This window comes from bacterium (assembly GCA_035529855.1).
In the GTDB taxonomy this organism is placed as follows: Bacteria; RBG-13-66-14; B26-G2; order WVWN01; family WVWN01; genus WVWN01.
Genome location: DATKVX010000025.1, coordinates 1 through 51,664, shown reverse-complemented (window position 1 = coordinate 51,664; position 51,664 = coordinate 1). Strand labels below are relative to the sequence as shown.

The following is a 51,664-nucleotide window of genomic DNA, read 5'->3' as shown; positions in this document are numbered from 1 at the left end:
TGGAAGGTCCACGTGCCGGACGGCAAGCCGCTCGCCACGCCCGCCGTGGCCGACGGCCTGGTATTCGTCGGCGGCGGCTTCGGCACCTACGACTTCTACGCCTTCGACGCCGACGACGGCGACCTGGCCTGGCAGTACCACGTCGGCGACGACGGCCCCACCGCGGCCGTCGTACACCGCGGCCGCGTGGCCTTCAACACCGAGTCCTGCATCCTCTATGTCCTCGACGCCAAGAAGGGCAACAAGATTTGGGGCCAGTGGCTGGGCGACCCGCTGATGGCGCAGCCCGCCGCGGCGGGCGATAAGATCTATATCACCTACCCCGGCGGCGACGGCCAGCACCATCTCACCTGCCGGGCGCTGGAGAACGGCGGCGAGGTCTGGAACCAACCGCTCATCGGCGAGGTCATCACCGCGCCGGTGGTCAACGGCGGCTCGGTCTTCTGCTCGACGCTGGAGGGGACGGTCTACCACTTCGACGCCGACACCGGCGAGTTGAAGTGGAAGGACCAGAAGCTCGCGACGTCGGCGCCCTGGGTCGTAGGCGAAGAGGTCTACGTCTCCAAGCGCGTGGAGGTCGCCGGCGAGGGCGGCGCCATGGACCAGTACGAGGGGATAGCCGGCCTGGGCCGCGGCTCCGGCACGCAGACTAACGAAGAGCTGTACGCCTACGGCAAGGCGGACTATTTGAAGCACGACACCTCGAGCCGGTACGCGGAGGAGCAGGCCGACCTCGACTCCTCGGTGGGCTTCGGCACGGCGCCGGCAGCGGCCAAGCTGGGCCAGGCCCAGGATAACCTGGGCGTGGGGACCGTATCCGGCGTGTGGGCTTACCAGGGCTCGCGGCCCGTCGTCCTGAACAACACGTCCTACAACGCCATGGGCGACGCGGTCCGCGCGGTCGACGTCGAATCCGGCAAGGTCCTGTGGGAAAAGCGATTCAAGCCGGAAGAGGACGTCGGCGGTCGCGCGCTCACGCCCCCCTCGCTGGCGGGCGATAATTTATATTTCGGCTCCACCGACGGCCACGTCATCTGCGTCCGCTCCGGCGACGGCAAAGAGCTGTGGCGCTTCAACGTCGGCGAGCCCATCCGCTTCCAGCCGGCCGTGATGGGCGGCAAGGTCTTCGTGGGGACGGACTACGGCAACATCTTCTGCGTGGACGTGAAAGACCGCTCCGCGGACGGCTGGGCGATGTGGGGCGGCAACGCCGCGCATAACGGCTGGGAGGAGTAGGACCCCCCTATCCTCTCCTCTTAAGGAAACCCGGCCGCAAGGCCGGGTTTTCGCAGGGGGCCACCTTCAGGTCGGCCCACCTTAATCCTTTAATAATATGAAAGCCGTTGGTAGGGGCGACTGGCCAGTCGCCCCTACTTCCCAGTCGGCCTTGAATAATCCCTTATTATTAAGGGAAAAAGGCGGCCACACCTAAAGGTGCGGCCCTACGTATTCCCCCTACCCGGCCGCGAGGCCGGGTTTACCATTAAATGTAGGGGCCGACCTTCAGGTCGGCCCGCCCCCCGACAAGGGGCTTAAGCCCCTTGTCCCTCCCCGGCCGCAAGGCCGGGTTTACCATTAAATGTAGGGGCCGACCTTCAGGTCGGCCCGCCGTTATGGTGGTCGCACCTGAAGGTACGACCCTACTTGAACGCAAGAGGTACCCGACCGCGAGGCCCGGGTTTTTATTATACGCCCGTACCGTCGGCCCGTCTATCCCGGCGCCTCGGCGGCGTGCTCTTTACCCGCAAATACGCTGGCGACGGCCTCCAAAATGAAGTCGCGACCGTCCAGGACCTCCAACAATACAAGGTCCCCGTCGACGGCGTAGTGGAGGATATACGGGCCTCGCTCCTCCGCCACGTCGACCGCTTTCTCGGAGAACTGTATTAACAACGCGTCCACGTCGTCGCTGTATTTCGTTTTAATCATAACGCCCCCTTCGGGCGGGATATACGGTTATAACGGTAACCGCGTCGGCATCTTCGACGAACAGGACCCGTAAAACACGCTTTTCATCGAGCGGCGCCTCGGCGACGCTCCTCCCGCCGTAACCCGCTTTAACGTTTTCGGGAGCCGTCGCCGTTTTCAAAACCGTTTCCTCATCCACGGGCACGCCCAACGCCGCCAGGAGCGCTATCTTGTACCGGGCGTGCTCCGATAATCCTACTTTTTTTATGGTTCCCGTACCTCTCGTCGGCTTCGCGCCGCAACGCCGTAAACATTTTATTATCACCCCCGGCCGCCGTCAAGGTTAAATGTCGACCCGCCCCCACGCCGCCGCGCACGACGGCTGGTAGGAGTAGGACACCCCCTATCCTCTCCTCTCTATTTAAACGGGAGCGGCGGGGTTTAACCCCGCCGCTTCCGGCAAAGTGCGTAGGGGCCGACCTTCAGGTCGGCCCGCCCCCCGACAAGGGGCTTAAGCCCCTTGTCCCTCCCCGGCCGCGAGGCCGGGTTTTCCCATTAAACGTGGGGCCGACTTTCCAGTCGGCCCGCTATAATCCTCCAACAATATGAAATTCAGTTGGTGGGGCCGACTTTCCAGTCGGCCAACTATAATCTTTTAACAATATGAAAGCCCGGCCGCCGTCCGAAATCACGACGATGGATAGTAGGGGCGACTGGCCAGTCGCCCCTACCCGCCGGTGTCTAAGGAAATAAGGCGGTCGCACCGGAAGGTACGACCCTACGTATTCTCGGAACCCGGCCGCAAAGCCGGATTTTTCGACCCCTCGACAAACGCGGGCCGTTTTCGTATAATCGCGACACTATGGTAGCGGAGAAAAAACGCCTTACGGAAGAGGAAGCCCGCCGCATCCGCGCCGACGGCCAGGTAACGGTCGCGATGAATTACATCCGGGAACGGCGGGACGAAGAGGCGCTCCGGATGTTCGACGAGGTCCTGGCGGACGACCCCGGCAACGGCCGGGCGATGAAGGGCCGGGCCCTGGCGCTGGGCCGGCTGGGCCGGTCCGACGAAGCGCTCGAAACCGTAGCGGCGATGCTTCGGAACGACCCCCACGACGCCCGCGCGTACGACGCCCGCGCCTCGGTCTACGAATACATGGGCCGGCTGGAGGAGGCGCGCGCCGAATTCGAACGCGCCCTGGCGCTCGAGCCCGAGGGGGCGGACCAGCACTACAACTTCGCGTGTTACTGGGCGGCGCGGGGCGACGCCGAGCAGTGCCGGCACCACCTGGCGGAAGCCCTCCGGCTGGACCCGCCGAGCCACGTCTACGCCGCCACCGACGTCGACCTCGAGCGCTACCGCGAGGAGGAGTGGTTCCAGGAATTGGTGGCGTTTAAGAAATAACCGCGGGGAGGAGAAAAAGGCGGCCGGAAGGCGGTTTTCCGGTTTCCCTCCCGCCGCTAAAAGAACGATCGACTCCTTACGCGGTCCTTAATCCCAGGGGGAAGAAAATGAGAAAAATATTTTACGCGATCCTGGCAGTGGCGTTAGCCGCGATGCCGGCGTCGGCCGATCTCGGCCAGGTCGTCGGGTCGTTCTCGTTTCCACCCGGACCGGGCCTAGGGTTGGCGCGCTCGAACGCCGACCTCTACGTATTGGCCGCGGGCGCGCTGAACCGCGTGTACCGCGTTAACCCGGCGAGCGGTTCCATCCGCTCCTCGTGGACCATAACCTGGTCTCCGGGCAGCCACGGCCTCGCCTATTCGGAGCCGGGTTACGTATGGGTCGGCGATCTTAGCAACTCCTACGTTTACCGCGCCTCGCCCACGGGCAGCCTGTACGGCTCCTTCGCCGTACCCGCCCGGGCGCACGGCCTGGCGCCCGAGGCTACGGGCGACGGCGGCGCCGGGACGACCGCGCTGTTCACGACGAGGGAAACGCCGCCGCAAGGTTTCCGCCACGACCTGACCACCGGCAGCATCCTGTCGTCGTTCTCGATCCCGAAGCCCAGCCCCCTCGACGTCGCGTGGGACCACCGCAACCTCCTCCTGTGGTTGGCCGCTGGCGGGACCGCTCCCTTCATCTACGGCTTCTCTACGACGGGGTCGGTCGCGGCCTCGTTCGCCTCCCCCAGCCGCCAACCCGTCGGCCTGACGTACTACGGCCAATACCTGTGGGTTACCGACAACGATAACAATCGAATCTACCAGGTGCACTGCCCTACGGGGATCGGCGTAGAGGCCGCCTCGTTCGGCAAGGTCAGAGCGCTCTTCAAATAGAATGCTCGACGCTTAAATTATGACTCGGCCGGAACCGGTCGCGTTCAAGAAACAGAAAGGGGAACGCGGATGCCCGAAGAGCCGATGACCGACGGCCGCTTCCGGATGTTCGCTTTCTACTCGGCGTGTCGGGACCTCTTCCACCCGCCTCTCAATACGCTGGCGGTGGTGGGGATTAAACCGGGGGATACGGTCCTCGACTTCGGCTGCGGCCGGGGCGGCTTTACCGTCGCGGCGGCGGAACTGGTCGGCCCGGAGGGAAAGGTGTACGCCCTCGACGTTCACCCCCTCGCTGTCAAGCTCGTGCGGACCGAAATACGCCGTCGCGGCCTCGCGCACGTCGAGACGGTCCAGGCCGACGGCCCGACGGGCCTGGCCGACGAGAGCGTCGACGTCGTCCTCCTCTACGACGTCTTCCACGACCTCGCCTCGCCGGAGGCGGTCCTCGCCGAGCTGGCGCGAGTTATGAAGCCGGAAGCCGTCCTCTCCGTCACCGACGACCATTTGAAGGCGGAGGAACTCGTCTCCGGCCTGAGGCAAGGCGGCCACTTCCAATTCTCGAAGAAGAACAAACCGACGTACGAGTTCGTAAAGAAGGTTTAACCGGCAGCGAGGTCCCAGCGATGGTGAAGATATTTACCGCTTTAACGTTAGTCGCGTCAACCGCCCTCGCGTTCGCGCCGACGCACCTGGTGGTCGTAGAAGGCGCGGTGCTGTACGACGAGGACCACAACTACGGAGACGACTACATCGTCGAGCGGCTGCCGTATTGGACGCCGGTGGTCGCGGAACCCGTGGGCACGCCCGAGAGCCCGCGAACGTACTGCCTGGTGACGCTGGAAGACGGCCGCCGCGGCCTGACGGAATGGGATTACCTCGGCCGCGCGCTCACGGTCGTCGCGGAAGAGACGACGCTGGCCGGCGTTCCCGCGGACGTCCCCGCCGACGTCACGCGGCTGAAGAAGGGCGCGGTGTTGGCGTTCGCGCCCACGGCCGAGGCGGGCTCGAGGCCCGGCTTCATAGAGGTCCTGAACGAGGACGGCCTCCGCGGCTGGGTGCCGGAGGACGCCGTCGCGCCGGCGCCGGGCGTCGGCGAATAAACGGCTATCGTTTTTCCTCGTAAAGAAACCCGGCCGCAAGGCCGGGTTTTCGTAGGGGCCGACTTTCCAGTCGGCCGATTGAAATCTTTTAGTAATACGAAATTCAGAAGGCGGTCGCACCTAAAGGTACGACCCTACGTAATCCTTTAACCCGGCCGCAAGGCCGGGTATCGTTTATGTAGGGGCCGACCTTCAGGTCGGCCCGGCGTCGTTGATCGGTCTGAACACCGCCCCCCGACAAGGGGCTTAAGCCCCTTGTCCCGGCTCGGCCGCAAGGCCGAGGTTTTCCTCTACTCGCACCCTTCCCTATTGGCCCCGTAAGACGTACAACAGCACCATCCGCGTCCAGGAGGCGAGCAAGGCCGCGGCCACGACGGCCAACGCCGCCCACTGCCGCCGCGACAACCGCCGCTCGCGCAGCGCCGGAAGGCCCGCCGCCAGCGCGTAGCCGACCGCCGCCAGCGCCGCCACCACCAGCGGCACGTGGTACCGCGGGTACGCCAGCGTCCCGCCGTGGACGACGAAGACGACCGCGAACGAGACGGCCAGGATTCCGCGCAGCCGCCCCGCCGGCATCAGGACCAGGCCGAGGGCGCACAGCGCCAGCGCCGCGGCGTCCGCCGCCGCCTCGAGCGCGGCCATGGGCCAGCCGACGCCGGCGGGCAAGGCCGGGATGCGGCCGGCGGCGTACGTCGCCGCGAACAAGCGCTCCGGCTCGAGCATGTCGAGGAGGCGGCCTACGCTCCGGAGCGCCGTCTGCGCCGGGTGCGTCGCGATATATCGCAGCGCCTCCCGCCGGTACGCGGCCGCGACGCGGAAGCCGTCCTCGCCCGCGCCGGCCACCTCGAGCAGCGGCGCGCAGCTCGCCGGGTCCTCCAACGCCTTCCAGGTGTGGCCGTACGGCGCCCGGGGGTTGTTTCCGATATACAATACGGCCGACGCGTTCGTATCCGTCGCGACGACGCGGCCCGTCCGCGAGAAGACGTACCCCGACCACAGCGCCAGTACGACGAGGATGCCGCAGGCGAAGGTCGCCGCGGCCGCCAGCCGCGCGCGCCTCGAGCCGTCGCGCCCCAGCGCCAGGAACAACGCCAGCGCGAGCGCAACCGGGAACGCCACGGACCGCACCAGCGCCGCGGCGCCGAAAGTTACCCCCGCGAACGCGAGCCACCGGTACCGCGGCCCGCCCCGCGTCCCCCGCGCCAACAGGTATATACCCAGGACGAGCGCGAACGTGAACGGCGCTTCCGTTAAGACCTTGGTGGAATAGTAAGCGGCGGGCAGGTACAGCGCGCCCGCGAGCAAAGCGACCTTCGCCGTCCGCGAGCCGAACTCGGCGCGGGCCGTAGCGTACACGAACCCCAGCGTCAGGACCGCGACGACCCCCTGCACCAGCCGAACCGCCAACACGCCGCCCCCCGCGTAAAATATCGCCGCCAAGAAGGCGACGTATCCCGGCGGGTGGCGGTGGACGTAGAGTTGGCCGTCCGGCGCCGTAAGGCCCAGGCCGCCGGCGAGGCGCCTGGCCGCCGTTACGTACTCCGCCTCGTCGGCGTTCAGCGGCGCGTCGCCCAAAGCCAGCACGAACGCCAGCTGGACGGCGAGCGCCAACAGGAGCAATAAAAAGACTGTTCGCTTCTCGGCCAAACGCGAACCCCGGCTCAGCTACCCCGGGCGAAGTACAACCAAACCATCCTCGCCCAAATTAACAGAAGGACCCCGACGGCGGCCCCGGCGAGCGCGAGGCCGCGGCGGGAATAGATGCCGGCCTTGAAACGAGGGAGCACCTCGGCGAAGAAGTACCCGATTGCCGGCATACCCAAAACCATCAGCGGATAATTGTACCGCGGGTGCGCGACGGTGACGGCGTACGCCAGCGACGTGCACAACACGACTATGAGCGCCAGGTTACGCCAGGGGCTCCTCGGCATCATCGGCACCGCGACCCAGAACAAGAGCAGCGCCGCCGCGGAAGCGACGACCTCGGCCCCGATAAATCCGAATACCAACGGCCGGCGCGCGTTGGGCAAATACCCGCGGCGGTACCCGCCGAAGAACAGCCGCTCCGGCTCCCACATATCCGCCAACTTCGACCAGAAGCGCGCGAAGGTCTTGACGGGGTGTGCCCTTATGTAGTCGAGCGCGGCGGCGCGATATATGCGGGAGTGCTCGAAGCGGTCGTCGGCCTCGGCAATAGCCGGCGGCGGGACGAACGCGCTGCCGGCGTGGGTTATGTCCCAGGCGTGGTGGTCCGGCGTGCTCACGCCGTTGCCGTAATAAAACACGGCCGAGCTCTTCGTGTCCAAGAGTACGACGTGACCCGTTTTGTAATAAACGTATACGCTCCACGGCGCGACGGCCGCGACGACCCCCGCGCCCAAAATCGCGACCGCCGCAACACGGCGACCGAAGGGCGAACCGCGCCGCAGTAAAATATACAAAGCCAGCCCCAACGCGACCGTCAACGCGACGCCGCGCGTAAGGCCCGCCAGACCCAAAAGTACGCCCGTAGCCGCGTAGCGCCAAAGGCCGGCGCCGGCGTTTTTCATCGTCGCGTACAAAACGTACGCCGCCGACACGAGGAAGAACGTGAACAGTATCTCGGAGAGGAGCTGCGTGGCGTAGAAGGCCGTAGGCAGGTACGCCGCGCCCGCGACGAGCGTCGCCTTGGCCGCGCCGGCGCCGAACGCGGCCCGCGCCGTCAAGAAGACCAGCACCAGCGTCGCGAGGGCCAACGCGAGCTGGACGAACTTCGCCGTAACGTTGCCGCCGCCGGCGCGGTAGACCGCGCCCAGGAACAGCGCGTACAGCGGCGGGTGGGTGTGCACGTACAGTTCGCCGCCGGGGTGAGTGAGGCCGAGCCCCTTCGCAAACCTCATCGCGGCCGAGTAGTACTCGCGCTGGTCGCTCGCGGGTTTGATTTCCCCGACAACGACGATGAACGACCCCCATACGAAAGCCGTCACGCACAGGACGAGCAACGCGAACCGCCACGTGCGGCCTAAGGGGTGCGGCTCTTTTTTCGCCCGAGGGGTTGTCATCTCCATCGGCACCGTACTATCGCCGCCGGCCCAAGGGCCGTCAGCTACCCCGCGTTACGAACAACCAGACCATCCTCGCCCAGATGAGGCCTAAAGCCGCCACCGGGACGCCGGCCAGAAGGAGGCGACGGCGGGGAATCGCCCGCGCCCTCCACCGGGGTAAGACGTAGACGAAGAAGTAGCCGATCGCGGGCATGCCGAGCACCATCAGGGGGTAATTATACCGGGAATGCGCGATCGTGACCGCGTACGCGACCGCGGTACCCAGGACCACCGCGAGCGTAAGGCCGCGCCAAAGGCTCTTCCCCGTCAAAAGCATGGTAAACCAAAACAACGCGAGCGCCGCGGCCGAGGCCGCCACCTCGGCGACGATAAAGATATATACCCAGGGCGCCGGCGCGTTCGGTAGGAAACCCTGGCGCCAGGAGCCGACGAAAAGCCGCTCCACCTCCCACATATCGGCGAATTTCGACACAAAACGTAGGGACGTCTGGAGGGGGTGAGCGGCCATATACTTCAACGCCGCGCCGCCGAATACCCGAGTAGGGTCGTAAACGCTACCCGGGCCGGGGCGTTCCGGCGGGACGATGTATCCCGCCGTCCCGTCGATGATGTCCCAGGCGTGGTGCATCGGCGTGCCGGGGCTGTTGCCGAGGTACAAAATCCCCGCCCCCTTGGTGTCCACCAGCACCGGCCTGCCCGTCCCGCCGTAGACGTAAACGCTCCACGGCAACACCGCGACGGCGACGCCGACCGCGAAGGCCGCGGCCGACACCCACCGCCGACGCCCGGATATCCCCCGTCTCGCCAAGAACAAAACGGCAATCGCGAAAGCGGCCGCCAACGCGACGCCGCGCGTCAACCCCGCGACGCCGAACGCGACCCCCGCCGCCCCGTCGAGCCACCACCCCCGACGCGCGCGCGCCGACGCCGCGATTAAAAGGTAAACCCCCAGAACGAGGAAGAACGTGAAAAGGACCTCGGACAACAATTGCGCAACGTAAAAGGCCGTGGGGAGATACGCGCCGCCCGCGAGCAAAGCGGCCCGCGCGACCGCCGCGCCGTAAACGCGGCGCGCCGTCACGAAAACTATGACCAGCGTGACCAGCGCCAAGGCCAGTTGCACCCACCGCACCGCCGCTTCGCCCCCTCCCAGCGCGTAAATCGCCCCTAAAAAAACGGGGTAAAGCGGCGGGTGGCTGTGGACGTACAACGTGCCGCCGCGGTCGGTCAGGCCGAGGCCGGCGGCCAGCCGTCGGCCCGTAAGGCCGTACTCGGCCTCGTCGCTCCGGAGCGGGTACCCGTCGATAACGATTATAAATGACGCCCATACGATGGACGTCGCGAGTAGGATTAAAAATACCTCGCGTACCTGGCGCATGGCTCCGGGCGCCTAAGCGGGCGTCGAACGGACGTTAGGAGGCCGCGAAATATCCGACGCCGGCACTCCTTCCGTCGAGCGTTAACGCCTGAGAATGGTGCCCACGGCGCCCACGACCCAGCCGCGTTCCTCCGAAGAAAAAGTGATGTCGAACAGCTGTCGATTGTGGCTGTGCCACAAGCGCCAATTCCGAGCCGCGGGGGAATAGATGTATATGCCGCCGCCCTTGGTTACGGCGAACCCGCGGCCGTCGGACCTAAAGTAAAGGCCGGTAATCGTCTCCGTACTCGGGAGGCGGGTCTTGTTGAGGCCGCCGCCCTTAAGGTGCACCGCGAAGCCGTCCGAAGCCCCGAACCACGCTTCGTTGTCGCTGACGAAAAAAGCGCACCGGTAATCGGATTCCACCGGGCTCGTGACCTCTACCCACGCTCCTTTCGACCTCTTCAATATACGGCCGTTGTCGCCCACGACCCAGCCCTCGTCGTCGCCGGCGACGCGGATGCCGTAAAGGTCGTCGGTGATGCTCGGCGACTCGTCGGTCCATACGCCGTCCTTGTAACGAAGGACGACCCCGCGCGCGCCGCAGAACCACGCCTCGTCGACGCCGTGAGCGTCGAGCGCGTACAGCGTATCGGGGCGCGTATTCCCGGGCACCCTCTCCCATCTACCGCCGCCCCGGCGCGCCACCCAGCCGTCTTTACCGCAAACCCATCCTTCCGTCGACGACACGAACTGGATGTCGAAGAAATCGGGGGCCAGCGTCGTGATGTCCAGGCGCCACTCCGAGCCGTCGTAGTACAGGATATTGCCGTTGTCGCCGCACGCCCAGATATCATCCTCGCCGACGGCCCAGATGGCGCGAACGTCTTCGGCCGTCGGACTGTGGACGGGCCGCCAGGGTACGGGGTTCTCTTCGGGACCGGAACCGCCGCCCGAGGAGCAAGCCACCACGACGACGGCCACGGCCGCTACTTTCGCCAGATGTTTACGCATACGAACCTCCTGCGTTTTCCGCCACGCACCGGCGGATAGAATTTACCACGGCCGGGCGGCGGCGTCAAGGCTTCCGGCCGGGCCCGCGGCCCCGAGACTCTTCACGGCGTTTTTAATGTTGCGATACCCCAAGCGCAATAATAGAATATCAACCGGGAGGCAAGCCTTTGGCCATATCAGTCGGGATCGGCGAAGTCCTAATCCTATCCGCGCTCGCCGCTGCGGTCGCGGCGGCGTATACCGCGCTCGCCGCGCTGCGGCGTAAAATCCGCGTAAAGGCCCCTACGCCGGAAGCCGTCGTGTGGGGTTTGGCGCTGGCTTACTTCCTATTTTTTTCCGCCCTCACGTTGGCCCGCCATTACGGCATGGCGACGTACGGCCTCGACCTCGGCTATTACGGCAACGCCGTCTACCAATTCGGCCGGGGGCACTTCTTCCACCAGTCCTTACTGCCGAACGAAATATACTTAAACCACTGCGCGCCGCTGCTGGCCGTCTTCGCGCCGTTCACGTACGTCTTCCCGGACCCGGCGTACCTCCTACCGCTGCAGGCGCTCTTTCTCGCCGCCGGGATACCGCTAATATACTTCATCGCGAAACCGGAGACCGGCTCGCGTTGGCCCGCCGCGGCCCTCGCCGCCGCCTTCGCGCTATCCCCCGCGCTCCACGGCGCCAACTTCTACGATTTTCACCCCCGCTCGCTCGCGGTACCTCTCGCACTGGGCGCCTTCCTCTTCTTTAGACGAAAGAACCTCGCGGCGGGTTTAGCCTGCACGGGCCTTTTGGCGCTCGCCCAGGACGAGCTGGCGGTGCACGCCGTCGCTCTCGCGGTGTACGGGGGCCTCACGACGGGCCGGCGCCGCGCCGGGTTAATCGCCGCGGCCCTGGTCGCCGCGTACTTCGTCGCGATTTGCTGCTTCCTCTACCCCAAGCTGACGTACGGCGTTACCGGAAAACCGCTGCACTTTTTGGGTTACTTCGAAAACCTCGCCTCGGGCGGCGAGGGGTCGCCGCTCTCCGCGCACGTACTAGCCGCCAAAGGCGGTTACGTCGCGGCGCTCGTCCTTCCCGTCGTCGCTTTTCTCCCCACCGCGGGCGCGGCCCTAATAACCGTCGCGACGCCGCTCGCCGTGCCGGCCCTTACGAGTATACCTACCGTCTTCGAAATCGGGTGGCAATACCCGCTCTCGATCTTGCCGTTTCTGTACGGCGCCGCGGCCGTCGGTTTGCATCGTATCGTACGGGCCGACGCCGGTCGCCGCCGGCGCCTCTTCATTACGGCCGCGAGCGCGTTGGCCGTCGCCCTTCAAATCGTCCTCATCATCGCCCTCACGCGGCGTTTCTATCGGGATTATATTTCGGCCGCCTTCCCGATCGCCCACGAAAAAGCCCTCGCCGGGGCGGTCTCGCGGGTGCCCCGCGATATTCCGTTATCCGCGGACGACGTCTTCGCCGCGCACCTCGCCCACCGTCGATACATCTACCTTAACTACCCGGCTCCCGGGTTTTGGCCTGCGAAGGAACCGGAAGCTATGCTGCTCGCGCGCCGCGCCCACCCGCCGCTCGAGCTCGCGGTAATTTTAGAACAGGCCGAGAAGTTGAGTCTGACGCCGGTCGATTTCTGCGCCGACTACGCCTATTTCGAGAAGCGGGAGGGCGATTACGCCTTGGATTACGAAAGGCTCTTCCGCACGTGGTACGGCACGGTCGAGGAGTGGCAGTGCTGGGCGCCGGGCGGAAAGCGACCCATAGCGGACGCGCGCGCCCACGACGGCCGCGCCGTACTGCTCGAGAATTACTTATACTGCGCGCCCGGGGACGGTTACGTCTATCCTCCCGGTAAATACGGCCTGGCCTTCCTGCTGCGGCGCGCCGACCCGGGCGAATTCTGCTTCGCCGTAATTACGGCACGCGTCGCCTCCGCGGAAGACCCGTCGGTTTTTAAGGTCTACCGGAGAACCAACCGCGTCAGGGCCTCCGCAAAATACCGGCCGTACATAATCCGCTTTGAGCGTAAAGAGCCGTTCACTCTGCAGCTCGAGGTACATTCCATCTCGCCCTTATACCTGGACGCGGTATCGGTCAACAGCGACGACTATACGCTCGAGAACGTACGCGCGTTGGGGCCCGGGTAACGGGGCCGGGGCTCGTAATACCGCCAAGCCCTTTATGGATTACATAACGCCGAAAGCCGTACCGATTAACGTCCTCCTCGTAGTGGCGGCGGTCGCTTTCGCGGCGGCCGCGGCCGCGGCGGCCGCCGTCGTATTTCGGAGACGGCTGCGGTTCGTAAAACCCTCGCCGGCGTTCGTGGTGTGGACGCTGGCCGGCGCGTACTTCCTATTCTTCGGCGCGGCGTCGCTGGGCCGCCACTACGGTATGGCCACCTGCGGCCTCGACCTCGGCTATTACGCCAACGCCATCTACCACTTCGGGCGGGGGCACTTCTTCGTCCAAACGCTGCTTCCGGCGGACCGGTTCATCAACCACTGCGCGCCGCTGCTCGCCGTCCTGGCGCCTTTCACGTACGTCTTTAAAGAACCGGCCTACCTCTTGCCGCTGCAAGCATTACTGGTCGCGGCCGGCATACCGCTCGTCTACGGCGTAGCGAGGCCGGCGGCCGGTTCGCGCTGGCCGGCGGCGGCGCTGGCTGCCGCCTTCGCGTTATCGCCGGCGCTTCACGGCGCGACCCTCTTCGACTTCCACCCCCGGGCCTTCGCGGTCCCGCTCGCGCTGGGCGCGTTTTACTTCTTCGACCGCAAACGGTTCGGGGCCGGCCTGGCCTGCGCCGCCGTGATGGCGTTGGCCCACGAAGAGCTCGCGCTGCACGCCGCGGCGCTGGTCGCGTACGGGGGCTTCGCCGCCGGGCGCCGCCGCGCCGGCCTCGTCGCGGGTTCCGTACTGGCGGCGTACTTCGTCGGCTTTTGCTGCGTGCTATACCCGAAACTTACGTACGCGCCCGGCGCCGGGCCGTTGAGCCCCTGGTTCTTGACGCGTCACCTCGACTACGGCGGATACATCGCGAGCGAGGCCGGGATGAAGGCCGTCGTGTTGGAGAAGGTAGGCTACGTAGTCGCGCTCGTCGCGCCCGTCGCGGCGTTCCTGCCCGCGGCCGGCGGCTTCCTCTTGACGATACTGACGCCGCTGGCCGTCCCGGCGAGCTCGAGCGTCGCGCCGGCCTTTAAGATCGGTTGCCAATACCCGCTATCCGTAGTGCCGTTCGTCTTCGGCGCCGCGGCGGTCGGCGCGCGGCGGCTCGTCCGACCTTCGCCGGGCCCGGCCCGGGCGTTCCTCGTCACGGCCGCCGCGTTAGCCGCCGTGGCCGTCCAATTGCTGTTGATAGCCGCGTTCGCCCGCTCGTACTACGAACCTACGCTCGCCGCCGCCTTCCCCACCCAACACGAAAAAGCCCTCGCCGGGGCCGTCGCCCGGGTGCCGGCCCGCGTACCGGCCTGCGCCGACGACCCGCTCATAGCGCATCTCGCCCAACGCGAATACGCGTATTCGTACGAACACTGCGCCGGCGTGGAGCTCCCGGCGACGCCGGAGGCGCTGCTGCTCAACCGCTACCTCTACGCGCCGGCCGATTTGCCGACGATACTGGAAAAGGCCGCGGCCTGGCGGCTGGCGCTCGTGGATTGCAACGCCGATTACGCGTACTTCGCCGGAGGGCCGCCCCGGTATTCCGAAGACGAGTTATTCCGCCGCTGGTTCGGTACCGTCGAGGAATGGCAATGTCGGACGCCGAGCGGGGAGCGCGTCGTAGCCGACGCCGCGGCCCACGACGGCCGCGCCATTTTCGTCCAACAAGAGTTGCGGCACGAAGGGCCGTCCGACTTCCTTTATCCTCCGGGGCGTTACTGCTTGGTTTTCTTGCTCCGCCCCGGCGAGAGGTTTTGTCGGGTCGTATACTCGGCGCACTTCACGGACCCCGACGACGAGTCGAAATTCCGGTTCAGGCGTTCGTCCAAAGTGCTGGTGTCCGGCGGCGGATACCAACCCTGCCGCCTTCGGCTCAAAAGCGACCGCCCCTTCCGTCTGAAATTCACCGTCCGTTCGACCGCACCGTTCTACTTCGACGCGGTTTCGATTAACAGCGGCGACTTTACGCTGGAGGCGGTGAGGGAGCTGGCGCGCGCCCCCTCGCCGTAACCGGCCGCGTAAAGCTAAACCCTTACAATCCGGACTAATTTGGTATAGTTAACCCAAGAAGCGACTGTGGGAATAGTACGCGACATATCGGCCTCGACGTGGGGGCTCCTAACCGAAGCCGGTCCCTATATGCTGGCGGGCTTCTTCCTCGCCGGCCTGGTCCGGGCCCTCGTTCCCGCGGCCACGGTCGTGAAGTTGTTGGGCAAACGCGACCTGGGTTCCGTATTCTGGGCCGCGGCGATAGGGGTACCGCTGCCGCTGTGTTCGTGCGGCGTGATACCCATGGCCGCGGCGCTCAGGCGGGAGGGCGCGAGCAAAGGCGCCGTCTCCTCCTTCGTAATCTCCACCCCCGAGTCGGGCGCCGACTCCGTACTCGCGACGTACGCCCTTATGGACCTCCCGATGACGATAGCGCGGCCGATAGTCGCGTTCGCTACCGCGTTCGCCGCGGGCGTGGCCGAGCTGGTCTTCGGCCGGCCCGGGCCGGCGGCCGCGCGCGCGCCGGGGACGCAAACGTACGGCCGCGGTTGCGACGACGGGGACCGGGGCGAATCCAAGGGACAGACCCCACCCGGCCTCGCGCGCCGCCTGGTCGTCGGCCTCCGCTACGCCTTCGGCGAGATGTTCGAGGATATGGCGGTATATCTACTCGCGGGGTTTCTTTTAGCCGGCGTGCTGGCCGCTTTGGTTCCGCCGGCGTTCGTCGCCGAACGGCTCGCGTCGCCCACGCTCCAAATAGTCGCGATGGTCCTGCTGGGCGCGCCGGTGTACGTCTGCGCCACGGCCGCGACGCCGATCGCCGCGGTGCTGGTGACGAAAGGCGTCTCGCCGGGCGCCGCGCTCGCCTTCCTCCTCGCCGGCCCCGCCACCAACGCCGCGAGCCTCGCCGTCCTCACCAAGTACCTGGGCCGGCGCTCGGTGGTCATATACCTCGTTACCATAATAGTTTGCGCCGTCGCCGCGGGCGTCGCCCTCAACGCGTTCTACGACGGCCTCGGCCTCGCCGCTACCGCCGCCGCCGCCGCGCCGCCGGCCGAGGGGGGCTTCGACTACGTGGGGACCGTCGCGGCCGCCGCCTTCGTCCTGCTCTGCCTGAACGGCCTCCGCTTGAAATTAAAGAGCCGCCGCGAGGGCGACGTTTGCGACGGCTAGGGTTAAGCGTAGGCAATTACAAACCGGCCTCGCGCGCTCGCGCCCGGGGGCTTCCCCGCAATACGGCGTACTGGATAAACAGGCCGAGTAAAACGACGTACAGGGGGTCGGTCGGGAACCGCATGCGGTTGGTCTCGGCCCACGAGAAGCCATTCACCACCAACGCCACGTACAAGATGGTGAAGCACACGTACAGCACGGTCAGCCGTCTCGCACGCGCCGCCGCGCCCTCGCCGAACGTTTTCTTCCCCAGCGCCGTCCTAAAGCCGTAATACAATAAAAGCGGCAAGCCAACCAACAAGTACAAGTAAAAGGACTCTTCATCTTCTGAAAAGAAAATGTTGCCGATAAACTTCGTAAATGGTTTGGATGGGACTCTACCGAAGAGCAAGCGGTCGAAGAGGCTGGTAATAAGCGAGACGCGGCCGAGGTTGCCGGCCTCGTCGAGAAACGCGACGTTGCTCGCGTAGTCGGTGCTCGAGCGGAAATACGTCAACCACGACCGGACTAACCCCTTCGAATACGCGTGCGGGAAATGCTTTAACACGTATAACGAGTCGGTAAGATATGCTCTCGAAATCCCGACGTACCCAACGTGATTGTAGTTACAAGGGCCGGTCGACTTGTACGGCCGCGAGAGCACCTCGACGTCGGCGAAGCGCGAGGCGTCCGCGTAGGACGGCGAATACTCCGACAACGCCGTAAAAGGTATGCACAGCGAGACGTCCGTCAGCTTACCTTCGACCAGTAGCGACGCCTTTTCCCCGACGGTTAGGTTCCCGCTGGTCATCTGCCAGAGGTTCATGCCGGTCCACGTACTGGCGGCGAACTCGCCGAACAGTACGTAATTTTTAAAACAAAAGGAGAAAAGCAACAGGAACGGCGCCGCGGCGACGAGCAGCACCTTCTTGCGCGCCCCGGCGCAGAACGCTGCCAGGGCGCCGGCGACGACGACGTAGTACGCCAAGTGGAACGTATGACGGATGCCGCACATCAAAAATATACACGCGAAAAAAGCGGCTATTGTCCCGGCCCGCCGCCGCGCCAACACGTCGTAAAAAAGCAGCGCCGACAACGTAACCAGCGCCGCAAGCGGGAAGGTGTAAAACAACCAATGTTCGTACAGTACGAACGACGGGCTAAGTAGGAACAACGTACTTACCGTAAAAGCGACGCCGCGGGAAACCCCCAGCTTAACCTGCAGCCAGAAAAGCGAGAGGTAGAGGGTCAACCCCGCGCCGAAGTATACGCCCTGGAAGACGTACCGGGCGCCGCCGCCGGCTATTTTTAAAACCGCCCCCAAAAATAAATTGAACAGGGGCGGCTGGCTGTGCATGTAAAAAACGCTCTCGAGCAGTTTGTCTTTTAAAAGCTCCGGGTCCAAATATTGCCAGTACCACGCGAGCGACGTGTCGTCGAACCGTACGCCCAACGCCCAATAAAAAAGGTGCACCGCGGCGTAGACGCCGGCGAGGCCGGCCGCCGTCGCTGCCGGCGGCCACCGCTCGAGCCGAGCCCACGATTCCCTTAAAGCCGACCGCACCATTCCCGTAAACCTTCGCGGCTACTTGCCCAACGACGCGCGGACGTTGCGAACCAGGAAATGCTGGACGAAGACGCCCAGCAACGCCACGTAGAGCGGGTCCGACAAGAACCGCATGCGATTACTCTCCGCCCAGTTGAACATGGTGCCCGCCAGAGCTACGTAGATTACGTTGAAGCATACGTACAGCGCCGTCAGCCGCTGTTCCCGCGACAGGCCGGCCGCGGCCGCGGCGTCCCGCTTCAACACCAACCTGAAGCCGTAATAGACGAGAAGGGGCAACCATATCACGAGATACAAATACGCGTACGGCGGGCACTTAAGATTAAAGAGCGCGAATACCCTCGTCAGCGGCGGCCCGAGCGGAACCTTGCCGTAAAAGAAGTAGTCGTAGAAGCGTTCAACGTACGAAATCCTGCTCTGGTTGCCGGCCTCGTCCAGGAAACGCACGCCGCTCGCGTAGTCGCTGCTCGATCGAAAATACATGAACCACGACCGCAGCAACCCCCGGAGGTACGCTCGAGGGCGATACCTGACGACGGCCAGCGCGTCCTTCATATAAACGCGCGAAATGGCGACGTACGCCAGGTGGTTATAATTATTGGGGCCGGTCGACTTGTTCGGCTGCGTCAACGCGTCGACGCCGGCGAACCGGGTATCCTCGGCGAAGGCCGGCGGATACCGCCCCAGCTCCGAAAAGGCGGGTACCGCCGTGACCGGCGAGAGCTTCCCGTCCGCCCCCAGCGCCGCCCGCTCCTCGGGCGACAGGAAGTACCCCGTCATCTCCCACAAGTACATTCCGCCCAACGAGCTCGCGGAAAACTGGCCGAAGAGTACGTAGTTCTTGGCGTAAAAGGAGAACAGGACCGCGAACGGCACGGCCGCGGCGAGTAGGACCTTCTTCCGGGCACCGGCGCACAAGACAACGACGGCCCCGGCGACTACGACGTAGTACGCCAAGTGGAAGACGTGCCGTACGCCGCAGACCAGGAACGAAGTCGCGAAAAAGGCGACGGCGGCCCAGCCCCGCCGGGTCGTTACCAACTCGTAAAATAAAAACGCCGACAGCGTTAATAGCGCGGCGACCGGGAACGTGTAAAACAACCAATGCTCGTACAAGATGAACGACGGACTCAGCATAAAGAGGCCGCTGGTCGCAAACGCGAGGCCGCGCGAGACGCCCAACTTAACCTGCAGCCAAAAAAGGGAGAGGTAGAGCGTTAAGCCCGCGGCGAGGTAAACGCCCTGGAAGACGTACCGGCCGTCGCCGGCCGTGATTTTTAAAACCGCCCCCAGGAAAAGATTGAAAAGGGGCGGCTGGCTGTGCATATAGAAAACGCTCTCGAGTAACTTAACCTTTAAAAGCTGCGGGTCCGAATATTGCCAGAACCAGAGCAGCGGCGTGTCGTCGAAACGAATTCCCCATAAATAGTAGACGCCGTGCGCCGCGGCGAAGGAGGCCGCCAACGCCAGACTCAGCCGCCCGGGCGATAAACCGTTGAGCCACTCGTTGAACCTGCTTGCCATTTCCCTGTTCCCTGATTTAATCCGAAATCAAAGAGGTCCGCGCCGGCTCGCCCCTCCTATTAAAAAATATATTAACGCAGATTGCAACGACCAAAATCCCGGCCGCCGTCAATAAAAAACGGCCCAAAAGGGCCGTTTCGTATTTGCGGGGGCTGGATTCGAACCAGCGACCTTTGGGTTATGAGCCCAACGAGCTACCTGACTGCTCCACCCCGCGCCCGAATGATATCATAACGAACGCAGGGCGTCAAGGACTCTCCCCGGGAATTATCCTTGGATTAAATAACTCAACGCCTCGGCGACGCGTACGCTCGGCGCCGGTCCGCCGACGAGCTCGAGACGGGGCGAAGGACCTTCCCGGCGCGCGCGCGCTTCCGCTACGCCCGCCCTTATGGCTTCCGAATCTACGTCGACCAAGCGGTTGACCCCCGCCGCCACCGTCTCCGGCCACTCGGTGCGGTCTCGCAGGGTGAGCGCGGGGACGTCGTACAAGTACGCCTCGCGCTGGACGCCGCCCGAGTCCGTGAGCACCGCCGCGGCATACCGGATAAGGGCCAGGCTGGCGTAATAGGTCGCGGGCTCGGCCAGCGTGACGTGCGGCGCGGCCTCGAGCCGTTCCCAAAGGCCCGCCGCCCGGAGCGCCTTCGCCGTACGCGGGTGCGCCGGGAAATAGACCGGAAATTCCAACTCGAGCAGCGCCTCGGCCACCGCCTCGAGCCGGGCCGGGTCGTCGACGTTCTCCTGGCGGTGGCACGTCGCGTACGCGTAACCGCCCGGCTCCAACGCCAACGGCGTAATATATTTCGCGGCGTCGAGCCCGGGGTACGCGGCCGCGGCCACCTCGTACATCACGTCGCCGACGACCGCTACGCCGTCGGTAATGCCCTCCCGCGCCAGGTTCGCCGCGGCGCCATCGTGGGGACACAGCCGCAAGGCCGCCAGCCGGTCCGTCAATACGCGGTTGCGTTCCTCGGGCATCGCCCAGTCGTAGGAGCGCATCCCGGCCTCGACGTGCGCCAACGGCACCCCCGAGAGCGACGCCGCCAGCGCCCCCGCCAACGTCGACGTCGTATCGCCCACCACGACGACCGCGGCCGGCGCTTCCTTGTCGACCACGTCCGCCAGCCGCCCCGTCATCGCGGCCAGCTGGGCCGCGGGCGCGAGCCGCCCGACCTCGAGGTTGTAGGCCGGCTCCGGTATGGCGAGCTCGGCGAAGAAGGCCGCCGACATCTCGTAGTCGTAGTGCTGGCCGGTGTGGACCAGCAGCCACGCCGCGCCCTCCGGCGGTTGCGCCAGCAAAGGCGCGGCCTTCACGAACTGCGGCCGCGCGCCCACCACCAGCATTATACGCCCGTTATTATCCATAGAAATCGGCGACCGCGGCGCAGACCTCCTCCACCTGCTCGCCCGTCATCTCGGGCCAGAGCGGCAGCGACACCACTTCGCCCGCCGCCTTCTCCGTCTCCGGGAAAGAGCCCGGGCCGTAGCCGAGATATTCGAAGGCCGGCGTCAAGTGAACGGCCGTCGGATAATAAATCGCGGAGGCGATGCCGCGTTCGCCCAGGAAGACCCGCAGCTCGTCGCGCCGCGCCGCCCGCACCGTGAATTGGTGGTAGGCGGGTCGGCAATCGTCCGGCTCGAGCAGAAGCGTCACGTCGTCGACCGCCGCCAGCCGCTCGCGGTACAACCGTACGATTTCGCGCGTCCGCGCCGCCCAGGCGTCGAGGTGCTTGAGCTTTATCGAGAGGACCGTGGCCTGCAGGCCGTCGAGGCGGCTCTTGTAACCTATCTCCTCCGGGTAATTCTTCGTCGCCGCGCCGTGGACGCGGAGGCGCCGCGCCCGCGCCGCCAACTCGGCGTCGTCCGTGGCCACCAGGCCGCCGTCGCCGAAAGCGCCCAGGTTCTTGGTGGGGAAGAACGAAAACGCCGCCGCGGCACCCAGGCCCCCGACCTTGCGGCCCGCCAGCTCGCCCCCTATGGCCTGCGCCGCGTCCTCCAAAATGGCGACGCCGGGCGCCGCCTCGGCCAGGGCCGGCACGTCGGCCGGCAGGCCGTAGAGGTGTACCGGCATCACCACTTTCGTTCGTTCCGTAACCGCCGCCGCCGCGGCCGCCGGCGATACGTTGAGGGTTTGCGGGTCCACGTCCGCGAATACCGGCCGCGCCCGCAGCCGCACGACGACGTCCGCGCTGGCGACGAACGTGAAGGGCGTCGTTACGACCTCGTCGCCCTCGCCGACGCCCAACGCCCGCAGCGCGATGAGCAGCGCGTCGGTCCCGGAGCCGACGCCGACGGAGTGCTCGACGCCCACGTACGCCGCGGCCTCGCGCTCGAATTTTTCCACCGGCGGCCCGAGCACGTACCGTCCCGACGCGAGGAATTCCTTCACCGCCGGCGCTATTTCGCCCTCCAGCGCCCGGTACTGCGCCGCCAGATCTTTTAGCGGTATCCTGATTTCGGCCATAAAATTTAACCCTTAAGAAGCGGCCCGCAAACCGCCCGGGCCGCACGCGTACTCCCGGCCGCAGCGGCCGCACGCCCGCCGGTCGCCGGGGACCAGCATCCCGAGCCGCTCGCCGCACGCGCACGCGTACGCCAAAAGGCGCGCCGGAACGCCGCCCACCACCGCGTACGCCGGCACGTCCTTCGTCACGACGGCGCCGGCGGCCACGAACGCGTGCTCGCCCACCGTCGCGCCGCATACAATAGTGCAGTTCGCGCCGAGCGTGGCGCCCCGCCGCACCAGCGTCTTCTCGTAATCCGCGCTCGAGCCCCGCGGGAACGCCGACCGGGGGTCCCGTACGTTCGTGAAGACCATCGACGGCCCGCAGAAGACGTCGTCCTCCAACGTCACGCCCTCGTAGACGCTGACGTTGTTCTGGACGTGGACGTTATCGCCTATGGTGACGTTGGCGCCCACGAAGACGTTCTGCCCCAGGACGCAGCGCTCGCCGACGACGGCCGTGCCCATAACGTGGCAGAAGTGCCATATCCTGGTGCCGGCGCCCACCGACGCGCCGTCGTCGACGACGGCCGTGGGATGCACGAAATAATCGCTCGCTTCGCTCATTTTTAAATTTAAGACCGACCGGGCGGCCCTAGTTCTCGAGGCGTACCGGCCCCCCGCCGGCCGCGGCCGACTTCTGCGCCGCGGCCAAAACTTTGACGACGTCGAGCCCCTGGCGGCCGTCGGCCCGCGGCGTCGCCCTCGTCGCGACGCACTCCAGAAAGTGCCCGAGCTCCGCTTCCAACAGGTCGACGACCGGGACTTCCACCGCGCTCGAGCCGTCGTCGTAAACCTCGGCGCCGCCGCCCCGCGCGCCCATACGGTAAACGGTAAGTTCACCGCGGCCGCCCTCCTCCTGGATTACCGCGGCCATGGCCTCGTCGCCCACGACTACGAACCGCCGCGTCTCGAGCGGGTACAACCACGACGCCCATACGTGCGCGGTGACGCCGCCGGAGAAAGACAGGTTGAGGAAGGCAGCGTCCGCGACGCCCGCGCCCCGGGCGTCCACCGCCACCGCCGACGCCGACGCCGGCTCATCCTCCAAAAGCCAGAGCGCGAGCGCGACGTCGTGCGCCGCGAGGCTGAACGTCACGTCTTCCTCGAGGCGGATGGTCCCCAGCTTGGCCCGGGCCGCGGTCATATATTTGATATCGCCCAGCTCGCCGGCGGCGATAGCGTCCTTCAACGCCTCGAAGGCCGGGTCGAAGAGCAATATGTGCCCCACCATCAATACGGCCTTTTTCTCTTCCGCCAACCGCACCAGCGCCGCGGCGTCGGGCGGCGTGAGCGCCAGCGGCTTCTCGACCAGCAGGTCCTTGCCGGCCGCGAGCGCGGCACCGGCCAGCTCGGCGTGGTGGGACGCCGGCGCGGCGATTATCGCGGCTTTATAACCGCCCTTGAGGAACTCCTCCCAGGAACGCAGCGCCGCGACCTCGGGATAACGTTCCCCGGCGGCGCGCGCCCTCTCGGCGTCGGCGTCGTAGAAGGCGACGCGCTCGGGCCCCAGGAGCGGGACAAGCTTCGCCAGATGGTTCAAACCCCACCGGCCTACGCCGACGACCGCAACCTTGACGTCGTCGCCGCCGCTCACGCCTCGGCCCCCTTCTTTCGCAGGAGCTCTTCGTATAATTTAGCGTACCGGTCCGCCATCTTATCCGCCGTGAACTCGAGCGTGACGCGCGACCGCGCCGCGCGGCCCATGGCCCTACGCTTGACCGGGTCGCGGGCGAGCTCTCGCAAGGCGTCTGCCAACGCGGCGACGTCGCCCGCCGGAACCAGGTAACCCGTCTTGCCCGGCTCGAGCAGTTCCGGGTTGCCGCCCACGGCCGTCGCGACCACCGGCAGCGCTGCCGCCATAGCTTCCATAATCGCTATCGACAACCCTTCGGACGGCGTCGGCAAAACGAAAACGTCCGAACCCGCGAGGACCCGCGGGATGTCGTCGCGGAAGCCGAGTATATGGACGCGTTCGGCTATACCCAACTCCGCCGCGGCCCGGCGGATTACGGGGAGGCCCCAATGCCCTTCCCCGGCCACTACGAGTCGTACGTCTAAGCCCTCGGCTAGCAGCTCCGCAAACGCCGCCAGAAGGTCGCCGTGCCCTTTGGAATCGAGCGACGCTACCACCGTCGCGACCACCGCCCAGCGCGGCGCGCCGATCTCGTGTCGGAACGACAGTCGCTCGCGCGCGGCCTCGAGGAAGGGCGCCGCCTCCAGGCCGTTTGGTATATGGGTAACTTTGGCCGCCGGTACGCGACACCTTTCGCGAAGCTCGTCAGCTATCTCCGCCGAGACCGCGACGTGTCTATCGAAAAAATTCCTCAAACAGAAACAATAGAACCTGGCCGAGAAATCCCGTTTCTCATTCAACGTACGGCGGTCGAGGTTAATTTGACCGTGCTGCGTGGACACGGTGGCCGCACCCGCCAGCCGGCCGCCGAGGGCCGCGACGAAGTCGGCGCGCCGGGTGTGGGTGTGCACTACGTCGAAGCCCTCCTTTTTTACCAAATCGGCGTAACGGCGATGGGTAAACACGTCGTACTTGCTCTTGACTTCGGCGTCGAAAGTGGGAACGCCGGCGTCTTTGAAACGCGTCGCGTACGGCTGGGTGCTCGGGGCCGCGAGCGCGACGTCGAAGCCGCGCGCCGGCAAGCGTTCGCACAGCGCCAACACCGTCGCGAGGTTTCCGCCCCACGACGAGTAATTGTGAACCATTAAAACTTTAGCCCGGGCGACCACGGCCAGCTGCCAATTTACCGCTGCGTTAAAGGCACGGCATAACCATTACCGTGCCGAGGGGTTTGGAATAGAGTTAGTTCAACCGTCGGGCCCACTAATCGGCCGGGCCGCGCTTTCCGGAACCGTGAAAGAGGCGGTACCAGAAACTCTTTTGCTTCTCGGCGCGGATCTCGGCCAGGCGGTCGACGAAGTACACGCGGTAGTAATCCACCATGTCCTCGGGCGAGAAGACCGGCGTCAGCTCCTCATCCTGCAACGCCTCGTACCGCTCCTTGAACCCGGCGTCGGACTCGAGCCGCTCTTCAATCATCTTGGCGCAGGCGGCGTCCTCGCCCGCGTCGAACTCCGCCCGGAAATCGGCCGGGAGGACCTCGCGCCACTCGTCGAGCCGCTTGGCGAGGTTCTCCTCCTCGGTCTCCTTGAGCGCGCCGAAGACCAGTATGAGGACGGCCGCCGCGACCATTATCGGCAGTACTATCTTCTCAACTTTCCAAGCCGGCATAATCCCAACCTCTCACGCGAAGGCCAACGCGGCGTAGCCGACGACGTGGCCGTAGTCGCCGGACGCCTCCGCCGACGTGGCATACCGAATCAGCGTCCCGCCCGAAGCGCCCAGGGCCCGCAACGCGACCAGCGCCACCGCCGCGGGCCAGACGCCACACATCGAGATGTCGTGCGAGGCCACGACCTCCAACAAACCCTCGCCGTCCAACTCCTTCAGGCGTTCTATGGCGAGGGCGTCCTTGCGTTCGGCCGAGGCCGCGGACTCGTAATGGGTCATATCGCTCGAGACGATTACGACGGCGTCCTGTTTAAAAGGCTCGAGCGCGGCCGCGACCCCTGCGCCGGTATCACGGACGGCCGCCGCCGCCATCGGCCCCAGCGCGACGGGGACGATTGCCGCGTCGGGATTGACGTACTGCACGAACGGGACGACGACCTCGAGCGAGTGTTCGGGAAGGTGGGCGGCCTCGTCCGCCTCCAGCAGGGGACATTTCTCGAGCAGCGCCGCGGCCACGTCTTCGTTCACCGGCGCGTCGCCCAACGGCGTCCGCCACGCCCCCGCGGGCCACACCGCGTACGGCGCGCCCGCCGAGTGGTGCTTGGGCCCGAGCAGCACGACGACCGCCGGTACGCGCAGCCGCGCGAACAGCTCGCCCGCGGTAGGGCCCGAATAGACGTAGCCGGCATGGGGGCACAGGCCGCCCGGGTAAGGCTTGCGCTCCGCGGCCACGACGTACGTCGCCAGCTCGCGGCGGAGCGACGCCTCGTCCGCGGGGTAGAATTGCCCCGCCACGATAGGTTCCCTAAGGTTTGACGTTGCCATCCCGCGCCGACTCGTAGCTGTACAAGCGGATGGTTGCGAGCTCGTCGTCGGTGACCCGGCCGTCCTCTACAGCGCCGCGAATGAGGTTGGCGAGCTTCTCCTTCTCGCCCTCCGACAAGCGCGGCAGGTCCCGCGTAATGGGCCCCAGCTCCCGCTTCAGCGCCGCTACCTCGTCCGGGGGAACCCCGGCCTTCTTCGCCATCCGGTCGATTATGGCTTCCGTTACAAATTCCTCGGCCGGCATCTCGCCCCGTACGACCCGCAACAGCTCGTAACCGGTGCTCGTCGGGTCGCCCGCGGCGCGGCCCAACCATATCAACACCGAGACTATTAAGGCCAACGCCGCGCACGCCAAAACGAGCGCGCCGACGAGGCAGCCGCGCCGACCGCGGCCGTTATCTCCTATCGCCATAAAGATGGGTACGGTCCCCGCCGACTATTATAAGAGGGCGGCCCGAACGCGTCAAGCGGAAAGGCGCCAACCGGCTACTGCAGCGCCGTCAGGTTATCCTCTACCCGCGCCAACGTGGCATTGAGGATCTCGAGGCGTTCCGCGTCCGCGGCCACGATGTCCGCCGGGGCCTTTTTGACGAAGTTCTCGTCGCTCAGCTTACGGCCCAGCGTCGCGACGTCGGCCTCCAGCTTCTCCTTGGCCCGCGTCAGCCGCTTTATCTCGACGTCGAAATCTATGACGCCCTCCAGCGGGACGAATACCGTCAGCTCGCCGGCGACGGCGGCGGCGGCGTGGGCGGGCCGCTTGCCGGCGGCCAGCGACGACGCGCTCGCGATGCGCGCCAGCGCGAAGAAAGGCGCCAGCGCCTCGGCCGCGGCGCCGGCTACGACCGCGTCCTCGGCGGACAACATTACGTCGACGTCGCGCCCGGGCGGGACGTTCATCTCGGCCCGGATGTTCCGCACCGCGCGGACGACGTCAAACAGCAGCTCGAGCCGCGCTTCGGCCTCCTCGTCGGCCGCGGCAACGTCGGCCTCGGGCCAGGGCGCCCGGGCGCAAAAACCTCGGCCCGGCGCTACCAACCGGTAAAGCTCCTCCGTAATAAACGGCATTACCGGGTGGAAGAGGCGGAGCAGGACGTCGAAGACGTGCCGGGCGACGCGGGCCGCGGCGTCGCCGCCCGGCGCCTTGCCGTACAGGCGGGGCTTTATGGCCTCCAGGTACCAGTCGCAGTATTCACCCCAGAAAAATTGGTAGAGGGTGTGCACGTAGTCGTTGAACCGCATCTCGTCGAACTCGCGCTGGGCCTCGGCGTGCGCCCGGGCGAGCCGCGACAGCACCCAGCGGTCGACCGGCTCGAGCTCGGCCGCCGCCGGAAGCGACTCGTCCGGCGACTCCCCCACGTAGGGGAGCAGGAACCGCGCCGCGTTCCATATCTTGTTGGTGAGGTTGCGGCCCAGGTCGAACCGCTCCTCCCACAGCCGGAAGGATTGCGACTGCGTGCAGAGCGCGGTCAAGGTGTAGCGCGTGGCGTCGGCGCCGTGGCGGTCGACGAGGGACAGCGGGTCGACGCCCGTCCCCAGCGACTTCGACATACGCTTCCCCTCCGCGGTCTGTATCATGGGGTGGAAGTAGACGGTGTGGAAGGGCACGCGGCCGGTGAACTTCAGCGCCGAGAAGATCATCCGCGCCACCCACAGGAAGATGATGTCCGCGGCGGTGCAAAGGAGGTCGGTGGGATAGTAAACCCTCATGTCCGGCGTGTCGTCGGGCCAGCCCATGGTGGAGAAAGGCCACAGCGCCGAGCTGAACCAGGTGTCGAGTACGTCCTCGTCGCGGCGGAGTTTGCTCGAGCCGCAGCTGCACGTCGTCGGTTCCGCGCGCGCCACGACGACCTCGCCGCAGTCGTCGCAGTACCAGGCCGGGATGCGGTGCCCCCACCACAGCTGCCGCGAGACGCACCAGTCGTGAACGTTGTCCATCCAATCGTAATAGACCTTGACCCAGCGCTCGGGCACGAACTTGACGTCGCCGGCGGCCACGGCCTCGCGCGCCGGCCCGGCGAGTTCGGCCTGCTTGACGAACCACTGCAGCGAGAGGTACGGTTCGACCACCGTCTTGCAGCGGTCGCATATCGCGAGCGGGACCTTGTAGGGCTTCGTGGTCTCGAGCAGCCCCTCCACCTGGAGGTCCTTGAGAACCGCCTCGCGACATTCCTCGCGCGTCAGGCCGCGGTACTTGGCCGGGACCTCGTCCGTCATCCGGCCCTCTTCGTCGATGGCCACGACCGTGGGGAGGTCGTGCCGCTGCGCCACGTCGTAATCGTCGGCGTCGTGGGCGGGCGTGATTTTGACCGCGCCGGTCCCGAACGAGGCGTCAACGGCTTCGTCCGCAACGACCGGTATCTCGCGCCCTACGAGCGGCAGCACGACGGCGGCGCCCACCAGTCCCTTGTAGCGCTCGTCCTTGGGGTTGACCGCCACCGCGGTGTCGCCCAGCATGGTCTCGGGACGGGTGGTGGCGACGACGACGCCCTCGCCGCCCCCCGCGCCGGGGTAGCGGATGTACCACAGCATGCCGTCCGTCTCCTCGTGGCGCACCTCGAGGTCGGAGAGGGCGGTCCGGCAGCGCGGACACCACGTGACCATACGAAGGTCCCGGTACAGCAGGCCGTCCTCCCAATATCGCACGAACGCCTCCACCACCGCCCGCGAGAGCACATCGTCCAAGGTGAAGCGGAGCCGCGTCCAGTCGCAGCTGCAGCCGAGCCTCTTGAGCTGGTTGACGATGGTGTCGCCGTATTGCCCCTTCCAGGCCCAGGCGCGGCGAAGGAACTCCTCCCGGCCGAGGTCGCGGCGGCTCAGCCCCTCCCTGGCGAGCTCGCGCTCGATGACGGTGTGGGTCGCGATGGACGCGTGGTCCGTCCCCGGCAGCCACAGCGTATCGTACCCGGCCATCCGGCGTTGGCGCACGACGACGTCCTGGATGGTGTTGTTGAGCGCGTGGCCCATGTGGAGCGAGCCCGTTACGTTGGGGGGCGGGATGACTACCGAAAAAACGCCCTTCTCCGACGCGGGTTTCTCGGGCGGCGTGAATACGCCCGCCTCCTCCCACTCGCGGTACCATCGCTCCTCGAGCTCCGAGGCTTCGTATCGGGGGACGAGTTTCTTGGGCACAACTTTCACCTCGTTCAATACGGCGCCGTTAATCGTCGGAGTTAGACCGGGCCGGTAACGGCGCTAACCTGAAAAAATAATAAGAAGGCCGGCTCTTGGGCCGGCCCGCTGGAGCGTAACGAACGAACGTCACCAAGGGCGGGCCGGTGCCCCCCTTACAACTACGACTACCGCTACTTTTATTATTTCCACCTTTGCTCTCGGCCCTTCTTTTCCCAGATTATATATAAAAAATAGAAAAAGTCAAGGGCGATAATCTACGTCGGCGGACGCGGACTCAGTTGACGTAGCCCAACGCCCGCAGCGACTTCTCGAGCCGGGGCGGAACGAAACCGAGCGAGGGGATGAGCGCCCGCGCTTGGGCTTCGGCCTTTAAACGGTCGGCCGTATCCCGGCGCTCCGCCAGCAGCTCGTCGACGCCGGCCGGCTCGCCTACCAAGTTATCCAGCTGAAGCGGGTCGGCCTCCCTTTTATAAAAGAACTCCCGTCCCGTATTGTCGTCTTTAAGGTAATAATAACCGCCCGCCACCAGCGCGTCCATCTCGATGCTCCGCTGCGGCGGCTCGAGCTCCGGTACGTGGAAATCCTGTATCCCCTCCAGAAGTAGGTCGCGCCGCGGAACCGCTTCCTCGCCGGCGAAGTACGGTTTCAGGTCCAAACCTTCCCACTCCGCCGGGATCTTCCCGCCCACGAGCGATACCAGCGTCGGCGCGACGTCCGTCAGCGTCACCGCTCCCTCGACCACCGCGCCCGGGTAGCCCGGCGCCTTGAACATCAGCGGGATCTCGGCCACCTCGCGGTGCAGGCCGGCGCCGTGGAGCCACCGGCCGTGCTCCAGGAACTCCTCGCCGTGGTCCGCCAATATTATTATTATCGGTTCCGGCTCCTCGGCGAAGGCGGGAATAACGTTCTCCAGCACGTCTTGGATAACGACGTCCATCCGGCGGATCTCCGCGTCGTACAGCGCTTTGGCCAAGGCGATCTCGTCGTCGTCGTAATCGGGCCGGAAAAACGGGTCCTTGATAAGGTCGTGGAAGAAATACCTACCCTCGGCGAGCTCGCGCGCGCGGGCCGGGTCAACGCGGTCCAGGAAGGGTTTCAATTCCGCCATATACTCGGGCCGCGCCGGATTGGGGGTATGGGGCTCCCAATAATGCACGTACACGAAGCGCGCGGGCCCCCGCGTATAACGCATCCAGAGCTCGAGCCTGCGGTTCAAGGCCATGCCGTCGCGAGTAGGCCGCCACAGCGCGCCGAAGACGCGCGGCGATACGTCGTGCTTCGTCAGAATACGCGCCGCGGCCGTGGGCGGCCCCGCCGCTTCCAAGATGCTCCCGCCGCAGGCGTTGTCCATTACGTCGAAACCGTCGCCCATCCCGGCCATGCGGTTTATGTTGGGGTTCGCCGATACCGCCAACGTGCGGTATCCCTTCCCCCGCAGGTACGCCGTGAGCGTCAACGCCTCCTCGGGCAACCCGGTAAAACGCGCCGTAACGCCGTGGGTACTCGGGAGGGTAGAGGTTAGGGCCGTCGCGATCGCGGGTTTGGTCCACGACGAGACGGTGTACGCCTCCCGAAAAAGGACGCTCTCGCCGGCGAAGGCCTCGAGCGTAGGCGCCAGGCGACGCGTCGCGCCGTACGACTCGAGGCGGTCCGCCCGGAACGCGTCCATTACCAAGAAGAATATGTCCGGTTTGTGGGGCCGGGGCTTTTGCGCCCGCCAAAGGCCGCCGAGTTCGACCGCTACGAACGGGAGGAGCAGCGCCAGCGCGAACAGGCGTAAGGCGACGACGGCGGCCGACGACTTCGCCCCCGCGGCCCGGGGCGCCTTTTGCAGGAGCCGGTATATCCCGGCGGAGAGGCCGACCCAGGCCGCCGCGGCGCCTACGAATACCGCCGCGATAATCAGCCGCGTCGTAACGCCCCCGCGGTGCAATGCCGGATGGTCCACCGTGGCCCAGAAGCGCGCCGCACCGGCGCCGCCCAGCGCGGCTAAAACCGCGAAGAGCGCCGGCGACGCCAACCGAACCGGGCCCCGCCGCGACGCCCACCAAAAATACGCCGTAGCGGCCACCGCGAAAATCGCGGCGGCTAAAAACGCTACCCACAACGCCTCGACGCCCAACAATATCTGGAAAAAATAACGCGGCGGCCCCCAAAACCGGCCGTCGCCCAGCGCCGCGCCCAACACGTACTCGCCGGCCGCGGCCAGCACGCCCGCGACGCAACTCACGGCCGCGACCTCGCCCACGAACCGGCCGTAATCCTTTAACCTTCCCGGCGCCACGTCACCCGTCCTTCGAGACGCTTCTCGTTAAACCCGCGACGTTATGGATACCAATAACCCCAGCATACGGGGCCCATCTCCGTTATGTCCTTTACGGCGTCGACTTCGAAAACCACGCCCATCATCGCCGGGTCCACCTCGTAATCCTCGACCTCGAGCTTCTTGTATTTCGTACCCTTGAGGTACCCCACGACGATGCGCACGTTGTGATTGACGAACGCCGAGTGGCCGCCGCACTTCCCCCACGCCTCCTCGGTCAGGTAGTCGTAGATCTTCAACTTGCAAACCTTGAGGGCCTGGGCGCAGCCGCTCACCCGTTTCGCGACCACCGGTTCTTGCTTTTTGTCGAACTCGTTCCAGGTGGCGATGTCGTTCGGGTCCATCGTCTCCTCGAGCGTAATGTACGGGACGCTGAAGCTGGCGTTGGGCGTGACGAAGGATATGACGGCGACGACGTGGTTCTCTTCGTCGACCACGCGGACACCCGGCCAACCGGTGGAAGGGTTGTACTGCCCCGAATACTTGCGCCAGGCGAACGCCGAAGGGACGGCCAGCGCCGCAACCAACGAGAGAACCGTCAACGTTCTGGGAACCATTTCGTACATCCTCCTCTCGGCCGAAATCCTGTCAGAATATAACATAAACCGACGCAGCCGCCAATCGATTTGCCGCGGCGCCCGCCGCCGGGCCCTCGCCTCGTCGCAAAACGCGTGAATTATACCCGCGGCGGGGATTTAAAACTTGACATCAGCACCCGCGCGTGGTAATTTCGAACCCGTTTCCCGTCTTTCTTTTATCTTCCCATAGGAGGTTTCATAATATGCGTAAGGCAATAGTGGTCGCGGCCGCGGTCGCCGTAGCGTTGGCGATTTTCGGTTGCGCCAAGAAGGCCGAGGAGCCGACGGCCGAGACCGCGGCACCGGCCATGACCGTAGACGACGCGAAGGGGCGGCTAGCGGCCGTCCTGGAGGAAGTTGAGAACTTGCGCGCCGGCGCGGAGAAACCTACCGCCGAACTGGCGCAAGCCTTCAACGACAACGTCGCCAAACTCGAGGGTCTCCACACCGAGCTGACGGAGATAGAGGCTCCCGAGGCGGACGCTCCGGCGTACGCTGAAGCGACCGCCAAAGTCGAGGCCGCGGCGGCGGGCGTCGAAGGGCTGGCCAAAATAACCGAAGCGGCGATGGCCAAAGAGCCGACGATGACCAAAGAAGAGCTGGAAGCGCTCAGCAACAACGCCAAGGCCAAATTCCTCGAGGCGTGCGAGTACGCCGCGCCGGAAATAGCCGCCAAGCTTACGGGGCCCCCGGCGGAAGAAAAAACCGAATAACGACCGGCTTAATAACCGCTACTCGGAAGGGCGGCCCTCGGGCCGCCTTTCGCACGCCACGTCGTTGTCGGTCTCCTGTTGCGCCTTTTCGGCGGTTGTGTTATAAATCCAGAAGCGGTGCGAGTACTTTTCGTATATAAAGACGTAACGCTCACCGAGCCGCTGGGGGTCCTCTACCTGGCCGCGACGCTCCGGCGCGCGGGCCACGAGGCGGCGCTGGCCCTCGCCGACCGCCGCTCCTTCGCCCGCGACGTCGAGTCGTTCCGGCCCGACGTCCTCGCCTATTCCGTCACCACCGGCTACCACCAATATTACCTCCGTTTGAACCGCGAGCTCCGCGCGGCGCTTAAAAAACCCGTCGTCAGCGTCTTCGGCGGTGCGCACGCCACCTTCTTCCCGGAATTCGTGGAGGAGGAGGGCGTGGACGTCGTGTGCCGCGGCGAGGGCGAAGAGGCCGTAGTCGAGCTGGTGGACCGGCTGGCCCGCGGCGACGACTACCGCCACATACCCAACCTGTGGGCCAAAGAAAACGGCACCGTTCACCGCAACGACGTCCGGCCCCTCGTCGCCGACCTCGACGCGCTTCCCTTCCCGGCGCGCGACATCCTCTACGACTACGACAAGTACATGCGCAGCGTCACGATGAAGCACTTCTTCCCCATGCGCGGCTGCCCGTACCTGTGCACCTACTGCTTCAATCATAAATACAACCAGCTCTACCGCGGCAAGGGCCGGGTTTTGCGGTGGCGCTCGGTGGACAACGTCCTGGCCGAAATCGAGGACGTGCGCGAACGGTACCCGCTCAAGTTCGTCCGCTTCCTCTCGGACAATTTCACCAACGGCAAAGAGTGGGTCGCGGAGTTCGCCGACAAGTACGGCCGCGCGGTCGGCCTCCCTTTTCACTGCAACGTACGGGCCAACATGGTGGACGAAAAGGTGGCGCGGGACCTCGCCCGGGCGGGCTGCGTCTCGGTATTGCTCGGCATCGAGACCGGCGACGACGCCGTCCGCAACGAGCTCTTAAAGCGAAACATGTCGCGCGAGACGATCGTATCCGCGTGCCGGTACTTGCGCGAGAACGGCGTCAACGTCTACGCCTCCAATATGATAGGCCTGCCGGGTGAAACCTTCCAGCAGGCCCTCGAGACGCTCCGGCTCAACCAGGAATGCCGTCCCGCCTTCGCCTGGTCCGCGCTATTCATGCCGTACCCCCGCACCGAGCTCACCGAATACGCGGTGCAGCGCGGCTACTACGACGGCGACCCTAACGCCGTCTTCCACACCTTCCACGACCACTCGGTCCTCCGCTTCGAAAGCGAAACCGAGGGAAAAATGCTGGCCAACCTCCACAAGCTCTTCGGCGTAATGGTGGAGTGGCCTTTCCTCGCGCGCCTCGCCCGGCCGCTGTGCAAATTGCCGTCCAACCCCCTCTACAAGTTGATATTCACGCTGTGGTACGGCTACACCAACCGCCGCCGGATATTCCCGTATCCCTTAGGCGTCGACGGCTTCGTCGCCGGCGTGAAGCGGTTCTTGCGGAAGGATAAGGCGTAAGGATATCTCCTTCGGCCGGTATTAAACGAATACGGCGATAGGATTAATAATAATATAGTTATTAAACGATAAAAGAATAACCGCTCCGCCGGTACCGGTTTAAGAATTGAAAAAGCCCATTCCTCCGGTCGTATACGCCCTCCTCCTGGCCGCCGTCGCCGCCGCGGCCGGCGTCTTCCTCTTCTCCCAAATAAACGGGCCGCTCGTCGCCGACGAACCGCAACAAGTCGACATCGCCTCCTCGTTGGCCGGCACCGCCCGGCCCATGGCCTTCTCGGGCTCGACGTGGAAGGCGGTCCTGTGCCATCCCCTGCTTTACCATTCGCTGGTTGCGGTGCCCGTGGGGCTGGCGGGGAAAGCGCCTTGGGCCGGTCGCCTCGCCGGCCTCGCGTGTTTCTACGCTACGGGCGCGATACTCTGGCTCGTGGCGCACCGCGTCACCGGCGAACGACGGGGGCCGTTCCTGGCCGTTCTGTTGTACGCCCTTCACCCGCTGGCCGTCCAATCGGCGTTATCGGTTGATACGGACACGGCCCTTATGCCGCTTGTCGGCATGGTTTTAATTTGGTACCTCTCGCGGCGGGACTTCGACCTCGGCCGCGGCGGATGGCTGGGGCTCGGTTTGCTCGTCGGCGTAGCTTTGACGGCGAAGTTCACGACGCCGCCGGTGTTGGCCGCCGCCCTCGGCATCTACTACGTCGCGGCGCGAAGGCCGCGTCAGTTGGCTTACCTGGCCGCGGCCTTGGGGATAAGCGTGATTTTATTCGCCGTCTACTTCGTACCGTACGCCACGATAAAAGGGCTGCCGCTGCTCGAGCCTTTCAAGCACTCCCTCGGCCGCGTCGCGGCGCCGGGCGGCGCGTTCTGGGGCGTCGTAGTTAAACGGAGTTTAAGACTCGTCCTTTGGCTCGGCCTGCCGTTCCTGATTACTTTCTTCGTCGCCTCGCTGGGCGAGGTCCGGCGGCGGTTCGCGCGCGTTAACCCGGCCGTAGCGTACGCCGCCGTAGCCGCGCTCGCCCTCCTACTCTTCTACCTGCTCGTGGGGGGCGACGCTTACGGGTTCGTCAAATACCACGCGCCGCTGGTACCGTTGGCCGCGCTGGTACTCGGCGCCACTTTCGGGCCCGCCTTCGCGGGGGAGTCGAAACGAACGGTCCTGTTCTTGGGAGCGCTGGCTTTCATATATTACCTCCTCGTCGTCCGCGACCCCCTGTATTGGCCGTACGTCGCGCGCGAAGCGAAGGAGGTACTCCTCGCGCCGCCGGGGGACGTCAACAAAGCCCTCGCGCTCACCGGCGCCTTCATAATCCTGCCCCTGGTCGCCTTCGTCGTTATGACGCGGCGAGGCGGGAGGGTGATGTCGTTCGTAATTTTGGCCGCCGCCGCCGGCCCGGCCCTCGACGTCCGGCACGCCCGGGCCGACTACGAACGTCGCTTCAACTACGGCGAGCGCGGCCTGACCGAGGCCGCGTCGGCGCTGCGGGCCGTTCCCGAATATATGAAGTTAGTGGTGCCGGTCGACGTCGCCTTCGCCGAGCGGTACCGCCACCCGCACGTCGCGGTCGAGGACCTCCTCGGCGACGACGAGGCTTTCCGCCTGTGGGTGCGCGACCGGTACACCGGCGCGGTCGTACTTCGGGACGCGTACTTTATACACGACGGGTATAAAGAAGCGCTGGAAAACCCGCGAGTGATAACGGTCCTCGAGAACATGTACGACATAGGCCGCTACGGCTCGTTTACGGTCGCGCTGCGGAAAAGGGAGCTATGGCCCGAGGAGCCATAAGAACGCGGAACCCGCGGGAGGTGTTACCGTGAAAATTCGCGTACGTTTCGTTTTCGCGTTAACCGTCGCGGCCGCAGCTGTCGGCCTGGCCTACGAAGGCCCCGGCGAGGCGAGTAACGTGGAAACGGAAGCGGAATTCCCGGAAATCCACTGGAACGAGATGCGAACGAGGATGGAGACCGGCGGCGCAGCCGCCGTGGCCGACTTCGTGGCCGCCTTCAACGACGAGGAACGCCGTAAGCTTTACTCGTTCGCCCAGCGGGCTTTCTACGGCCGGGAATGGGAGGGTAAGAGCTTCGACGGCTACGTCGAGGTCTCCAACGCCGGCATAGCCGAGGGCCTCCGCCAGGCCGAAGCCGCGCCTTCCGCCGAGTATTCGGCCAAGCTCGTCGACTTCGCCAATGTCCTGTCGTACAACCTTTCGGCCGGCCTGGCGGAGTGTTGGCCCGGCGATACGCTGCCCCGGGAGAAGCGCCACTTCGAAGCGGGCCTCAAGGCCGCCGAAGACTGCATCCGCTGGCGAGAAGAGCTCGGAAAAGGGCCGGGCCCTTTCGCTATGGCGTATTGGGCCAAAGGGATGCATCTACTATCGCTCGGCGACGTCGACGGCGCTTTGGAAAATTTCAGGAAATCCTTCGACTATTACGTCGAGGTCGCGAAGGAGGAGGGCGCGGCGACGGAGGTATCGGCGGAAGCGGGGTTCGGCCTCATACTGGCCGACGGCTACGTAGGGCTCGCCGAGTGGGTGAGGGGCGACGGGGAAGGTAAAGGCCGGTACGAAAAGGCCGTCGCCTCCTTCCGCGAAGGAGCCGAGAAGTACGCGGACAAGAAAGACGATTTCCAATTCGGCGTCGACCAACTGGAATGGGTAAAAAAGAAATTCATCAAATAAACTTTCTAATCGTAACGAGCGGGGGAAAGGAGCCTTTATGCACGGAATATGCCACATAGAGATCCCGACGACCGACTTCGCCAAATCCAAGGCGTTCTACGAGAAGGTCTTCGGGTGGAAGGTCGAGGTCGACCCGAAGACGGATTACGCCATGTGGACGCCCGACGACGGCCCCGGCGGCGGTTTCAACCTCGTCAAAGAGCCGTGCAAGTGCGGCGAGGCGGGCTGCCTGGTCTACGTCTTCGTCGCCTCCGTAGATGAAAAGGCGAAGGAAGTCGAGGCCGCCGGCGGCAAGATAACGACGCCTAAAACGGCCGTAGGCGAAATGGGTTGGTATACGATATTCGAAGACCCGGCCGGCGGCGTCGTGGGCTTGTGGGAGTCGGCCAAGAAGGCTTAAGACCCGACGCGTATCAACGGGCGATTAACGCTTGAACCCCACCGGTAGAAATAGGCGGATATTTTTTTTCGCCGGCGTCGCGGCGGTATGCCTGGCCGCGGCCGCAACCGAAGCCTCCTTCGGCGACATCACGCAGGACGACGCGTACATCTCTTTTCGTTACGCGGAGAACCTCGTCGCCGGCAACGGCCTGGTCTACAACGTCGGCGAACGCGTCGAAGGTTACACGAACTTCTTGTGGACGCTGTTGGTCGCGGCCGCGGTAAAGGCGGGGATAGCGGCGCCCGCCGCGGGCCGATGGTTCGGCGTCGCCGCCAGCCTGGGGGCCATCGTACTAACGGCCTTTCTGGGCCGCCGTTACGCGGGCGAATATATGGGCGTAGTCGCCGCGGCCATGCTCGCGGCCAACGGCGACTTTCTGCTGGAGGCCGCCCAGGGGTTGGAGACCTCCCTCTTCGTCCTCCTCGTAACCGCCGCCGCCTGGCGCGCGAGCGAAGAATATGTCGACGCCGCCAGGAAGCCGTTGTCCGCCGCCTTGATTATCTTGACCTTCCTCACGCGGCCGGACGGCGCCCTCGTCTTCATCGCCGCGCTGCCGTTCTACGTCGCGACGGCGCGCGCCAACCCGCGCCGCTTCGCCCTCTGGCTCGGCGCCATCGTCGTCGCCGCGACCGCGTACGAAGGTTGGCGCCTCGCCTACTACGGTGCCTTCCTGCCCAATACTTTTTACGCCAAAGTAGGGGCCCGGGGGACGGAATTCATATACGGCCTTAAGTACACGGCGGGCTTCCTGTTGAAATTTTCGCCTTTCTTCCTGCTCCTCCCGCTTGCCGCGAAACCGCGCAAGGTCTTCTATCTGTGGGGCACCCTCTTCGCGGTCCTCGTGGTATACGTAATCGCCGTCGGCGGCGATATGAAACCCTCGGTGCGCTTCTATCAGCCGATTATCCCTCTCGCGCTCGTCGCCGTCGCCGCGACCCTGTACGACGTCGTCACGTCGCTCGGCCGGTTACGCCGGTGGGTGCTGGCGACGTTGGCCGTGGCGCTGGTCGCGACCAGCCTATTACAATTCATCCCCGGCTTCTTCTACGCCCGCCAGTACCGCCAACCCCACGAACTACACGTCGTCGCCGGGAAATGGCTCGCCGAGAACGCGCCGCCCGGGGCTACGCTGGCGACGACCGCGGCCGGCATCATCCCGTATTACAGCGGCCTCTACACCGTCGACATGCTGGGCCTAACCGACCCGTACGTCGCGCGCCGGGGTAAAAGGACCTTCGCCTTCCCGGGACACAATCTCTCCGCGACCGATTACGTCCTGGACCAAGAACCTTACTACGTCCTCATCTACGGCCTCGTATTCTCCCCCGGCCCGGTCTCCATCGACGACGTAGTTAAAAGTACGCAGTGGCCCGCCGAGCGCGAGATGGCGACGTCGCCGCGGCTCCGCCGCGAATACGTCCTGTCGCAAGCCGAAATCCTGCCCGGCGTTTATTTCGTATACTTCGTACGCGCGGAACCCGCCGACAGTTAGCCCGGAACGACGCCAGCCCAGGCCGGCGAGAAAACCGCCGTGACTAGACGGGTGCGCTATTACGTAAAGATAAATTTCGCGCCCCGTTAACGACTCGCGCTCCGCGACGAGCGTACATGCGGGTCGGCCCACTCGGGTCGGCCCGCGTTAAACTATCTCCCGACTTTACGGGTCGAAAGGAACGCACGGCCGACGCAACCGCACCCGGCATCGCCAACCCGGGCGAAGAAGACACCGCGCTCACGCCGTACCGCGCGACCCGGGCGCTGGCGTATCGCGTCGTCGCCGCCGAGCTTTGGTTCGACCGTTTCAGCTCGCGCGGCCGCGGCGGCGACCCCACCGTCCGCGCCAACGCCAAAGTAACGGTCAACCTCCGCACCCTGGACGTACAAACCGGCGAGGTCCTGTAGTCCGGCGCCGCGACCGGGACCGTGCGCAAGACCGTCGAGATTGCGCGACTGCTGGGTTGGTCCGGAATAGACGACTGGGAGGATTGGGACGAGGGGCCTTTCCGGTGGCGTTGGGATTGGGATTGGGGTAATGGCCCGCCCACGGAAGCGGAGCCGGCCGAAGACGCACCGGCGGACGAGGCCGAGGAAGAGTTCGCCGCGGCCGAGGAACCGGCGGGAACGGACGAGACGTCCTCCTCCGCGCCGTAACGGGTTCCAAAAACCGTTAAAAAAGCCGGCCCGAGGGCCGGCTTTCTTTCGCCGCGAAGACGATGCGGCGGACAACCGGAGCGTCTTTCCGGACGCTACGTCGGTAAATTGTACGAAGCGAGTTCCGTGGTAATGGGGTCCTCGCCCAAGGACCACCAACCGTGGTTCTTGGCGCCTATGCCGCCCAGGTTGGAAGGCCACCAAAAGGTAAAGCTCGTCCCGACCCCGGTGTAGTCGATCTTGAAGCAATTGAACGAACCCGCGGGGACCGAAACCTTCTCCGGCCCCGAAACGTTCGCGGTCAAGCCCAGGCCGGCGTCCCAGGTATCGCCCGACTTCAACGGGAACTTGAGTAAGGTCGTGAATTGACTCTTCTCGGGGTCTAAGTATAACCGGACGTCGTTATCGGTTGCTTTAAGATAGTAAAGGTTGAACAGCTCCCAACCGCTCTCGCCCTGGACGTACTCGTAGAACTTTTGCGTTTCGCCTGCGGTGGGGTGATTAAAAACGCCGGATATCGTGTACTTCGCGGCCGTTTCACCCTTATAGTTGTAAATCCATTCGGCGCCGTTCATATGGGGATACGCAAACGCCGGCGTCGTGGGGGCGGTGGGCTCGTCGTCGTCTCCGCACGATACCAACAACGGGGCACTCGCCGCCAGCAAAACCGCCGCGATTGCGATCACGTAACGCCCTGCTAATAACCGCTTAACCATACGACTAGCTCCTCTCTGGCGCGGACCGCGCCTGCGTCCGATTATGGACGTTAGCAGTTAATTCCCCCTGCCCTGAGAAAAGCGCCACAAACGTCTCGGCAAAGGTAAACATAACCGATAAGCCGGCTGGTTGCAACAATTATTTTACCTTCGCCGAAAACGCCCGGGCCCCGCTACGACGCTTCGCTCGCCGTGAACATCCCGTCGGGAAATCGCGGTAAACGCCGGCCTTGACGGCCGGCGGTTTTTTATTAAAACTAAACCGTTGCTTCCCGACCCCGGCCTCGCGCCGACGTTAAGTCGGTAAATTGTACCAGCCTAGCTCGAGCACGATCGGTTCTCCGCCCAGGGCCCACCAGCCGGCGTTCCTGGCGCCCCACCCGCCCGCGCCGGACGCCCACCAGACGGTGAAGGTGCCCGGGCCGCCGGTATAGGCCACCCGGGCGCAATTGAACGTGCCGGCGCTGACCGTAACCTTCTCGACGGCGACGAACGTCGCCCTCAGCCCCAGGCCCGCGTCCCAGCTTCCGCCCTGCGTCAGCGGGAACTTGAGCAGCACTATGAACTGGTTCGCCTCGGCGTCGGCGTATATCTTTACGTCGTCCGCGCCCACCTTGAGGTAGTAGACGAACGACTCCTCCCAACCGCTCCGGCCGCGGACGTACTCGTACAACTTCTGCGTCTCGCCGCCCGCGGGGTGGTCGTAGGTCCCGGCGATAACGTACCGCGCGAACTCCATGCTCTCGTAGCCGTAAATCCACTCCCCGCCGTCGGGATGGCGGTAGTTGAACGGCAGCGTGGGGCCGGTGGGGCCCTCGTCGTCGCCGCAGGAAAATAGGAACGGGACCGCGGCCGCCGCCAACGCGACGCCCGCAATTACGGGATTACTTTTCTGTATAAACCGACGCAACATTCGAGTACTCGCACCCGTACCGAAGTAGCGCAACGACGCTACGTACGGCCGCGTAATGAATATAACCGATAACACCCTCTCCCGCAACGGTTTTTGACGCTGACACGCCCCGGCCTAATATGTTATATAATCCTAAGTGAGTTACGAGCGCTCGCCACCCTATTTCGACCTCTTCGGCGCCAAGGACGACGCCGACTTCCCGGCCGAGCTGGCCGCGCGGCGCGGCCGTCCCTCCCGCCGGGCCATCGAACCCGCGAGACGCGACCGGATCGTGGAGCTTAGAACCAACATCTACCACGACTTCAACGACCTCCATTTCACCGAGAAGCTCAACGAGGTGGAGGGCATAGCCGTGGGCCGGGAAACCGTCCGCGCCCTCTTACGGGCCCACGGCATACCGCCGAAGCAGGCACGCCGAAGACCTCGCCACCGCAGCCGTCGTCAACCTTGGCCCGCCGAAGGCGCGCCCCTCCAGGCCGGCGACGGCCGGGCCGTATTCATCTTCAAATAAAAAAGGCGCCGCGGCCGGCGCCTTGAGCCTATAGCCTCCTCGGGCCGCGGCCGGTATAATATCTAAATCCCATTAATTTCTGCAACCGAGAATAACGTGCCGCCAACTTGCGTAGCAGGTACGCGGGTTTTTTATAATATGCCGCCCAATACAAGAACAACAGCTCGAAGGCGCTCGACTCCACCCACCCCACGTCCTTGGTATACCCGGCGACGGCCGCGGCCCCGGTTTTCTTCAAAAAATCCTTGAGCTGTTCGTCAACCGCTTTCAGCGTCTTACAACTCCCGAAGTAAACGAGCTTTTTCTTAAACGCGCCGTGAGCGAGGTCCGCTATCTCCGGCAACGTTATCACCTCGTGCGGCGATATCTTTAGTTTGCCGCGCGCGCCGTGGAAAGACAGATATACGATCTGGTAGTCGCGGTAATATTTTTTCTGTTGGAGGTAGTACGCAAGCTCGGCCTTGGTCCCGCACCGGCGGTAGATGAATTTAATCTCGCCGCGCCGCTGCAGGATCTGGAGTAGCGGCTTCACCGACTCCTCGCTGCGGATGTCGGCGGACCACTCGCCCTCCAGGCAGATTATCCTGTCGAGGGTGCGGAATTTCTTGCGTGCTCTCTTCGTGCACTTCCTCATAAAATAATACCGGCGCGCCGGCGGTTTTTTATTTCCCGGCTTATTTTTTACCTTTTACGGAACGAAAGCGAGCCGCAGGAACCGCACAACGGCGACCTTTTATACCAAACCGGCCTTTTATAGAAATGTATAAAACCCGCCCGAGAAATTATACAGATTGCGAGATTTGTATAATTTCGCCCTCGCGCGCTATTCGCCCTTAATAATATCTAACACCCCGGCGCATCATCGTTAAAAGGCTGCGGTCCATTTCTCACCGAGATTTGAGTTCTCCGACGGTGAACACCGCCCGGAACTCCAGCCCCGCCTCCTCGACCGCTTCCCGGGCGCCCTCGCCGCGGTCCACCAGCAGCACGACGGCCAGCGGCTCGATGCCGGCGGCTCGAGCCGCGGCCGCGGCCTTGAGCGCCGACGCCCCCGTCGTCGCCGTGTCCTCGACGACGACGCACCGCTTCACGGGGTCGACGTAGCCCTCGAGCTGGCGGCCGGCGCCGTGGCCCTTCGGCTCTTTGCGGCAGTAGACCGGGAAGAGCTCGTACCCGGCGGCCGCCGCCGCCATCGCCGCGGCCGTGATTATGGGGTCCGCCCCCAGCGTCATGCCGGTTATGCCGAGCGGCTCGCCGCCCTCCTCGAGCAGGTCGCGTATCGTATCTAAAAAAAGCACGCCGGTCAGGACCGCGCCGCGGGGGTGAATCGTTACGCGCCGGCCGTCTATGTAATATTTGCTCTTCTTGCCCGACGCCAGCGTGAAGTCGCCCTCGGCGTACGCGACTTCGCGGATGAGCGCGAGCATCTCCGCGCGCGCCTCGGCTAGGGGGATATCGAATACGTTACCCATATCTCAAAGGGCGTCGTAGCCGCCGTCCTCCTCGAAGGGCAGGGGTTCGATTTCGGGGAGGTCGCGGGGCGCCTTCTTCCCCAGGTGCTCGTACGCCCGGCGCGTCGCGACGCGGCCGCGTTGCGTCCGGCCCAGGAAGCCGATCTTGAGTAGAAACGGCTCGACGACGTCGGCCAGCGTATCCTCTTCCTCGTTGAGCGTCGCCGCCAGCGCCTTCAGGCCCACCGGCCCCCCGTCGTAGGTCTCGATTATCACTTCCAGCACGCGGCGGTCGAGGGCGTCCAACCCCTCCTCGTCGATGCCCAGTAACTTGAGCGCCTCGGCCGCGGCCTCGTCGTCCAACTCGTCGCGCCCCTTTACCTGGGCGTAGTCCCGGACGCGCCGCAGCAAGCGGTTCGCCACCCGCGGCGTACCCCGCGCCCGCCGCGCCACGGCCCCCGCGCCGCCCGCCGTCAGCGGCACGTTCAATATCTCGGCCGAGCGAAGGAGTATACACTCGAGGTCCGCCGGCGGGTAGAACTCGAGGTGATGGAACAGGCCGAAGCGGTCCCGCAGGGGCGTGGTTAGCAAACCCGCCCGCGTCGTGGCGCCGATGAGCGTAAACCGCTTCAGGTTGAACTTCACGGTCCGCGCGTCGGGGCCCTTGTCCAGGATGAAGTCTATTTTGAATTCCTCCAACGCCGGGTACAGGAACTCCTCCACCACCCGCGGGAGGCGGTGGATTTCGTCTATGAAGAGGATGTCGCGTTCGCCGAGGTTGGTCAGGATCCCCATGAGGTCGCCGGGGCGCTCCAGCGCCGGGCCGGAGGTGGCGGTGATGTGCACCTTCATCTCGTTGGCGACGACGTGGGCCAGCGTCGTCTTGCCCAGCCCGGGCGGGCTGTAGAGGAGGAGGTGGTCCAGCGGCTCGCCGCGTTCGGTCGCCGCTTCCACGGCGATTTCCAAATTTTTTAATACCTGCCGCTGGCCTACGAACTCGTCGAAGCGGCGGGGCCGCAGCGGCGCCGTGAACGTAGCGTCCTCCGGCTTCTCCTCCCGGGCGATGAGCTCGTTGCGCGAAACTTCCGCCATCACTTGGCCCTTTGGCGCGCGTAGATGAGCGCGAGCACTTCTTCAGCGGTGGTGCAATCGCGGGCGCCGTCGCCGAGGTTATCTATTAAGGCCCGTATCTCCGCGCGGCTGTAGCCGAGCTGCTCGAGTACCGCCTCCGCCTCAAGGAGCGCCCCCGCGGCGCTCGGGGGCGCGGCCTCCGCCCGCGTCCGGCACAGCGCGGCCGCCGCGACCTTGCCCTTGAGCTGGTGGATTATCTCCTCGGCGCGCTTGCGGCCCACGCCGGGCAGGAGCGTAAGGGCGGCCACGTCCTCCTCGATGATGGCCTGGGCGACGCGGGCGAACGGCAGCGTCAACGCCCGCGCCGCGGCCTTCGGCCCTATTCCCGATACCGAGATGAAGTGCTCGAAGAACTCGCGTTCGACGTCGTTGGCGAAGCCGACCATAAGGGGCGTAATGCGGGAGGGGGTCGCGACCAGGTGGTACGAGATGACGAGCGAGACCTCGTCGCCCGGGCCGACTTCCTCGAGCTGGGCCGCCACCGCGCCCGGCAGCAACACGTCGTAACCGACGCCGCCCGCCTCCACCACGACGGCGTCGCGCTTCTTCTTCAGGACGACCCCTCTCAGGTGCGAGATCATCGCTTATCGTTCGGGCGCGCGGACAGGAAGTGGGCGCACAACGCGAGCGCCAGCGCGTCCGCCTCGTGCTGCGTCGCCGGCGGCTCCTTCAAACTTAAATGCCTTATGACCATTCGCGAGACCTGGTCCTTGGAAGCGCCGCCCGCGCCCACCACCGCCTGCTTGACCCGCCGCGCCGCGTACTCGAGCACCGGCGCCCGGGCCTCCGCGCACGCCTCCAGTATCACGCCCCGCGCCTGCGCCATCTGGAGCGCCGTCTTGGGGTGCTCGGCGTGGGAGAACAGCATCTCCACCGCCACCGCCTCCGGTTTGACGGCCCCCAGGACCTCGAGGGTGTAGTTTCGGATGGCGGCCAGCCGCTCCGGGAGCGGCCACTTGGCGGGCGGCGCCGCGGTATCGCCGTACAATTTATAATACGCCCGGCCGCGACTCTCGACGCAACCGAAGCCCGAGCCCGTCAAGCCGGGGTCGATGCCCAATATCTTCATTTAGAAATTAAACCTTACGCCGCTTAAACGAGACCCGCCGGGCGGCGGGCCTGCGTCGGCGGTTAATCGTCGGCCGCCAAAGCGTCCAGCGCCGCCGCCATTATGTCCGCGATGCGGTTGACGTACCCCGCGTTCTCCAGCGCGAACGAGAAGAACGCCGCCTTCCCGCCGCCGACCGGCCGCACCATACCGTAACAAAGGCCGTCGCCCGGGCCCACGAAGAACGACGCCGCGTCCGCCGGCGGCCGGAAGCCGTCGCCCCAGTTGCCGATTATGGTCAGGTCGTTCGACAGGCCGTACTTCTCCTGCGGCAAAGAAACCCCCGGCCCGGCGATTACCTCGGCCACCTGGGTATCGGCCTGGTACGACGTTATCCCCAACACCTCCCGGCAAAACGGCGTCCGGGCCCGCGACGCGTCCGACAAGTAGTTCTGCGATATTAGCAACAGCCGGCCGCCGCCCTCGACGTACGACGCCATCGCGCGTTCGTCCGCCGCCGAGATGACCACCGGCCGGGCGTCCAGGCCGTTGAACCAGATGACGAGCGGATACGCGGCCAGCTCCGCCGCGGACGGGCCGTCGCGGCCGGCGCGTACGACGTACGCGTCGAACGGGACGCCCAACCGCTGGAGCGCGTCGCGGTACTTGGCGTCGACGTCGACGCTGTACTTGTTGCCGTTGCCCGGGCCGTCGTCGTCGTCCACGAGCAACAGCTTGCGGTTAGACAAAAAGCGTTTGAAGAGCGGTTCCGGCCGCGGCGGCGTAAGCTCGAGTCGGCGGAATACGCCAACCGCCACGGTGGCCGGCTCGCGCTGGAAATACGCGCGAAACGTACCGACGTCGGCCGTAGTCGTTACGATGAAGGTGGTCGCGCCCTTCGCCCGGGCGACGCGTACGTTCTGGATGCGCCCCGCCGGCGGGACCGATAGCCCCTTGGGCGCGTCGGCGGCCACCGTGAGGACCAGCGTCCGCGGCTCAGCGCCGGCCTCGCACGTGAACGCCGCCGGCCCGTCTAACGCTACGGTCACCTCGGTGTAGACTTCGTACGCGTCGACCGAGACGGAGCGAACCGCGGCGGCGTGGGCGACCGCGGCAACGAGAATCGGCGCGATGAGCGATAGCGGAGCCGGCGTCGTCCTCACTTCACGACCGCTATCTTGCCAGTGTGCTTCTCGCCGGAGGGGAGCTCGACGACGAACATATACGTGCCGCCAGCGACCATGTCGCCCCGTTCGTTGCGGCCGTCCCATTGGAGGGGAGAACCCGAGAGTTTGACGAGCTCGCGGCCCTCCATATCGTAGATGGCCGCGCTCGAGCCGGAGGGAGCGCCGACGAACGTCAGTTGCCCTCTGCCGCTCGAGAGGTCGAACGGGTTGGGCGCGGCGTAGACCTCCGGCAGCGCGGGGGCGCCGCCCGCGACGGTTATATTCACGGACGCCTCGGAGCCCAGGCCGCCCGCCTCCTCGACGACGATGCGGTACGCGCCCGATTCGTCCGCCGGGACGCGCCACATCACCATACCGTCGGTCTCGCGGCCGTATTCGCCGATCTTGGTGCGGTGGCCGTCCCACTTCAACCAGACGTCCACGGGGTTGGTGGTGAAGTTGCGCCACGTGATGCGAACCACCTGGCCCGGCTTGACCTGGGTATCGTCCGCCGGGTTGGTGATGGTGAGCTCGCCGATGGCCCACGTCGCCGCGGCCGCGCCGAGCAACGCGCCGACCACTAAACCGTATTTCGCGAAGGATTTCATATCCGTATATCCCTCCCGGGCGTGTATCGGGAAGCCGGCGGGTTTTATTTCATCTTACAAAAATATAACATAGCCGCGGCCTAAGCGGCAAGCAAAAGCCGCGTACGCTCCTATCTAAATTTAAACGAAATAGGTCAAAAAACGGGCCGGCACGTAGGCCGGCCTATAATAAACGGTAACCCCGCTCGCCGTCAGAACTGCATCCCCACGGTTATGCGGTGGGTGGCGCCGAAAAGGCCCATATCGGCGTAGGCGTAGTCGGCCAGGAGGCCCAGGTTGGCGGCGGGCGAATATTTGAAGCCCAGGCCGCCGGTCAGGCCGTCCTCGTCGTAGTTGGCCTTGTAGCCGGCGCGGGCGGCGATGGTCTTCATAAACCAGTACTCCAGGCCGGTGTTGACCATAACGTCGTCGCGGTCGTTGAACTTGACGCCGTCTACCGCCACCATAAGTTCGTTGGTCTCGCCGCCGAAGGGCAACGTATACGCCACGCCGCCCCGTACCGCGAGCGGCAGCGGGTCGCCCTCGTCGATGAATTTCATCTCGCCGCCGATGTTGGAGGCCGAGACGCCGGCCGCCAGCCCGGGCAGCGGCAAGTCCGCCACCGCGCCCAGGGACCCGGCGAACGCGGAGGCGCTCTCGTCTTCGATGGTGGAGGATATGTACTCCGCCGCGGCGCCCACCGCGAGGAAGTTGAAGAAGCGGCGCCCGTACCCGAGCGACAGCGCCATATCGCTGGCGCTGAAGTCGCCGGTGTAGTTACCCTGCTCGTCGCGGCCGGTGAGCTTGCCCATGCCCACCCGGCCCGCCGAGAAACCGACCGTACCCAGGTTGAAGAGCGGATACGAAAGGCCCAGGTACTCGTAGCGGACGTCCTCGAGCCACTCGTTGTGGGTGAAGGACACCGCGCGACGGCTATCCACCGCGAGGCCGGCCGGGTTCCAATACAACGCCTCCGGGCCTTCGGCCGCCGCCGCCTGAGCTTCGCCCATGCCGACCGCCCGGGCGCCGACGCCTATTTTCAGAAACGCCGCGGCCGACGAGCCCGCCTCCGCCGCCCCGGCCGCGCACGCCGCCGCCAACGCCGTCACCAAAAAGGGTATTAATCTCTTCATCTCGTTCCTCCGGAAGAGCCGGGCGCGTCCCGGCCTGCTAACCCAAACCTCGCCAAACCCGACGCGCCGCCAAACTCACCAGCGATAAAATCAGAACCGCGCCCAACCCGTTCTCTACGGCGAGCGCGAGCTGCGCCCAAAAAGTCTTCGCCAAAAAAACCGCCGTCCCGGGAAATAACCCCTCGAACCCGATTACGAAATAGCTCAAGTAAGATACCACCGCGTACGACGAGAACGCCCGCTGGCCCAAGAATTGCACCGCCAGGACGTCGAGGACGAAATACAGCACCGAGAACCAGAACGCGACGTTAAACGTCACCCACCCCAACCGCAGCACGCTCGTCCCGTACCGGCTCGTGAACCGCCAGAGGCCGAACGCCCAACTGCGCGCCAGCGCGCCCACGTCCCGGTAGTCGCGGAATAGCAGGCGGAAGTCGCGCCGCGTAAGCTCGAGCCGCGCGCGGTAGAAGGCGTCCGCCTCCGCGAACCGTCCCCCCTGGGCCAACAGGTGCTCCAACCGGCCCAGGCCGTAACGCAACTCGTAACGCTCGTCGTCCCCCAAATCGCCGTGGGCGCGAACCGCAGCGCCTAAAAACTCGACCAATACTTCGCGGCCCACGCGACGGCCGCCGGCGAGCTCCCCGGCCAGCCGTTCGCACTCGCGGCGCAGCCGGCTCGAGTCGGCCTCGCGTTCGCTACGAGAGAGCACCTATATGAGCTTTCAATATTAACACCGCCGCCGGGGCGTGTCAAGGCAACGGTTCCGAATAAACCCTTGACACGGTGTTAGCAATATGCTATATATCATATAGCACAAAGAAAGGGGGTGCGGCGTCATTATATGCTAAAGGAATTGGTACTTTACCTCGGCCGGCTGGCGCGGGACCGTTTCTACGGCACGGTGGAGCTTAAATTCGAGGCCGGTCGCGTCGTCTTCGTACGCGTCAACCGGACGTTGAAACTCGAGGACCTGGCCGCCGGCGATAAAACCTAAAAGCGAGCAGGCCCGCCGGCCTACTCGGCCCGGTCCTTCCCGCCTCTTCGGCCTACGGCGCGAGCTCCAGGCTGGTCCAATCGATCCACAGGTCCGCTTCCTGCAAGTATTGGGTGCGGAGCTCGAAAATGAAGGGTTCGGTGACGTCGAAACCGATCTTGAAGGTATAGTACTTCTCCGGGTCCGGGAAATCCTTGGCGTACAAACCCTTCGACATAATCATTTTATAGTTGTCGGGGTCGGCTTTGGGGTAACCCGCTATGTCGACCCAGAAAACCGGCTCGTCGTTTTTGGGCAGGTTCGCCGCCTTCACGCGCCAGCGCGCGAGGTAAGAGCCGGGCGCGATCTCCTCGTACGGCCCCCAGGCCGCGTATTCGCCCAGCTTGGCGTCCCCCGGCTTCACGAAAAGGGACATCTGGTTCGAGGCCGCGGGGTCCGACGTCAGCTCGCCGCGGGTAACTTCGGGGCCGAGCTCCTCCGCCTCGTACGTCTTGCGCAGCGGGTTAGCGTCGGCCGGGATAGTCTTTACGATCTTGGGGGGCGGTAGGACTTCCTTTTCCCCAGGGCTTTTCTGGCAACCGGCTACCAGCGACGATATCGCGAACAAGGTTACAACCGCCGTAACGTACCGCATTTTGTACCTCCAGGTGAGGCCCACCACTCCTTAACCAACTCAGCTTACTATCTCCAACGTCGGCGCCGACGAAGCGAACACCTCGCCGACCACCGCGGCCGCGCCGCCGACCGCGGCCGCGTACGCCGCGGCTCGCTCCGGCGGCAGCGCTACGAGCAGGCCGCCCGAGGTCTGCGGGTCGGCGAGCAAGTTTAACGCGGCGTGAGATATCTCCGCCACCACGTTAATATCCGGTTCGACGAATTTCAAGTTATTAATCAAACCGCCCGGGACATAGGTGTCGGCGAATTCGAGCGCCCGGGGGAGCTGCGGCACCCGCGAGGCGAAGATCCGCACGCCGACCTCGGAAGCCCGGGCCACTTCCAGCGCGTGCCCCAACAGGCCGAAGCCGGTGATGTCGGTGGCGCAAACCGCGCCCGCGGCCGACATGGCCGCCGCCGCGGCCTTGTTGCTTTGCAGCATGCTCTCCAGCGCCGAAGCCTCCGTTTCGGGCGGGCACTCGCCTCGCTTCACCGCGGTCTGGATGACGCCGGTGCCCAGCGCCTTGGTCAGCACGAGCGCGTCGCCCGGCTTCGCGGCGGCGTTGGTTATGACTCGGTCGGGCCGCACGAAACCCAGCGCCGCCAGGCCGTAGAGGATATCCGGCGACTTGACGGTGTGGCCGCCGGCCAGCAGCACGCCCTCCGCGGCGCACGTCGCGGCGCCCCCCTTGAGGGTGGTTATCAGTACGTCGTCCGGAAGCTTGCCGTACGGAAACGCCACCACGTTCAGCGCCAGGAACGGCTCGCCGCCCATGGCGTAAATATCCGAGAGGGCGTTCGTCGCGGCGACCCGGCCGTAGTCGTACGGGTCGTCGACGATGGGCGTGAAGAAATCGACCGTCGCGATCAACGCCTGCTCGTCGCTGATTTTATACACCGCGGCGTCTTCGCCGTTCCGCGTCGCCGCCAAAAGCAGCGGGTGGTCCGGCACCGGCAACTCCGCCATTATCTCGGCCAGGGCCTCGGCCGGGACCTTGGCCGCTCAACCCGCCGCGGCGGTGCACTGCGTTAAACGCAGTTTCTCTATGGATTCCGAAGACATTTTCCAGTTATATTATCACAAACTACGCGACAAATCAAATACCCCCGTTCGCGCCCCGCGCCTTGACGGGGGGTATCCTTTTAGGGTATATTAAACATACCCGCGGCGCCGCGGTTCACTGTAATAGGGCCCGCGTTCGCGCCCAAAGGTTCCCGGCGCCCCCGGCCGCCGGCGTTACCGCAACGGCGACGCGTTCTTATGAAGGGCGACGTCTTAAAAATCAAACCGCACCATACCGCCGCGGCCCGCGCCGTCTACGACCTCCTCGCCGGCGAAATCAAGCGCGCCCCCGGGCGCTTCGTCGTCGCCGTCGGCGGCGAATCGGGCTCCGGCAAATCCGAGGCCGCCGCGGAGCTGGCCCGGCTGGCCGGCGAAGACGGCGTTAAAACCCTCGTCATCCAACAAGACGATTATTTCGTCTTGCCCCCCAAGACCAACCACCGCAAGAGGCTCGCCGATTTCGCGTGGGTGGGCCCGGGCGAGGTCCGGCTCGAGCTGCTGGACGAGCAGCTGGCCCGCGCCCGCGACGCGAACGTAACCGAGCTCGAGAAGCCGCTGTCCCTATTCGAAGAAGACGAGCTCACCGCCGAAAAAGTTTCGCTCGCCGGCGTCAAGCTCGTCGTCGTAGAAGGGACCTACGCCACGTCGCCGGCGAACGTCGACCGCCGCGTCTTCATCGACCGCGACTTCGAGGCGACGCGGGAGGCCCGGGCCGAGCGGGGCCGCGAAGGTCAGGACGACTTCCTGGAGCGCGTCCTCGCCCGCGAGCACGAGTTCATCTCCAAACTGAAGGACGGGGCCGACATCATCATAAATACCGACTACTCGGTAACGGCGGTGGCGAAATGAGGCTCGAGCGCCTGGGGATGTTCTCGGTTCACGGCTACGTCGACGCCGTGCCGCGCCTCGGCGCCACCGATACCGGCGGCCAGGTGACGTACGTCCTGGAGCTCTCGAAGGCATTAGGCCGGCTCGGCGTCGCGGTCGACCTCTACACGCGAGCTTTCGAGGGGCGCGCGCCGCTCGAGGCGGTGAGCGAGGGCGTCCGCATCGTCCGCGTCCCCTGCGGCCCGG

Annotated in this window: 51 protein-coding genes, 1 tRNA gene and 1 pseudogene; 20 read left to right on the top strand and 33 right to left on the bottom strand. The window is 65.2% G+C overall.

The annotated features are described in order from the left end of the window. Positions 1 to 1,236: PQQ-binding-like beta-propeller repeat protein (locus VMX79_02540; GenBank protein HUV85971.1), on the top strand; the 1,236-nt coding region annotated here is incomplete at its 5' end. 474 nt (positions 1,237 to 1,710) lie between these two features. Here the strand turns inward: VMX79_02540 and VMX79_02535 are convergent. Together VMX79_02535 and VMX79_02530 are read right to left on the bottom strand one after the other, a co-directional pair. Further along, positions 1,711 to 1,929 carry a DUF2283 domain-containing protein gene (locus VMX79_02535; protein ID HUV85970.1) on the bottom strand — a complete coding sequence of 73 codons (219 nt, stop codon included), beginning with the start codon at positions 1,927 to 1,929 and terminating at the stop codon, positions 1,711 to 1,713. Further along, positions 1,922 to 2,233: a hypothetical protein gene (locus VMX79_02530; protein ID HUV85969.1), complete on the bottom strand. Its 312-nt coding sequence runs from the start codon at positions 2,231 to 2,233 to the stop codon at positions 1,922 to 1,924. Before VMX79_02530 ends, VMX79_02535 begins: the two co-directional genes overlap by 8 nt. A 537-nt stretch (positions 2,234 to 2,770) precedes the next feature. On the opposite strand from VMX79_02530, the gene VMX79_02525 reads away from it, so the two are divergent. The 4 genes from VMX79_02525 (at position 2,771) to VMX79_02510 (ending at position 5,288) form a co-directional block, all read left to right on the top strand. Further along, positions 2,771 to 3,313: a tetratricopeptide repeat protein gene (locus tag VMX79_02525; GenBank protein HUV85968.1), complete on the top strand. Its 543-nt coding sequence runs from the start codon at positions 2,771 to 2,773 to the stop codon at positions 3,311 to 3,313. A gap of 107 nt (positions 3,314 to 3,420) precedes the next feature. Continuing rightward, on the top strand, positions 3,421 to 4,188 hold the full coding sequence (locus VMX79_02520; protein HUV85967.1) for a hypothetical protein: 768 nt from the start codon (positions 3,421 to 3,423) through the stop codon (positions 4,186 to 4,188). Positions 4,189 to 4,257: 69 nt separating this feature from the next. Next, entirely contained in the window at positions 4,258 to 4,791 is a 534-nt protein-coding gene (locus VMX79_02515) for a class I SAM-dependent methyltransferase (protein ID HUV85966.1), read from the top strand. Positions 4,792 to 4,811: 20 nt separating this feature from the next. Next, positions 4,812 to 5,288 (top strand): hypothetical protein, encoded by a 477-nt coding sequence (locus VMX79_02510; GenBank protein HUV85965.1) that lies wholly within the window; start codon positions 4,812 to 4,814, stop codon positions 5,286 to 5,288. 306 nt (positions 5,289 to 5,594) lie between these two features. Here VMX79_02510 and VMX79_02505 read toward each other — a convergent pair whose 3' ends face one another. The 4 genes from VMX79_02505 to VMX79_02490 all read right to left on the bottom strand — a co-directional run bounded on the left by VMX79_02505 (position 5,595) and on the right by VMX79_02490 (position 10,703). Then, on the bottom strand, positions 5,595 to 6,935 hold the full coding sequence (locus VMX79_02505) for a glycosyltransferase family 39 protein (protein ID HUV85964.1): 1,341 nt from the start codon (positions 6,933 to 6,935) through the stop codon (positions 5,595 to 5,597). A gap of 14 nt (positions 6,936 to 6,949) precedes the next feature. After that, positions 6,950 to 8,335 (bottom strand): glycosyltransferase family 39 protein, encoded by a 1,386-nt coding sequence (locus VMX79_02500; GenBank protein ID HUV85963.1) that lies wholly within the window; start codon positions 8,333 to 8,335, stop codon positions 6,950 to 6,952. Positions 8,336 to 8,369: 34 nt separating this feature from the next. Next, positions 8,370 to 9,710 carry a glycosyltransferase family 39 protein gene (locus tag VMX79_02495; GenBank protein ID HUV85962.1) on the bottom strand — a complete coding sequence of 447 codons (1,341 nt, stop codon included), beginning with the start codon at positions 9,708 to 9,710 and terminating at the stop codon, positions 8,370 to 8,372. Between the two features lie 81 nt (positions 9,711 to 9,791). Then, a complete protein-coding gene (locus tag VMX79_02490; protein ID HUV85961.1) occupies positions 9,792 to 10,703 on the bottom strand; it encodes a hypothetical protein in 912 nt (303 codons plus the stop codon). 167 nt (positions 10,704 to 10,870) lie between these two features. On the opposite strand from VMX79_02490, the gene VMX79_02485 reads away from it, so the two are divergent. From VMX79_02485 to VMX79_02475, 3 genes are all read left to right on the top strand, one after another. Further along, positions 10,871 to 12,838, top strand: a complete 1,968-nt coding sequence (locus tag VMX79_02485) for a DUF2079 domain-containing protein (GenBank protein ID HUV85960.1) — start codon at positions 10,871 to 10,873, stop codon at positions 12,836 to 12,838. Positions 12,839 to 12,872: 34 nt separating this feature from the next. Continuing rightward, positions 12,873 to 14,855, top strand: a complete 1,983-nt coding sequence (locus VMX79_02480; protein HUV85959.1) for a DUF2079 domain-containing protein — start codon at positions 12,873 to 12,875, stop codon at positions 14,853 to 14,855. A gap of 66 nt (positions 14,856 to 14,921) precedes the next feature. Then, a complete protein-coding gene (locus tag VMX79_02475; GenBank protein HUV85958.1) occupies positions 14,922 to 16,007 on the top strand; it encodes an SO_0444 family Cu/Zn efflux transporter in 1,086 nt (361 codons plus the stop codon). A gap of 16 nt (positions 16,008 to 16,023) precedes the next feature. On the opposite strand, the gene VMX79_02470 is transcribed toward VMX79_02475, so the two are convergent. From VMX79_02470 to VMX79_02405, 14 genes are all read right to left on the bottom strand, one after another. Continuing rightward, on the bottom strand, positions 16,024 to 17,553 hold the full coding sequence (locus VMX79_02470; protein HUV85957.1) for a hypothetical protein: 1,530 nt from the start codon (positions 17,551 to 17,553) through the stop codon (positions 16,024 to 16,026). An 18-nt stretch (positions 17,554 to 17,571) separates the two neighbouring features. Next, on the bottom strand, positions 17,572 to 19,077 hold the full coding sequence (locus VMX79_02465; GenBank protein HUV85956.1) for a hypothetical protein: 1,506 nt from the start codon (positions 19,075 to 19,077) through the stop codon (positions 17,572 to 17,574). A 143-nt stretch (positions 19,078 to 19,220) separates the two neighbouring features. Beyond that, a tRNA-Met gene (locus tag VMX79_02460) sits at positions 19,221 to 19,294 on the bottom strand. A gap of 50 nt (positions 19,295 to 19,344) precedes the next feature. Continuing rightward, the gene (gene wecB / locus VMX79_02455; protein HUV85955.1) at positions 19,345 to 20,442 is read right to left on the bottom strand and encodes a UDP-N-acetylglucosamine 2-epimerase (non-hydrolyzing); all 1,098 of its coding nucleotides are present in this window, start codon (positions 20,440 to 20,442) and stop codon (positions 19,345 to 19,347) included. Continuing rightward, on the bottom strand, positions 20,435 to 21,541 hold the full coding sequence (locus VMX79_02450) for a DegT/DnrJ/EryC1/StrS family aminotransferase (GenBank protein HUV85954.1): 1,107 nt from the start codon (positions 21,539 to 21,541) through the stop codon (positions 20,435 to 20,437). Before VMX79_02450 ends, wecB begins: the two co-directional genes overlap by 8 nt. A 12-nt stretch (positions 21,542 to 21,553) precedes the next feature. Continuing rightward, a complete protein-coding gene (locus tag VMX79_02445; protein HUV85953.1) occupies positions 21,554 to 22,147 on the bottom strand; it encodes an acyltransferase in 594 nt (197 codons plus the stop codon). Between the two features lie 28 nt (positions 22,148 to 22,175). Beyond that, on the bottom strand, positions 22,176 to 23,177 hold the full coding sequence (locus VMX79_02440; protein HUV85952.1) for a Gfo/Idh/MocA family oxidoreductase: 1,002 nt from the start codon (positions 23,175 to 23,177) through the stop codon (positions 22,176 to 22,178). Next, positions 23,174 to 24,301 carry a glycosyltransferase family 4 protein gene (locus VMX79_02435; GenBank protein ID HUV85951.1) on the bottom strand — a complete coding sequence of 376 codons (1,128 nt, stop codon included), beginning with the start codon at positions 24,299 to 24,301 and terminating at the stop codon, positions 23,174 to 23,176. The genes VMX79_02440 and VMX79_02435 overlap by 4 nt, the downstream gene beginning before the upstream one ends. 118 nt (positions 24,302 to 24,419) lie before the next feature. Next, positions 24,420 to 24,827 carry a hypothetical protein gene (locus VMX79_02430; GenBank protein ID HUV85950.1) on the bottom strand — a complete coding sequence of 136 codons (408 nt, stop codon included), beginning with the start codon at positions 24,825 to 24,827 and terminating at the stop codon, positions 24,420 to 24,422. A 12-nt stretch (positions 24,828 to 24,839) separates the two neighbouring features. Next, complete coding sequence (amrB, locus tag VMX79_02425) at positions 24,840 to 25,652, bottom strand: AmmeMemoRadiSam system protein B (GenBank protein ID HUV85949.1); 813 nt, start codon at positions 25,650 to 25,652, stop codon at positions 24,840 to 24,842. Beyond that, on the bottom strand, positions 25,633 to 26,064 hold the full coding sequence (locus VMX79_02420) for a hypothetical protein (protein ID HUV85948.1): 432 nt from the start codon (positions 26,062 to 26,064) through the stop codon (positions 25,633 to 25,635). Before VMX79_02420 ends, amrB begins: the two co-directional genes overlap by 20 nt. 74 nt (positions 26,065 to 26,138) lie before the next feature. Beyond that, positions 26,139 to 28,781 (bottom strand): valine--tRNA ligase, encoded by a 2,643-nt coding sequence (locus VMX79_02415; GenBank protein HUV85947.1) that lies wholly within the window; start codon positions 28,779 to 28,781, stop codon positions 26,139 to 26,141. 277 nt (positions 28,782 to 29,058) lie between these two features. After that, positions 29,059 to 31,068: a sulfatase-like hydrolase/transferase gene (locus tag VMX79_02410; GenBank protein HUV85946.1), complete on the bottom strand. Its 2,010-nt coding sequence runs from the start codon at positions 31,066 to 31,068 to the stop codon at positions 29,059 to 29,061. Between the two features lie 41 nt (positions 31,069 to 31,109). Beyond that, positions 31,110 to 31,664, bottom strand: a complete 555-nt coding sequence (locus VMX79_02405; GenBank protein ID HUV85945.1) for a hypothetical protein — start codon at positions 31,662 to 31,664, stop codon at positions 31,110 to 31,112. 224 nt (positions 31,665 to 31,888) lie between these two features. Here VMX79_02405 and VMX79_02400 point away from each other — a divergent pair, with 224 nt between their 5' ends. From VMX79_02400 to VMX79_02365, 8 genes are all read left to right on the top strand, one after another. After that, a complete protein-coding gene (locus VMX79_02400; GenBank protein HUV85944.1) occupies positions 31,889 to 32,398 on the top strand; it encodes a hypothetical protein in 510 nt (169 codons plus the stop codon). Positions 32,399 to 32,515: 117 nt separating this feature from the next. Next, positions 32,516 to 33,952 (top strand): radical SAM protein, encoded by a 1,437-nt coding sequence (locus VMX79_02395; protein ID HUV85943.1) that lies wholly within the window; start codon positions 32,516 to 32,518, stop codon positions 33,950 to 33,952. A 106-nt stretch (positions 33,953 to 34,058) separates the two neighbouring features. Next, positions 34,059 to 35,738 (top strand): glycosyltransferase family 39 protein, encoded by a 1,680-nt coding sequence (locus tag VMX79_02390; GenBank protein ID HUV85942.1) that lies wholly within the window; start codon positions 34,059 to 34,061, stop codon positions 35,736 to 35,738. A gap of 28 nt (positions 35,739 to 35,766) precedes the next feature. Next, complete coding sequence (locus VMX79_02385; GenBank protein HUV85941.1) at positions 35,767 to 36,630, top strand: hypothetical protein; 864 nt, start codon at positions 35,767 to 35,769, stop codon at positions 36,628 to 36,630. Between the two features lie 37 nt (positions 36,631 to 36,667). Then, positions 36,668 to 37,030 carry a VOC family protein gene (locus VMX79_02380; GenBank protein ID HUV85940.1) on the top strand — a complete coding sequence of 121 codons (363 nt, stop codon included), beginning with the start codon at positions 36,668 to 36,670 and terminating at the stop codon, positions 37,028 to 37,030. 31 nt (positions 37,031 to 37,061) lie between these two features. After that, positions 37,062 to 38,564 carry a hypothetical protein gene (locus VMX79_02375; protein HUV85939.1) on the top strand — a complete coding sequence of 501 codons (1,503 nt, stop codon included), beginning with the start codon at positions 37,062 to 37,064 and terminating at the stop codon, positions 38,562 to 38,564. A 116-nt stretch (positions 38,565 to 38,680) separates the two neighbouring features. Beyond that, entirely contained in the window at positions 38,681 to 38,974 is a 294-nt protein-coding gene (locus VMX79_02370; GenBank protein HUV85938.1) for a hypothetical protein, read from the top strand. Between the two features lie 21 nt (positions 38,975 to 38,995). Next, positions 38,996 to 39,223, top strand: a complete 228-nt coding sequence (locus VMX79_02365; GenBank protein HUV85937.1) for a hypothetical protein — start codon at positions 38,996 to 38,998, stop codon at positions 39,221 to 39,223. Positions 39,224 to 39,318: 95 nt separating this feature from the next. Here VMX79_02365 and VMX79_02360 read toward each other — a convergent pair whose 3' ends face one another. Together VMX79_02360 and VMX79_02355 are read right to left on the bottom strand one after the other, a co-directional pair. Then, complete coding sequence (locus tag VMX79_02360) at positions 39,319 to 39,939, bottom strand: hypothetical protein (GenBank protein ID HUV85936.1); 621 nt, start codon at positions 39,937 to 39,939, stop codon at positions 39,319 to 39,321. Positions 39,940 to 40,234: 295 nt separating this feature from the next. After that, positions 40,235 to 40,852, bottom strand: a complete 618-nt coding sequence (locus VMX79_02355) for a hypothetical protein (protein ID HUV85935.1) — start codon at positions 40,850 to 40,852, stop codon at positions 40,235 to 40,237. A gap of 136 nt (positions 40,853 to 40,988) precedes the next feature. Here VMX79_02355 and VMX79_02350 point away from each other — a divergent pair, with 136 nt between their 5' ends. Then, positions 40,989 to 41,363, top strand: a complete 375-nt coding sequence (locus tag VMX79_02350; GenBank protein HUV85934.1) for a hypothetical protein — start codon at positions 40,989 to 40,991, stop codon at positions 41,361 to 41,363. Positions 41,364 to 41,391: 28 nt separating this feature from the next. Here the strand turns inward: VMX79_02350 and VMX79_02345 are convergent, their stop codons facing one another. The 9 genes from VMX79_02345 to VMX79_02305 all read right to left on the bottom strand — a co-directional run bounded on the left by VMX79_02345 (position 41,392) and on the right by VMX79_02305 (position 48,588). Further along, complete coding sequence (locus VMX79_02345; GenBank protein HUV85933.1) at positions 41,392 to 41,997, bottom strand: DUF6642 family protein; 606 nt, start codon at positions 41,995 to 41,997, stop codon at positions 41,392 to 41,394. A 253-nt stretch (positions 41,998 to 42,250) separates the two neighbouring features. Then, a complete protein-coding gene (gene pyrE, locus VMX79_02340) occupies positions 42,251 to 42,835 on the bottom strand; it encodes an orotate phosphoribosyltransferase (GenBank protein ID HUV85932.1) in 585 nt (194 codons plus the stop codon). Between the two features lie 3 nt (positions 42,836 to 42,838). After that, entirely contained in the window at positions 42,839 to 43,906 is a 1,068-nt protein-coding gene (ruvB, locus tag VMX79_02335; GenBank protein HUV85931.1) for a Holliday junction branch migration DNA helicase RuvB, read from the bottom strand. Next, positions 43,906 to 44,526, bottom strand: coding sequence for a Holliday junction branch migration protein RuvA (gene ruvA / locus VMX79_02330; GenBank protein HUV85930.1), 621 nt, complete (start codon positions 44,524 to 44,526; stop codon positions 43,906 to 43,908). The genes ruvB and ruvA overlap by 1 nt, the downstream gene beginning before the upstream one ends. Next, positions 44,523 to 45,014 (bottom strand): crossover junction endodeoxyribonuclease RuvC, encoded by a 492-nt coding sequence (locus VMX79_02325; protein HUV85929.1) that lies wholly within the window; start codon positions 45,012 to 45,014, stop codon positions 44,523 to 44,525. Before VMX79_02325 ends, ruvA begins: the two co-directional genes overlap by 4 nt. 62 nt (positions 45,015 to 45,076) lie before the next feature. After that, positions 45,077 to 46,156 (bottom strand): hypothetical protein, encoded by a 1,080-nt coding sequence (locus tag VMX79_02320; protein ID HUV85928.1) that lies wholly within the window; start codon positions 46,154 to 46,156, stop codon positions 45,077 to 45,079. Beyond that, the gene (locus tag VMX79_02315; GenBank protein ID HUV85927.1) at positions 46,153 to 46,767 is read right to left on the bottom strand and encodes a hypothetical protein; all 615 of its coding nucleotides are present in this window, start codon (positions 46,765 to 46,767) and stop codon (positions 46,153 to 46,155) included. Before VMX79_02315 ends, VMX79_02320 begins: the two co-directional genes overlap by 4 nt. Before the next feature lie 191 nt (positions 46,768 to 46,958). Further along, complete coding sequence (locus VMX79_02310) at positions 46,959 to 47,879, bottom strand: PorV/PorQ family protein (protein ID HUV85926.1); 921 nt, start codon at positions 47,877 to 47,879, stop codon at positions 46,959 to 46,961. 37 nt (positions 47,880 to 47,916) lie between these two features. Continuing rightward, positions 47,917 to 48,588, bottom strand: coding sequence for a hypothetical protein (locus VMX79_02305; GenBank protein ID HUV85925.1), 672 nt, complete (start codon positions 48,586 to 48,588; stop codon positions 47,917 to 47,919). Between the two features lie 132 nt (positions 48,589 to 48,720). Between VMX79_02305 and VMX79_02300 the strand changes: the two genes are divergently transcribed. Beyond that, positions 48,721 to 48,873, top strand: a complete 153-nt coding sequence (locus VMX79_02300) for a hypothetical protein (GenBank protein ID HUV85924.1) — start codon at positions 48,721 to 48,723, stop codon at positions 48,871 to 48,873. A gap of 52 nt (positions 48,874 to 48,925) precedes the next feature. Here VMX79_02300 and VMX79_02295 read toward each other — a convergent pair whose 3' ends face one another. Together VMX79_02295 and selD are read right to left on the bottom strand one after the other, a co-directional pair. After that, positions 48,926 to 49,507: a hypothetical protein gene (locus tag VMX79_02295; protein HUV85923.1), complete on the bottom strand. Its 582-nt coding sequence runs from the start codon at positions 49,505 to 49,507 to the stop codon at positions 48,926 to 48,928. Between the two features lie 39 nt (positions 49,508 to 49,546). Beyond that, positions 49,547 to 50,518, bottom strand: a pseudogene (gene selD / locus VMX79_02290) (selenide, water dikinase SelD). A 270-nt stretch (positions 50,519 to 50,788) separates the two neighbouring features. Here selD and VMX79_02285 point away from each other — a divergent pair. Beyond that, positions 50,789 to 51,439 carry a hypothetical protein gene (locus tag VMX79_02285; protein ID HUV85922.1) on the top strand — a complete coding sequence of 217 codons (651 nt, stop codon included), beginning with the start codon at positions 50,789 to 50,791 and terminating at the stop codon, positions 51,437 to 51,439. Next, positions 51,436 to 51,664, top strand: a 229-nt coding sequence (locus VMX79_02280; protein ID HUV85921.1) for a glycosyltransferase, incomplete at its 3' end; no start/stop codon positions are given. The genes VMX79_02285 and VMX79_02280, both read left to right, overlap by 4 nt.

Bases quoted from the DNA above. Each gene is read 5' to 3' on its own strand.
- VMX79_02535 (HUV85970.1), bottom strand. From the start codon at position 1,929: ATGATTAAAACGAAATACAGCGACGACGTGGACGCGTTGTTAATACAG.
- VMX79_02525 (HUV85968.1), top strand. From the start codon at position 2,771: ATGGTAGCGGAGAAAAAACGCCTTACGGAAGAGGAAGCCCGCCGCATC.
- VMX79_02520 (HUV85967.1), top strand. From the start codon at position 3,421: ATGAGAAAAATATTTTACGCGATCCTGGCAGTGGCGTTAGCCGCGATG.
- VMX79_02515 (HUV85966.1), top strand. From the start codon at position 4,258: ATGCCCGAAGAGCCGATGACCGACGGCCGCTTCCGGATGTTCGCTTTC.
- VMX79_02510 (HUV85965.1), top strand. From the start codon at position 4,812: ATGGTGAAGATATTTACCGCTTTAACGTTAGTCGCGTCAACCGCCCTC.
- VMX79_02500 (HUV85963.1), bottom strand. From the start codon at position 8,335: ATGGAGATGACAACCCCTCGGGCGAAAAAAGAGCCGCACCCCTTAGGC.
- VMX79_02495 (HUV85962.1), bottom strand. From the start codon at position 9,710: ATGCGCCAGGTACGCGAGGTATTTTTAATCCTACTCGCGACGTCCATC.
- VMX79_02490 (HUV85961.1), bottom strand. From the start codon at position 10,703: ATGCGTAAACATCTGGCGAAAGTAGCGGCCGTGGCCGTCGTCGTGGTG.
- VMX79_02480 (HUV85959.1), top strand. From the start codon at position 12,873: ATGGATTACATAACGCCGAAAGCCGTACCGATTAACGTCCTCCTCGTA.
- VMX79_02470 (HUV85957.1), bottom strand. From the start codon at position 17,553: ATGGTGCGGTCGGCTTTAAGGGAATCGTGGGCTCGGCTCGAGCGGTGG.
- VMX79_02465 (HUV85956.1), bottom strand. From the start codon at position 19,077: ATGGCAAGCAGGTTCAACGAGTGGCTCAACGGTTTATCGCCCGGGCGG.
- wecB (HUV85955.1), bottom strand. From the start codon at position 20,442: ATGGATAATAACGGGCGTATAATGCTGGTGGTGGGCGCGCGGCCGCAG.
- VMX79_02450 (HUV85954.1), bottom strand. From the start codon at position 21,541: ATGGCCGAAATCAGGATACCGCTAAAAGATCTGGCGGCGCAGTACCGG.
- VMX79_02445 (HUV85953.1), bottom strand. From the start codon at position 22,147: ATGAGCGAAGCGAGCGATTATTTCGTGCATCCCACGGCCGTCGTCGAC.
- VMX79_02435 (HUV85951.1), bottom strand. From the start codon at position 24,301: ATGGTTCACAATTACTCGTCGTGGGGCGGAAACCTCGCGACGGTGTTG.
- VMX79_02430 (HUV85950.1), bottom strand. From the start codon at position 24,827: ATGCCGGCTTGGAAAGTTGAGAAGATAGTACTGCCGATAATGGTCGCG.
- amrB (HUV85949.1), bottom strand. From the start codon at position 25,652: ATGGCAACGTCAAACCTTAGGGAACCTATCGTGGCGGGGCAATTCTAC.
- VMX79_02420 (HUV85948.1), bottom strand. From the start codon at position 26,064: ATGGCGATAGGAGATAACGGCCGCGGTCGGCGCGGCTGCCTCGTCGGC.
- VMX79_02405 (HUV85945.1), bottom strand. From the start codon at position 31,664: ATGGTTCCCAGAACGTTGACGGTTCTCTCGTTGGTTGCGGCGCTGGCC.
- VMX79_02400 (HUV85944.1), top strand. From the start codon at position 31,889: ATGCGTAAGGCAATAGTGGTCGCGGCCGCGGTCGCCGTAGCGTTGGCG.
- VMX79_02380 (HUV85940.1), top strand. From the start codon at position 36,668: ATGCACGGAATATGCCACATAGAGATCCCGACGACCGACTTCGCCAAA.
- VMX79_02370 (HUV85938.1), top strand. From the start codon at position 38,681: ATGCGGGTCGGCCCACTCGGGTCGGCCCGCGTTAAACTATCTCCCGAC.
- VMX79_02360 (HUV85936.1), bottom strand. From the start codon at position 39,939: ATGGTTAAGCGGTTATTAGCAGGGCGTTACGTGATCGCAATCGCGGCG.
- VMX79_02355 (HUV85935.1), bottom strand. From the start codon at position 40,852: ATGTTGCGTCGGTTTATACAGAAAAGTAATCCCGTAATTGCGGGCGTC.
- VMX79_02345 (HUV85933.1), bottom strand. From the start codon at position 41,997: ATGAGGAAGTGCACGAAGAGAGCACGCAAGAAATTCCGCACCCTCGAC.
- pyrE (HUV85932.1), bottom strand. From the start codon at position 42,835: ATGGGTAACGTATTCGATATCCCCCTAGCCGAGGCGCGCGCGGAGATG.
- ruvB (HUV85931.1), bottom strand. From the start codon at position 43,906: ATGGCGGAAGTTTCGCGCAACGAGCTCATCGCCCGGGAGGAGAAGCCG.
- ruvA (HUV85930.1), bottom strand. From the start codon at position 44,526: ATGATCTCGCACCTGAGAGGGGTCGTCCTGAAGAAGAAGCGCGACGCC.
- VMX79_02325 (HUV85929.1), bottom strand. From the start codon at position 45,014: ATGAAGATATTGGGCATCGACCCCGGCTTGACGGGCTCGGGCTTCGGT.
- VMX79_02315 (HUV85927.1), bottom strand. From the start codon at position 46,767: ATGAAATCCTTCGCGAAATACGGTTTAGTGGTCGGCGCGTTGCTCGGC.
- VMX79_02310 (HUV85926.1), bottom strand. From the start codon at position 47,879: ATGAAGAGATTAATACCCTTTTTGGTGACGGCGTTGGCGGCGGCGTGC.
- VMX79_02300 (HUV85924.1), top strand. From the start codon at position 48,721: ATGCTAAAGGAATTGGTACTTTACCTCGGCCGGCTGGCGCGGGACCGT.
- VMX79_02295 (HUV85923.1), bottom strand. From the start codon at position 49,507: ATGCGGTACGTTACGGCGGTTGTAACCTTGTTCGCGATATCGTCGCTG.
- VMX79_02285 (HUV85922.1), top strand. From the start codon at position 50,789: ATGAAGGGCGACGTCTTAAAAATCAAACCGCACCATACCGCCGCGGCC.